Genomic DNA, 43,941 nt, shown 5'->3' on the forward strand with positions numbered 1-43,941 from the left:
CCCGGCGAACCGCAGCAGCGCCCAGCCGATCCCCGCCGCCCCGTCGGCGAAGCCCGCGGAGTCGGGGAGCGGGGCGGCGGCGATCCGCTCGGCGCAGCGCTCGGCACCCCGCCAGGCCTCCGGGCGGCCGGTGGCGCGGTACACCGCGAGCAGCGAGACCAGCCCGCCCGCCACCCCGCCGCGCACCCCGTACCCGTCCTCGGCCATGCTCGCCGCGCAGCTCAGCCGGACGGCCGGACCCGCCAGCTCCAGGATCTCCCGGTCGCCCAGCAGCGTGCCCACCTCGGTCAGCGCGTACGCGATGCCGCCGAGGCCCGCGAAGGCGCCGGAGCCCAGGGGCCCGAGCTCGTCGGCCCGCCCGTGCAGCGCGTCCAGCAGCCCCGGCACCGGGGCGAGCGCCTCTCGGGCCGCCTCCGCGTACCGGGCGGCGCCGGTGAGCGCGGCCAGCTGGGCCAGGAAGAGCGCGGGGCCGGTGTAGCCGCCCGCGAGGTCCGCCGCCATCGGGGTGAGCCGCCAGTAGCGCTCGCCGAGCAGTTCGAGGCCGATCCAGTTGGTGCGGCTCTCGTGCCGGTAGGCGAGGGACACGAGCTGGTCGCCCACCGACCTTGCGGCGGACATCAGTTGCTCGGGCTCCGGCGCGGTCGCCGCGCTCCGCGCCCGGCCGCCCGGGACCGCACGGTGCGGCGGCTCGGGCGAGGTGCTCACCATGGCGGCCCGGATGATCCGTTCCTGGTCCTGCCGGTCCACGGTGTCCATCGCACGGACCTTCGCCTCGACGCGCGCCAGCCCGGTGAGGGGGGCGGGCTCGTGCGGGGACCCGGCGGAGCCGTCCGGGGACGCGGCGGAGCCGTCCGAGGACCGCTCGGGGGCCGCCCCCGGAACCGTACGCCCGGTGCCGCTCCACAGCTCCGTGCCGCCCGGCCGGGTGCAGAACACCGGCACGTCACCGCACCACAGCTCCGCGATCTCCTCGTCCTCCACCCCGGGCAGCGCGGGTACGCCCAGGAGCGGGGTGCGCAGCAGCGACAGCACTTGGTGCCGTTCGGCGGCGTCCCGCATCAGGTCGGGGTGGGTCGACTCGTCCAGCAGCGTCGTGTACGTCCAGGTCGGGCGTGGCACGACACGCACCTCGTCCGTGGCGAAGAGCCGCAACAGCCCGCCCTCGCCCAGGAGTTCGTCGCGATGCTCGCTGATCGCGGTGTACCCGGCGCGGAATCCGCCGCAGAGGGCTTCGGTGTACGCGGAGGGGTCGGCGGCCACCCCGCCCAGCCGGGGCCGGTTGGCGGACTCGGTGAACCGGCCCGCCCGCCGCACCAGCCGCATCCGGTCGGTTCCGGGCTCCGCCCAGTCGGCGGTCTCGATGGGGGAGGAGGCGGCCCGGCCCCCGCCGATGGCGGACATGTCGAGCGCGGAGGTGTCCCCGACGAGCAACTGCGGCAGCAGGCCCACCCGGTGGACCGAGTCGTGCAGGGCCCGGGCGGCCGGATCGGCGGACCGGGCGGGCCCCAGCGGCGGGTGGAACAGGGTCTCCACATCGACCAGGACCGGGTGCGGGCCGCAGGCGATCAGGTTCTCGTGGTGCAGATCCGTACCGTCCAGCGTGTGCAGCAGGGCCAGCAGCGCACCCTGCCGCCGGTAGAACTGCCGGGTCTCCGCCGCCGAGGCACAGGGCCGCTCCTCGACGAACTCGGCCCAGCCGTACTCCCCCCGGTCCAGGACCCGCAGCACCCGCAGCTCCGGGGCGCCGGGCAGCGAACCGAACCAGTCGGCCAGGGTGTTGAAGTGCCGGTGCGCGGCGAGCGGGCGCGGCTTGTAGACCAGCCGGGCGCCGTCGGCGAACCGCAGCAGCATCACCGACCGCCCCCCGCGATGGCTGTCGCCCGCCCCGGCCTCGACACCGGTGAGCACCCCGGGCCCCGCGCTCCCGCCGAGCGCTCCGTCCGGCGTGCCGGCCCGGTGGCCGAGCACCCCGGCCGGGGCGAGCAGGTGCCGGTCGGCGGCGAGCCGCACGACCATCTCCGCGAACGCGTCGCCCGCGTTCAGGCAGGCCGTGGCGAGGAGGCGGGCCAGCACGGGGTAGCCGGTGACGAGCCGGGCGAGACCGTCGCGACGGGCGGTCAGCCGCACGAAGTCCCGGAACCGCTCCTCGGCGCCCTCACCGCTCAACCGGCCCAGCCGCCGGGCCTCGTGCAGCTCCGTGACGAGGGTGCGCGCCGCGATCCGGCACAGCCGACGCGTCAACTGCCGCCGGAAGTCGGCGAGTACGGGCGAGGAACCGTCCACCAGAGGGCTGTTCACCAATGGGCTGTCCACGACGGGACCGTCCACGACGAGGCCGTCCACGACGGGACCGTCCTCCTTCGCGAGCGTGCTGCGCAGCCGCTCCGCCGCCGCCTCGACGAACGGCGCGAGGACCGGCCCGAAACCGCTGAGCCCGGGGTACGCCCGGTCGGCGACCACCACGTCGTGCGGCGCCGCGTCGACGGCCTCCCGGGCGAAGGCCGCCCAGCCGGGTACGCCGGAGGGCCTGCTCCCGACGACACCGGAAAGCCACCACGGCTCTCCGGCCGCACCCTCGAACGGGTCGGGGGAGGGGGAGAGGGGGTCGGCGGACGCAGCCGGGGCATCGCCGTACGCGACGACGGCGGCGGCAGCAGCAGCGGGGGCGAGGCGACGACTCGTACCTCTGTCGATCAGATCCTTCTCCGCCACCGCTCCGCACCTCCCCGCTCCTGGGCCCGGTCCCGGTCGGGCCGCCCGGATCCATCGTGCTGGGGGAGCGGTCCTGGCGCATGGGGGAGTCGCCCCCATCTTTTGCGTCCCGGCCCGCAGAACCCGCCAACGGGTTCTCATCAAGCTCGAATTGGCCATTTCTCGTCTGCCGCGCGTGGCCGGGCTGATGCTTAATGGGGCTCCCTGCGCGGAGCGGGGGAGCGACGAGTGCACGGGGGAGCACATGGACGCGACCGGAAGCTTCGAACGACCGTCGGCACGGACGCCACCACCAGGACGGCCGCCCGGACCGCTACCCGCACCACCGGCCTCGCCGCCACCCCGGCCGCCGGAGCCGGCGGCCGGGGTGGCGGCAGAATCGCCCGCCGGACCGTTGGCCGAGGCGCCACAGTACCCGCCGCTGCCGCGTCGGGGAGGCATCCTGGAGATCTCGGTCAAGCGCCGCATCCTCTGGGTGGGCTCGGCGGCCTTCCCGCTGCACAACCTCACCCGGGTCGACGCTTACGAGGTCAAGCCCGACCGGGTGAAGGCCGTGGGCCGCTTCCTGAAGTGGCTGGCGGGCGCCGCTGTCGTCTTCGTCGTGCTCAGCCTGGAGAGCGGCGAAGGGGCGGGGTTCGATGACGGCGGGAAATCCGTGTTCATCTTTGTTGTGATCGGTCTGGCCCTCTTCCTTCTCAAGGAACTGTTCGAACCGGCGAAGCCGATCCTGGCCGTGGACACGGCCGGCGGCACCGGGGCGGTCGTCACCCTCCCGAGCGTGGACGAGCTACGCGTGATCGCTGGACAGATCGTCTATGCGATCGACCACCCGGAGGCCGAATTCACGGCATACGTGCAGGAGTTGAATAACTACAACGGCCCCGTCTTCAACCAGCACGGCGGCCAGAACACGGGGATCAAGCTATGACCGAACCGACGCACCACACGACCTACAACGGCCCTGTCTTCAACCAGCACGGCGGTACGAACGTCGGTATCAACCACGGCTACGTCGGCGTCCCGCAGGACCCGGAACTCCGTGCCGCCGTAACAGAGCTGGCCGGTCAGCTCCAGGAGCTCCGTGCCCGCCTCACCCCGGACCAGGACCGCGTGGTCGAAGAGGCCCTGCCGGTGCTCGCCCTCGGGCGCGAGGCCATGGCCCAGCGCAGGGTCACCCTGGAACGGCTCGACCGGATCGTGGCCACCGCCGGCCCGGTGGCCCAGTCGTTCTCGGAAGCGCTGGGGCGGCTGCTGGGCCTGCTGGGCTGAGGGCTGTCCCGCCAGGGGCGACAGGACAGGGACGCCGGACGGTGCATCGGGCCGGTTGGCCCGGGGTCGGCTTCGCCCCCGGGCCGTCGCCGACGCGGGGGCAAACCGGCAGTCGCCCCGCCACCTCCCCCGTGCCTCACCCCCGAGGCGCGGCCGTCGAGCCCCGGATCATCAGCTCGGCGGCGATCGTCGCGATGCCGCCGGGCGGCGGGTTCTCCTTGCCCATCGCGAGCCGCCCCGCCCGCGCGCCCGCCTCGAAGAGCGGCAGCCGTACCGTCGTGAGGGCCGGTACCGCGTCCACCGAGAACGGCAGGTCGTCGAAGCCCGCCACCGAGATGTCCTGCGGGATGCGCATCCCCTGGTCCCGGACGGCCGCGCACGCGCCCAGCGCCACGGTGTCGTTGGCGGCGACGATCGCGGTCACGTCCGGTGCCCTGCGCAGGAGTTCGAGCGTGGCCTCGTAGCCCGAGCGCCGGTCGTAGGGGCCGTGCACGGTGAGCCGGTCCTGATCCCCGGAGCCGGTCGCCGCGCTGTCGGGCCCGCCGTCCGGAGCCGTGTCCAGCCCCGCCGCGCGCAGCGCCTCCCGGTGGCCCTCCAGGCGGTGCCGGGTGGTGGTCCGCTCCGGGGGCCCGGCGACGTAACCGATCCTGCGGTGGCCGAGCGAGATCAGGTGCTCGGTGAGCCGGCGTCCGCCGCCCCGGTTGTCGAACGCGAGCGCGGCGACGAGCGCGTCGCCCTCGGGGAGCGGGGGCCGCCCGCAGAAGACGATCCGGGTGCCCGCGTCCGCGAGCTTCGTCAGCTTCGCCGACATCGCGGCCTGGTGGGCGGGGTCCTCGACCGCGCCGCCGGTGAGGACGACGGCGGCGGCGCGCTGGCGCTGGAGGAGCGTGAGATAGGTGAGCTCGCGCTCCGGGGAGCCGCCGGTGTTGCAGATGACGGCCAGCTTCTCGCCGCCCGCCCGCCCGGAACCGTCCCCGGGCCCGCCGATCTGCGTCTGGGCCGCCCCCGCCATGATCCCGAAGAACGGGTCGGCGATGTCGTTGACCAGGATGCCGACCAGGTCCGAGGTGGCCGCCGCGAGCGAGCTGGCGGGCCCGTTGAGCACATAGTCCAGGTCGTCGACCGCGCGCAGGACCCGTTCCCGGGTCGAGGCCGCCACCGGGTAGTTGCCGTTCAGTACGCGGGAGACGGTGGCCGGGGACACCCGGGCGCGGGCCGCCACATCCGCCAGGGTGACTGTCATCGCTGTCCTCCGTCAGGTCACGTGCGGCCCCCTCTTGTCCGGCCGCTGTCGGCAGGCTAGCGTCATCTCCGATAGAAAGCGCTTGCTACGGCTGTATGGAGGGACCTTCGTGACACGCAGGACAGTGCGCATCGCCATGAACGGCGTCACGGGACGCATGGGGTACCGGCAGCACCTGGTGCGCTCGATCCTCGCGATCCGCGAACAGGGAGGCCTGGATCTCGGCGACGGCGAGGTGCTGTGGCCCGAGCCCGTGCTCGTCGGCCGCCGCGCCCACGCCCTGGAGGAACTCGCCGAGCGCCACGGCCTGACCGAGTGGTCCACCGACCTGGACGCGGTGCTCGCGGACGACACGGTCGAGATCTACTTCGACGCCCAGGTCACCTCGGCCCGGGTGGAGGCGATCAAGAAGGCGATCGCGGCGGGCAAGCACGTCTACACCGAGAAGCCGACCGCCACGGACGTCGAGGGCGCCCTCGACCTGGCCCGGCTCGCCCGGGACGCGGGCATCAAGCACGGTGTCGTCCAGGACAAGATCTTCCTGCCGGGCCTGCGCAAGCTGAAGCGCCTGATCGACGGCGGCTTCTTCGGCGAGATCCTGTCCGTGCGCGGGGAGTTCGGCTACTGGGTCTTCGAGGGCGACTGGCAGGAGGCCCAGCGCCCCTCGTGGAACTACCGCGCGGAGGACGGCGGCGGCATCGTCGTCGACATGTTCCCGCACTGGGAGTACGTGCTCCACGAGCTGTTCGGCGAGGTCACCTCCGTAACGGCCCATGTGCAGACGCATGTTCCACAGCGCTGGGACGAGCAGGGCAAGCCGTACGAGGCGACCGCCGACGACGCCGCCTACGGCATCTTCCAGCTGGCGGGCGGGGCGGTCGCGCAGATCAACTCCTCCTGGACGGTACGGGTCAACCGCGACGAGCTGGTGGAGTTCCAGGTCGACGGCACGCACGGCTCAGCCGTCGCGGGTCTGCGCAACTGCCGGGTCCAGCACCGCTCGGCGACCCCGAAGCCGGTCTGGAACCCGGACCTCCCGGTCACCGAGTCGTTCCGCGACCAGTGGCAGGAGATCCCGGACAACCAGGAGTTCGACAACGGGTTCAAGGCGCAGTGGGAGCTGTTCCTGCGCCATGTCGTGCAGGACAGCCCGTACGCCTGGGACCTGCTGGCCGGCGCCCGGGGCGTCCAACTGGCCGAGCTGGGCCTGAAGTCGTCCGCGGAGGGCCGCCGCTTCGACATCCCGGAGCTGACCCTGTGACGCGCCGCCCGGCCGCGTGGCGCAACGACGGGGAGCCGCTGCCATGACGACGATCCATCTCCCGCAGGGCCCCTACACGCCCCGGACCACCCCGCTCGACCTCGCGCCCGGAGCGGTGGCCCCCACCTCCCGTACGGTCTTCTCGGCGGCCCACGTGGTCGCCGACCCGTACGCCGACATCGCCCCCGGCGACCCGGCGGCCGTCGACTGGGAGTCCACGCTCGCCTTCCGCCGCCACCTGTGGGCGCACGGCCTGGGCGTCGCGGAGGCCATGGACACCGCACAGCGCGGGATGGGCCTGGACTGGGCGGGCGCGGCCGAACTGATCCGCCGCTCGGCCACCGAGGCGAAGGCGGTGGGCGGCCGGATCGCCTGCGGCGTCGGCACCGACCAGCTGCCCGACGACGGCGCCGCGCCCACCCTGGCCGAGGTCAGGGCGGCGTACGAGGAACAACTGGCCCTGGCCGAGGAGAACGGCGCCCAGCCGATCCTCATGGCCTCCCGCGCACTGGCCCGCGCGGCGAGCGGCCCGGAGGACTACCTCGCCACCTACGCCCACCTGCTGCGCCAGGCATCCGAACCGGTGATCCTGCACTGGCTGGGCCCGATGTTCGACCCGGCCCTGGAGGGCTACTGGGGCAGCTCGGACCTGGACGAGGCCACGGACACCTTCCTGAAGGTGATCGCCGAACACCCGGACAAGGTCGACGGCATCAAGATCTCCCTCCTGGACGCGGCCCGCGAGATCGACGTCCGCCGCCGCCTCCCGGGCGGGGTGCGCTGCTACACGGGCGACGACTTCAACTACCCGGAACTGATCGCGGGCGACGAACGCGGCTTCAGCCACGCCCTGTTGGGCATTTTCGACCCGCTGGGCCCCTTGGCCGCACACGCGGTACGGGTCCTGGACACGGGTGACGTGGACGGCTTCCGGGCCCTCCTCGACCCCACCGTCGAACTCTCCCGCCACCTTTTCCAACGGCCCACCCGCTTCTACAAGACGGGTGTGGTGTTCCTGGCCTGGCTGGCCGGCCACCAGGACCACTTCACGATGGTGGGCGGACTCCAGTCGGCCCGCTCGCTGCCGCATCTGGCGAAGGCGTACGAACTGGCCGACGGCCTGGGCCTGTTCCCCGACCCGGACCTGGCCGAACACCGGATGCGGGCCCTGCTGGCGGTCCACGGAGGCGCACGATGACGAACGGCGACGGCGGCGGGCTGTCCCGCCTGAGCATCAATCAGGAAACGCTCAAGCAGTGGTCGTTGCCCGAGCTGACCGAGGGATGCGTCAAGGCGGGCATCGACAAGGTGGGCCTGTGGCGGGCCCCGGTGCAGGCGTACGGCGTCGAGCGCACGGCGCGGCTCCTCTCTGACGCCGGGCTCACGGTCACCAGCCTCTGCCGGGGCGGCTTCTTCACCGCCCTCGACCCGGCCGAACGCGCCCGCGCCCTGGACGACAACCGGGCGGCGATCGACGAGGCGGCGGCCCTGTCCACCGACACCCTGGTCCTGGTCTCCGGCGGCCTCCCGCCCGGCAGCCGCGACCTGCACGGGGCCCGTGAGCGGGTGGGCGAGGCGCTGGCGGAACTGGCCCCGTACGCGGCCGAGCGCGGCGTACGCCTGGCGATCGAACCCCTGCACCCGATGTACGCGTCCGACCGCTGCGTCGTCTCCACCCTCGCCCAGGCCCTGGACCTCGCGGAACGCTTCCCGGCCGAGCAGGTCGGGGTGGTCGTCGACACCTACCACCTCTGGTGGGACGACCGGGCGCCCGCCCAGATCGCCCGCGCGGGCGCGGGCGGCCGCATCCACTCCTTCCAGTTGGCCGACTGGATCACCCCGCTCCCGGCGGGCGTCCTGCTGGGCCGGGGGCAACTGGGCGACGGAAGCGTGGACTTCCGCGCGTTCCGCCGCCAGGTGGAGGCCGCCGGGTTCGACGGCCCGATCGAGGTGGAGATCTTCAACGAGGCGCTGTGGGCCCGCGACGGGGCGGAGGCGTTGGCGGAAGTGGCGGACCGCTATGTGCAACATGCCTGCTGAGAGCCCCGCACACCGTCGAAAGTAAAGAGATCGCAAAGGGCTGCAACCTTTGCGTACCCTCCCGTGTCACACATGGCGTCGGGACTTCCGGGGAGGGGTCCGGGGGGAACGGGAAGGCCCGACGGGAGGGGAAAGCGAGGGGGGTCCGGCCGCGAGGCCGGGCCCCATTCCGCTTTCCCGCCGTTCGTTAGGATCCGGGAATCGGTCGACGGCCTGACGGGCGAGGACCCGGGGTCAGCTGAGGGGCAGGGCTGGCCGAGGGCCGCCAAGCGGGAGCCGGGCGGCCCTCGGGATCACAGCGCGAGCATCGCCCGGACGGGGATCTCGGCGTCCGCGAGCGGTCGCAGCGCCAGCCGGACGAGCGCCAGCGCGTTGTCGTCGCCCGCGATGCGGTTGGCGCTGAGCCGTCCGCACGTGAGGCAGTGGTGGATGAGCATCCACTCCCCGTCCTGCCGCACCGACAGGCTCAGGGCCACCATCCGGCCCCGGCACCCCGCCGCCCGGTCGCCCGGAACCCGGCCGTCCACATGCAGGCTGACCAGGCAGGACGGGCAGTGATTACGGTGGGCGGTGCCCGGTGCCGCCAGCGGGACGTCGAGCCGGCAGCCGACGCACCGGAACGCGTCGCCGCGCGCCCCGGCCGGTCCGTGCAGCACGTCCTTCGCCCGCTGCGGACGGCGTCCTGAAGCCCGCCTGGGCTTGCGGCGCGTCACCGGAGACCCCCGGTCGCCCGGTTCACAGGTCACCGAAGGCTTCGAGCGGGAAGGGCGGCTGGGCCAGCGGACGTACGGCCATCCGCATCAGGATCAGCTGGTTGTCGTCCCCGCAGACCGGGTTCGAGGTCAGCTCGTCGCACCGGGTGCAGCGGTGGACGACCATCCAGTCGCCGGTGCGCAGCACCGCGATGGAGATCGGGGTCATCCGGCCCTCGCAGTCGGAGCGGCCGCCCTCGACGTGGTCGACGAGGTGCTGCGAGTGCAGGCAGCTGGGGCAGTGATTGCGCCGGCTGCCGTCGGGCGCGTACGCGGCGACGGTCAGTCCGCAGCGGACGCAGGTGAAGGTGTCCAGGGAGGACATCGAGGATGAGGAGGACATGCCTGAGCGGTGCTGGGGGTTGTCGTGAGACACCCGGATACTCCTTGCCGAGGATGAGGAACGAAGCAGCAGGGAAGTACCGAGCACCCCTCGCGTCAGGGGCGTGCGGGGAGCGGGGCCGGACGGCTGCGGGACGGCAGCCGGCCGTGAGGTGTCAGCAGTCGGCCGCGTACGGCGGCCGCGGACGGTCAGGCCCGGTCACCCCGGCGTCACAGGCGCGACGAGGGAGGCTCGGAGTCACTGTCCGGGGCATACATCAACTGCTTTCCAGGGCTCGCGCCCAGAGGTCACCCGCGGTCGGGTCCGCGGTCGAGGAGCGAGCACCGTAACAAGGGGGCCGCGGGACCGGCCACCGAATTAGCCGACTGCCGCCCCGGCCTTCCCCTTTCCCTCTCTTTGCCCTCCCCGCCTCAGCCCCGCAGCTCCGCCAGCCTGGCCAGCGCGTCGCCCGCCGATGCCCGTTCCTCCGCGTCGAGCCGGACCGACGCCGCTTCCTCCAGCAGCGCCGCCGCCCGTTCCACCTCGTCCATCCGCTGGGCGATGTCCCCGCGCAGGACGAGCAGCCGCAGGCGTTGCACCGGGGTCGGGTGCTCGTCCGTCAGCCCCAGCACCCGGTCGATGATCTTCGCCGCGCCCGGCAGGTCCTGTTTGGAGTCCGCGAAGAGGTCCGCCATGTGCAGCGCGCGGGCGAACGTCTCCTTCGGGGCGGGCCGGTGGTTCGGGTCCTCGCTGATCGGTTGGCCGATCCGGATCGTGTTGCCGGTCGGGTCGGTCATCAGGAACTGCCGTACCCCGTACGACATGTCCTTCAGCGGTCCGATGCGCGGCAGCCCCCGCGTCGGGATGCGTCCGTAGGCCGCCTTGAGGCCCGCCCGGAACGCGGTATGCAGTCCGTCCACGTCGTCGGTGAGCACGTAGCACCCGGAGTGGGAGGACGCCGGGTCGTAGTCCTTCATGCCGTACAGCTGGAGTTCGACCGCTCCCCGCTCGACGACGGCGTACGCATACGGGCTCTTCTGCAGGTACGTCGTCTCGAAGCCCAGGGCGGTGTAGAAGTCGACGGCGGTCTCGATCAGCGAGGTCCGGCAGGGCAGCAGAGGGATCGTCGTCTCGGTCATGCGGCACACTCTAGTCAAATTTGAATACCTCGGTCAACGGCGGTCTCGGCCTTCAGAAATGAAAATTCTCGCCGCTCCGGCGCGTTCTCGCAGGTGGGGCGAGGCGGCACAGGTCTATACCAAAAGGCCCCTTTACGCCTTTCCCTGCCCGTGCCTTACTCATGACATGTGCATGGCATCCGATTATCGGATGCCATGCCGTGCGCATCCCGTCCTCGTCAACGTGCCCGGAGGTGGCCATGCTCGCGTACCGTTCTCCGTCCCGCCGACTCAAGAGATCCAGGGGAGCTCTGCTGGCCGGAGCTCTCGGCAGCGCCGCGGCGCTGATCCTGACCAGCACGGGCACGGCCGTCGCCGCGCCGCCCTCACCCGATGAGCCGGTGCGGTCCGGACAGGCGTGGATGGGCGCCGGCACCCGTATCGAGCAGGGCCTCGCGTCCTCGGCTGCGCAGGGTGGCGTGACGCCGATGGACACCAGCGGCGTCCAGGGCATCGACGTATCGCACTGGCAGGGGTCGATCAACTGGGGTTCGGTGAAGGCCGCGGGCATCGACTTCGCCTATATGAAGGCCACCGAGGGCACGTCCTTCAAGGACAGCAGCTTCAGCGCCAACTACACCGGCTCCTACAACGCCGGCCTGATCCGGGGCGCGTACCACTTCGCCCGCCCCGACGTCTCCAACGGGGCGACCCAGGCGGGCTACTTCGCGAGCAACGGCGGCGGCTGGTCCAAGGACGGCAAGACCCTCCCCGGTGTGCTGGACATCGAGCACAACCCGTACGGAGCCACGTGCTACGGCCTTTCCACGACCCAGATGCGCACCTGGATCAACGACTTCTACACCACGTACAAGGCGCGCACCACCCGGGACGTCGTCATCTACACGACGGCCAGCTGGTGGAACACCTGCACCGGCAGCTGGACCGGCATGTCCGCCAAGTCCCCGCTCTGGGTGGCCCACTGGGGCACCACCAGCCCGACCATCCCCGCCGGCTTCCCCACCTGGACGATCTGGCAGTACTCGGCCACCGGCCGGGTCGCCGGGGTCTCCGGCGACGTGGACCGCAACAAGTTCAACGGCAGCCTCGCGCGGCTCCAGGCGCTGGCCAACAACACGCCTTAGCCTCCCCGTTCGGGCGGCGGCCGGGTGAGCCCGTCGGCGGCTCACCCGGCCGCACCGCGACCGTGCGTCCGCCTCCCCCTCCACCCCACCAGGAGTCCGTCGTGAACCTTCCGCAGCCGTCCCGCCGCCACATCCTCCTCGCCGGTGCCGGCGGCCTGGCCGCGGCCGCCCTGCCGAGCACGGCCCACGCCCTCGACGCCGTCGAACCGGACATCGACAGCACGGCGCAGTGGCAGGCCCGTCCGCCGCAGAGCCCGGTGAGCCTGGTGGGGAAGCGGCCGACGAAGATCATCGTGCACCACACGGTCAGCGACAACATCTCCGACGTCTCCCGCGCCCAGGCCCACCGTCACGCCCACTGGGTCCAGGACCTGCACATGGACAAGAACGGGTGGACCGACACCGGCTACCACTTCCTCGTCAGCCGGGGCGGCTGGATCACCGAGGGCCGCCACCGCAGCCTCAGCACGCTGCGCAGCGGCAGCGACTTCGTTCTGGGCGCGCACACCTCCGGCCAGAACGAACAGGCCATCGGCATCGCCAACGAGGGCGCGTACCACGACGGCGCCCAGCCGCCGCAGGCCCAGTGGGAGGTCCTGGTGGCGCTCTGCGCGTACGTCTGCGGGCAGTACGCCATCGCGCCGAGCCACCTCTACGGGCACAAGGACTTCAACGACACGCTCTGCCCGGGCATCCTGCACGACAAGCTGCCGCAGCTTCGGAGCGAGGTCGCGGCGAGCATGGGCTGAGCGCCGGGACGGGCGGGCGAGCAGCCACGCAGGAGGGCTCGCCCGCCCGTACGCACCCGCTCGCCCGTCCGTACGCACCCGCCCGCCTGTACGCACCCCGCTACGACCACCGCCGCAGCACCGCCCGGGCCGGCAACGTCACCGCCAGCAGGGCGAGTCCGCCCGCGGCCGCGACGAAGGAGCCGAACAGCAGCAGCGGTACGTGCGGTGCCTCGCCGGTCGTGCCGCGCATCATCGGGACCAGCGTGGCCGCGGCGATCGCGGAGCCGAGGACCACGCCGACCGCCGACACCAGCAGACTCTCCCAGCTGAGCATCCGCAGCACCTGGCTCCGGGTGGAGCCGATCAGGCGCAGCGTGCCCAGCTCACGGCGTCGGTCGAGGACCGTCATCACCAGGGTGTTGACGGCGGCGATCGCGGCGAAGCCGCCGAGGACAGCGGCCATGGTGTTGTTGGACCAGGCGCCCAGCCGCGCGTCGAGGCTCTGCTCGGTGGCGAAGCCGGAGGCGTCGGTGACCTCGCCCAGAGCGGCGAGCGCCGCCTCGGAGCCGCCGCGCACCAGCAGCGCGCTGTCGAAGCCCGAGCCGACGTGCCCGGCCAGGGACGCCCGGTCCATGGTCACCGCGGCCAGGCCGAGGCCGCGCCCGTACACCGCGACGACCTCGGGGGAGGTCTTCGTGCCGTCGGGGAGATGGAGCGGCAGCCGGTCGCCCACACCGACGTCCGCCGAGGCCGCCAGGGTCCGGTCGACGGCGATGCGGCCCTCGCCGAGGCGGTCGAGGCTGCCTTCGCGTACGTCCAGGTCCTGCACCTTCGCCAGCTCCGCGCCGGAGCCGGTGACGCCTTGCGCCGTCGCACCCTGGAGGGCCGCGAACTCGCCGGAGCCGGTCGGCACCAGCACCTGGGTGTTCAGCAGGCCCACGGCCGCGTCCACCCCCGGCGCGCGTGCGGCGCGTTCCGCCGCGTCGACCGGAAGCCCGGCCGGATGCGACACCACATGGTCCGCGGTGAGGCCCGCCCGCACCTGCTCGTCCGCGACGTGGCGCTGGCTCGTGTGCATGAAGACCAGCGTCGAGGCGAAGGCCATGGCGAGCACGATCGGCGTGATCGCGGAGGCCAGACGGTGGGCGTTGGCACGGGAGTTGGCGGCGGCCAGCCCGGCGGACGGGCCCGCGCCGCGCAGCGGGAGACCGAAGAGGCCCGCGCCCAGCCGGGCCACCAGCGGGCCGAGCAGCGCGACGGCGAGAATGAAGCACATGACGACGCCGAGGGCGGAGCCCGCCGCGTCGTCGCCCGTGGAGTTCGCGGAGACGCCGGTGAGGAACGCGCCGCCGACCAGCGCCCCGACGCCGAGCACCGTACGGACGACGCCCGGACGCAGCCGCTCCACCGACGCCTCGCTCAGCGCCTGGCCCGGCCTGATCCGCGCGGGCCTGCGCCCGGCCGCCCGGCCCGCGCCGAGCGCGGTGAGCAGCCCGACGGCGACGGCGACGAGGAGTGGAAGCCAGGAAACGTGCACGCGCACCGCCTCCGGGATCGCGCCCCGGTCCCGCAACTGCCCGAACCACCAGCGCGCGAGCACGATCCCGGGCAGCGTGCCGACGATCCCGGCGAGCGGCGCGACGAGCAGCGCTTCGCACGCGACCGCGCGGCGGATCTGGCGCGGGGTGGCTCCGACGGCGCGCAGCAACGCGAACTCACGGGCCCGCTGCGACACGGACAGCGCCACGGTCCCGGCCGCGGTGAAGATCGCGACGATGGTGGCGATGCCGCCGAAGGAGCCGCCCAGCCCGAGGAGCGTCTCCTTGGCGTAGCCGAGGCCCGGGTCCTCGACGGCGCCCCGGTCGTCGCCGGTGCGCACCTCGGCCCCGGAGCCGGCCAGGGCCTGCCGCACGGAGGCGGCGAGGGCGCCGGTACCGGTGCCGCGTTTCGCCAGTACGGCGATGGCGTCGGCCTCGCCGGGATACCCGGCCAGCGTGGACGCCTCGGAGTCGGCGAACCAGAGGAGAGGGCCCGGGCCCCCGCCTGCCGGGCCGGTGCTCCGGGACGTCTCCGCGGACCCGGCCCCGGCGACGCCCGCGACGCGGAACTCCCGCTGCCCGGCGGCGGTTTCCAGTACGACGGTGTCGCCGGCGGCCGCCTGTGCCGCGCGGGCCGTCCCCGTATCGAGGACGACCTCGCCCGTACGCGGCGCGGAGCCGGCGGTCAGCGCGGTACCGGTGAAGACATGCGAGCCCCAGCCGTGCGCGGTGAACGCACCGACGGCAACGGGCAGTTCACGGACGCCCGACGCGGAACCCCCGCCCGCGGCCGCGTCCGCCGCCCGCACCGGAAAGGTGAAGTCCGGGACGGCGGCGGCCGCGCCCGTCGCCTCGGCGGCCTTCGCCGCGAGAGCGGCGTCCACCCGCGCGGTGTCCGGCAGCGGGACCGCCTCTTCCTCGCGGTCCTCACCGCTGCCCGTGACGACGTACTCGTACTGATCCGCCGCCACGACGACCGGCGCGTCCGCGTACCGCTCCGGCGGCACCGAAGCGCGCAGCCCGGTCTCCAGCAGGATCCCGCAGGCCGTGACGATCAGCGCGGACATCATCAGCGCCACGAAGGTCCCGGCGAAGGACGCGGGCCTGAAGCGGACGGCCGCGCGGGCGAGTCCGTTGGGGCGCATCACGCGGCGGCGCCCGTCATCGCACCCGTACGGGCGGTACGGGCGGTGAGCGCCCGCATGTGCTCCGCGATCCGCTCGGCCGAACCGCGCTCCAGGCCACCGGCGAACGAGCCGTCCGCGAGGAACAGCACCCGGTCCGCCCAGGCGGCGGCGACCGGGTCGTGGGTGACCATGACGACGGTGGCCCCGGAGGCGTCGACGGCGTGCCGGAGCAGGCCCAGGACCTCGGCGGCGGTGCCGGTGTCCAGGGCTCCGGTGGGCTCGTCGGCGAACACCACGTCGGGGCCGATCACCAGGGCCCGCGCCACGGCCACCCGCTGCTGCTGGCCGCCGGACAGCTCACCGGGCCGCCGCCGCGCCCGGTCGGCGAGCCCGACCTGTGCGAGCACGGCGGCCGCCCGGTGGCGGTCCTGACGCTTCCCGGCGAGGCGCAGGGGCAGCAGGACGTTCTGCTCCACGGTCAGCGACGGCAGCAGATTGAAGTCCTGGAACACGAACCCGAGGCGGCTGCGGCGCAGCTCGGTCAGCTGGTTCTCGCTCATCCCGGTGATCTCCGTGCCACCGAGGCGCACCGAACCCGCCGACGGCCGGTCGAGCCCGGCGGCACACTGGAGGAAGGTGGACTTGCCGGACCCGGACGGGCCCATGACGGCGGTGAACGTACCGCGCGGCAGGGCGAGATCGACGCCCGCGAGCGCGTGAACGGCACCCGCGCCGCGCCCGTACCGCCGCCGGACATCACGCAGTTCGACGGCGAGACCGGGTGCGGCGGCCCGAGGCTCCGGCCGGTCGCCGCCCGCCGTGCGCCGCTTTCCGCTGCGTAGCCTCATGTTCCGTCCGCCCTCTCACGATCCGCTCGTACCCACCGACGAGGTGCAGCGTGCGGTGACGGCGGTGCGGGGGGCGTCATACCCGGGTGCCAAGGTGGCGGTACTACCGCGGTAGGGGGGGGACCTCCTGCCCACTTCGCCCGGCTAGGGAAGCTGCTCCTTCTCGGGGTAGTAGGCGTAGGCGTAACCGCCGTCCTCGGCTCCGGTGACGACACCTGTGAAGCCGACAGAACCCGGCTCGGGCAGCTCGATGCTCTGCTGGAACACGGAGCCGTCGCACACCTGCGTCCCCGTGGCCGCAGGCACGTCCTTCCCCGCGACGGTGAACGTCAGCGCCACCCTGCCGTCTCCCGTGCAGGCGAACGCGAACGTCACGCTCAGCACGTTGTCCGGAGTGGCGGGGTGGGTGTTGCCGAACTGCGGTCGCAGCCCGCCGGAACCGCCGCCGAGGGACTTCATGTCGACGAAGGTCCCCTCCAGGAGCGTCTTCGCCTCTTCGCCATCGGAGGCGTCCGGAGTCGGAGTCGGAGCCTGGGCGGGGCTGGTGGCGCTCGGGCTCTTAGACGGCGGTCCGGACTGCCCGCCGGGGCTGCATGCGGCCACGCCGAGCAGAGCCACGACGGAGAGGGCGGTGGCGAGGCCACGGGCGACCCCGAGGCACTCGCCCCCGCCCCCGCCGCTGTAGCCGGACCTGAACCAGCCCGTGACGCTCCGCCCACTGCCGGCCATGTCGTGCTCCTCCGCTGCGGCCCGCACGCAGGCCACCGACCCCTGGTACGACAACGCATCGCCCAGAGCGAGATCGTAGGCCGTACGGCTGACGCCACCAAGCGCGGATCATCCATCAAGTCGCCTGGCTGTTCAGCCCGTGGACCCGGACCCCGGTGAAGGCTCTACGCGCTCCGGGTCGGCAGAAGAGTGTCGATGACCTCGGCGACAAGGGCGGCGCCGCGGCTGTTCTGGTGAATGTGGTCGGTCGTGAGCACGAGACCTCGGCGCCTCGAGACCGCGTCGAGGCTGCGGCGCAGCACCGCGTGCCGGAAAAGGGCACCGGCGCCGGCCGCGGTCGTCAGTTCCCGGTACGGGATCGGCGGCGGGTCCGCTTCGCGCAGTTCCTCGGTCTGGCGTTCGTGGAGCGGGAGGTAGGTCGCCCCGGTGGTGGCGGCGACCTCGGCGATCATCCGGCTGTACGCGCGCGATGCCCGGGCCGCCGCTCCGTCGAGTTGCTGGCCGAGGACGGGGAGCGACAGCAGGCCGATGGTCGCGTCGGTCTCCGTTCGGAGCCGTTCGACCATGGCGCCCAGGCACTGCTGGAACCCGCCGGCCGACGGGCGTTCGGGGAGCCGTTTGCGCTTCATGGCCCGCTCGACGGGGTAGCCGGCCAGGCTTGCTCGGGCATCGTTCGTCCCGATCAGCACGGTGATCACGTCGGGCGGGTCCGCGAGGACGGCATCCAGACGCCGCGAGAGGTTGTGGGCGAAGTCGCCGTTGGCGCCGAAGCGGGCGAGCCGTAGGTCGCCGGGAGGATGGCGTCGTTCGAGAAGGCCCAGGTAGTCGACGCTGAGCTGCGCGCGGGTGAGGCTGTCGCCGAGGCACGCGACGCGTGTCGTCATGGCGTTTGCGGGCCGGGCGTGCCGACGTGCTCGGCCGGGCGGGCGTCGGTCCGAGGACGGTGGTCGGTGCCGAGGCCGGCGGTGATGGTCAGGATGGACGAGGGCCCCGCCATGTCGACCGCGTGCCAGGCCCCGGCCGGGTTGACGGTGGCCTCGCCCGGCCTGAGCTCGACGCGGTCGGTCGCCCCCTCCACGTCGCGGGTGACCGTCACCGACCCGCTGAGGCAGACCACCAGTTCGTCGCCGGAGGGATGGCACTCCCAATGGTCGCCGGGGCCGTCGCCGTCGATGATGGCCACCATCCGGCCCTCGGCGCCGTCCGCAGCGACCGCGGCGCTGTATGCCTGGAGCACCTCCGGGTCCCAGGCGAAGCCCTCGACGGGGTTCGCTCTCGATCCCAGCCCGAGGTGCACGGGGGTGGTCCGCAGGTCGATGGCGTTGCGTTCGTGGTTGACGATTCTCATGCGGACGATCGTCACAGGGCGGTGATCGGTGGTCTTGAAGGAAAGGGAACGGCAGCCGGCGCGACGGGACCGGCTAGCCGGTCCCGAGGAGGACTTCGCCTCTTCGCCAGGCCGTCGGTGACCGGCCTGTGAACTCGCCCCAGTCCCGGACGAGATGGGCTTGGTCGGCGTAGCCCGAGACGGTCGCCACATCGGCCCACGGGAGCGGGTCGTGCGCCGTCGCGAGCTCGTGCGCGTGCTCGAAGCGCAGTACTCGGGCGAAGGTTTTCGGCGACAGGCCCACCTCACCGCGAAACCGCTCGGTGAGGTACCGACGGCTCCATCCCAGCTCTGCGGCGACCGCCCCGATCCGGGCGCGGCCCCGCGCGGCGACGAGGAGGCGCCATGCCTCGGCCACCTCGGGGCGCACCCGGGGCAGTCGGCCGCCGTCGGCGCCGCGGCCGAGGGCTCGCAGAAGCAACGCGTCCAGCGCGGCGAACCGCGCGGCCCATGTCGGCGCTGCCCGGAGCCGGTCGACCAGCTCGACGCCGAGCGCTCCGAGCAGTTCGTCGAGCGGGACCAGTCGGTGGGCGAGCGCAGCGGCGGGCATGCCGTAGAGGGCCCGAGCCCCGAGCGGTGTCAGCGACACCTGCACGCCTTGCTGGCGTCCGTCGTGGTGGATGGCGACGGACCGGCACATCAGACCGCCGGCCACGCTGTCGTATCGGTTGACCGGTGACCCGTCGTCGACGCCCGTCGCGACCTGCAAGGGGTCGGACAGGCTGATCACCGCAGTGAGCACACGGCCCGGCGGACCGCAGTGCACCCCTGCCGGGAACCCACGAAGGTCGAAGCCGACATACGAGCTGACGTACCGCCGCAAGGCGGGCGCCGGACGTGCATCGAGACTGGTAGCCGTATGGTCCTGCACCCTTGGCAGTGTACAAACCGGCGAGCCCGGCGAGTTGGCCGTCCGAAACCGTAAGTGGGCTGTTGCGAGGCGGGAGTTGTTCACCGGGCCGGACCGCGCACCTCCTGCCGCCCGCCCCGCTTCTCCTCCGTCCGAGGCCTCGCACCCGCCCCCGGCGACATGAACAGCGTCGCCGCCAGCGCCAGGAGCAGCAGCCCCGCGCAGACGTACCCGGAGACCTGGACGCCGACCGCCATCGCCTCGCGGGCCGCCGCTGCCGCCGACGCCGTACTCGGCTCCGCGGCGAGGGCCTCGACCACCGACCCGGCGCTGTCCGTCACCACAGCGCCTAGCCGTTCCGCTTCGTCCGTCGCGACGCCGTCCCGGGTGAGCCGATCAGTCATTCCGGAGGCCAGAGTGCTGAAGAAAAGCGTGGTCAGCAGGGCGATACCGAGGGCCGACCCCAGCTCGCGGGCCGCGCTCTGGATGCCCGACGCCTGGCCTCCGCTCCGTTCCGGTACGTCCACGAGGACGATGTTGGTGACCTGCGCCGTGGCGAAGCCGACGCCGATCCCGTACACGAACAACGCGATCGCGATCAGCCACCAGGAACTGTCCGTGGACGCGATCAGGGCCAGCATGGTCAGCCCGGCGGCCTCCAGTACGAGGCCGATCCGGACCTGGGCGAGCGCGGACACGGTCGCGGCCATCGGGAAGCTCGCCCCGGAGGCGGCGAAGCTGCCGACGGCCAGCGCGACGAGGGCGAGACCTGCCTCGAACGCGCTGTAGCCGAGGGCGAATTGCAGCCAGAGCGGCAGTACCGCGATGATCCCGAACTCGCCGAGACCGACCATCAGCGTCACGAAGTTGCCGTTGCGGAACGAGCGGATGGCGAACAGCCCCACGTCCATCAGCGGCTCGTCGCCCGCCCGGCTCAGCACGGCCTGCCTGCGCCAGAACACCACCAGCGCCAGCACCGCCAGGAGCAGCGCGACGAACACCGGCGAGAGCCCGCCGGACCAGGAGAAGCCCCCGACCTCCAGCGGCTTCGTCGTCATCAGCCAGCCGTACGTGCGCCCCTCGATCAGGACGAACGCGAGAAGTCCCAGGCCCACCGCCGACAGCGCGGCACCGACGCCGTCGATACGGCCCCGGGCGCGGGGCGACACGTCCAGATACCGGAGCACCCCCGCCACGACGATCGCGACCAGCGGGATGTTGATGCCGAAGGCCCAGCGCCAGGAGATGTCGGCGAGCCATCCGCCCAGCAGCGGGCCCACGGCCGCCGCCGCTCCGATGGTCGAGCCCCACACGGCGAACGCCTGGCCGCGCGCCCGCCCGGTGAACGTGGCGTTCAGCAGGGCCAGCGAGGTGGGCAGCATCATGGCCCCGCCGACGCCCTGGACGAACCGGGCGAGGATCAGCAGGCCGCCGCTCGGGGCCAGCGCCGCCAGCAGGCTCGTCGCGCCGAACGCGGCGAGGCCCAGCAGGAAGATCCGGCGGGCGCCGTAGAGGTCGCTGAGACGCCCGGTGACCAGCAGGAGCGCCGCGAACGTGATCGCGTACGACTCCTGAATCCACTGGGCCTCCGACGAACCGATGGAGAGGTCCTCGATGATCGGCGCGAGGATCACGTTGACGATCGTCAGGTCGACGACGATCAGGGCCACGCCGAGCGCCACGGCGACGAGGCCCAGCCACTGACGTGCTGTGGGCGGGGCTTCTGCGGGTTCGGTCACGATGCTTCGACTCCCGATAATTGCTTTGCCACAAAGGAATGTATCTTTGCGACAAAGGTAAATAGCGCGAGGTAGGTTGTCAAACCGGAAGCGGAGCGGAAGCGAGAGTGGGCAGTGCCGATGACGAACGGGCGCGGGGCCGACGGGCACGGCACGACCGACAGACAGGGCGGAGCCGGCGGGCAGGGCACGACCGACGGGCTGGGCGGGGTCGACCGCGAGGCCGTGCGGGTTGATCGCCTCATGGACGGCCTGCGCGCGTTCGGGGCCAACTACACCGAGTTCACCCGCCGGTTCGCCACCTGGCTCGGGCTGCACTCCACCGACGCCGCCGCCCTCGTCGAGATCCTCTACGCGGAGGACCAGGGCGCGCCCCTCTCGCCGGCCCGGCTCAGCGAGCGCGTCTCGCTCTCCTCCGGCGCGACCGCCATCCTCCTCAAGCGGCTCGAACAGGCGGGCCACATCGTCCGCACCCGCGAGAGCACCGACCGCCGGGTCGTGACCCTGCGCAGCAGCCCCGACATCCGGCCGCGCGCCGAGGCGTTCTTCGGCCCGTACAGCGAGCGGATGGCCGAGGCGATGGCGGCGTACTCACCGCAGGAGATCCAGCGGTTCGAGGACTTCCTCGGCAGGCTGCGCTCGACCATGGACACCCTGCTGGCGAACGAGTACCGCGACGGCGGGCCCGGCCCTCGTACTCCGTAACGAGGTACGAAGGCGTGAACCGCACTGTCAGCGGCACCCGGTAGCGTCGGGTCATGTCCAACATGGCCGTCCTCGAAGGTGTCCTGGAGCGGATCACCTACGCCAACGAGGAGAACGGGTACACGGTCGCCCGCGTCGACACCGGGCGCGGAGCCGGCGACCTCCTCACGGTGGTCGGTGCGCTGCTCGGCGCGCAGGTCGGCGAGTCGCTGCGGATGGAGGGCCGTTGGGGCTCGCACTCGCAGTACGGCAAGCAGTTCACCGTGGAGAACTACACCACCGTGCTGCCCGCCACCATCCAGGGCATCCGCCGCTATCTCGGCTCCGGGCTGATCAAGGGCATCGGACCGGTGATGGCCGACCGGATCACCACCCACTTCGGCGTCGACACCCTCGACATCATCGAGCAGGAACCGAAGCGGCTCGTCGAGGTCCCCGGCCTCGGCCCCAAGCGCACGAAGATGATCGCGGCCGCGTGGGAGGAACAGAAGGCGATCAAGGAGGTCATGGTCTTCCTCCAGGGCGTCGGCGTCTCCACCTCCATCGCCGTCCGTATCTACAAGAAGTACGAGGACGCCTCCATCTCCGTCGTGAAGAACCAGCCCTACCGGCTGGCCGCCGACGTCTGGGGCATCGGCTTCCTCACCGCCGACAAGATCGCCCAGGCGGTCGGCATCCCGCACGACAGCCCCGAGCGGGTCAAGGCCGGCTTGCAGTACGCCCTCTCCCAGTCCTCCGACCAGGGGCACTGCTACCTCCCCGAGGAGCGGCTCATCGCGGACGGGGTCAAGCTCCTCCAGGTCGACACGGGCCTCGTCATCGAGTGCCTGGCCGAGCTGGCGGCCGATCCGGAGGGAGTCGTACGGGAGAAGGTGCCGTCTCCGGAGGGCGGCGAACCGATCACGGCTGTCTACCTCGTCCCCTTCCACCGCGCCGAGCTGTCCCTCGCCGGGCAGATCAGACGGCTGCTGAACACCGGCGAGGACCGGATGCCGGCCTTCCAGGACGTGGACTGGGACAAGGCCCTGGCCTGGCTCGCCACGCGTACGGGGGCCTCGCTCGCGCCCGAGCAGGAGGAGGCCGTACGTCTCGCGCTCAGCCGGAAGGTGGCCGTCCTGACGGGCGGGCCCGGCTGCGGGAAGTCGTTCACCGTCCGGTCCATCGTGGAGCTGGCCCGGGCGAAGAAGGCCAAGGTGGTGCTGGCCGCGCCCACCGGACGGGCCGCCAAGCGGCTCGCCGAGCTGACCGGGGCCGAGGCGTCCACCGTGCACCGGCTCCTGGAGCTGAAGCCGGGCGGAGACGCGGCCTACGACCGGGACCGTCCGCTGGACGCCGATCTGGTCGTCGTGGACGAGGCGTCGATGCTCGATCTGCTGCTCGCCAACAAGCTCGTGAAGGCGGTGGCACCCGGTGCCCACCTCCTCCTCGTGGGTGACGTCGACCAGCTGCCCTCGGTCGGCGCGGGGGAGGTGCTGAGCGATCTGCTCGCGAAGGGCGGCCCGGTCCCGGCCGTCCGGCTCACCCGGATCTTCCGCCAGGCCCAGCAGTCCGGCGTCGTGACGAACGCCCACCGGATCAACGCGGGACAGCCTCCGCTCACCGAGGGGCTGAGCGACTTCTTCCTCTTCGTGGAGGACGAGACGGAGGACGCGGGCAAGCTCGCCGTCGATGTCGCGGCCCGCCGTATTCCGGCCAAGTTCGGCCTCGATCCACGCCGTGACGTGCAGGTACTCGCCCCGATGCACCGGGGCCCGGCCGGTGCGGGCCAGCTGAACGGGCTGCTCCAGCAGGCCGTCACCCCGGCCCGCCCCGACCTCCCGGAGAAGCGGTTCGGCGGCCGGGTCTTCCGGGTCGGCGACAAGGTCACCCAGATCCGCAACAACTACGACAAGGGCGAGAACGGCGTCTTCAACGGCACGGTCGGCGTCGTCACCGGCCTCGACGTGGACGAACAGAAGCTCACCGTCCGCACCGACGAGGACGAGGAGATCGGCTACGACTTCGACGAACTGGACGAGCTGGCCCACGCGTACGCCATGACCATCCACCGCTCCCAGGGCAGCGAGTATCCGGCCGTCGTCATCCCCGTCACCACCAGCGCCTGGATGATGCTCCAGCGGAATCTGCTCTACACGGCCGTGACGAGGGCCAGGAAGCTCGTCGTCCTGGTCGGGTCCCGTAAGGCGATCGGCCAGGCGGTCCGCACGGTTTCCGCAGGCAGACGCTGTACGGCACTGGATTTTCGGCTTCGGGGCGGCTCAGGAGAAGACTTCTCGTGACCCCCGCACAAAAATGATCGATCAAATCGGTGGGAAACATCACGGAGGTCTTCCGGAACCGCAGTCAAGGGGGCAGGATGAGTAAGTTGGCGGCACTCAGTGCCGTCAGTAGGTCCAATGGACGACCCCGAGTGCACTCTCCTGAGCCGAATGGGGGAGGGTGGAAGACAGTCAGGGCACCTCGAAGAAGAGGCACTACGTCGGTGAGGGATGACGTGAGCGAGCACACCAACAACGCTGTAGTACTGCGGTACGGCGATGACGAGTACACCTACCCGGTGATCGACAGCACCGTCGGCGACAAGGGCTTCGACATCGGGAAGCTCCGGGCCAATACCGGCCTGGTGACGCTGGACAGCGGATACGGCAACACCGCCGCCTATAAATCCGCCATCACGTACCTCGACGGTGAGCAGGGCATTCTGCGCTACCGCGGATACCCGATCGAGCAGCTCGCCGAGCGCTCGTCGTTCCTCGAGGTCGCGTACACGCTGATCAACGGCGACCTTCCGCAGGTCGACCAGCTGGCGACCTTCAAGAACGAGATCACCCAGCACACGCTGCTGCACGAGGACGTCAAGCGGTTCTTCGACGGCTTCCCGCGCGACGCGCACCCGATGGCCATGCTGTCCTCGGTCGTCAGCGCGCTGTCCACGTTCTACCAGGACAGCCACAACCCGTTCGACGAGCAGCAGCGTCACCTGTCGACGATCCGCCTGCTGGCGAAGCTGCCGACGATCGCGGCGTACGCCTACAAGAAGTCGATCGGTCACCCCTTCGTCTACCCGCGCAACGACCTCGGGTACGTCGAGAACTTCCTGCGCATGACCTTCTCGGTCCCCGCCCAGGAGTACGAGCTGGACCCGGTCGTCGTCTCGGCGCTGGACAAGCTGCTCATCCTGCACGCGGACCACGAGCAGAACTGTTCGACCTCCACCGTGCGTCTGGTCGGCTCCTCGCAGGCGAACATGTTCGCCTCGATCTCCGCCGGCATCTCGGCGCTGTGGGGCCCGCTGCACGGTGGCGCCAACCAGTCGGTGCTGGAGATGCTGGAAGGCATCCAGGCCAACGGCGGCGACGTCGACTCCTTCATCCGCAAGGTGAAGAACAAGGAGGACGGCGTCCGCCTGATGGGCTTCGGCCACCGGGTGTACAAGTCGTTCGACCCGCGCGCCAAGATCATCAAGGCCGCCGCCCACGACGTGCTGTCCGCGCTCGGCAAGTCCGACGAGCTGCTAGACATCGCGCTCAAGCTGGAGGAGCACGCGCTCTCCGACGACTACTTCGTCTCGCGCAACCTCTACCCCAACGTGGACTTCTACACCGGTCTGATCTACCGGGCCATGGGCTTCCCGACCGAGATGTTCACCGTGCTCTTCGCGCTCGGCCGCCTTCCCGGCTGGATCGCCCAGTGGCACGAGATGATCAAGGAGCCGGGTTCCCGCATCGGCCGCCCGCGCCAGATCTACACCGGCGAGGTCCTGCGCGACTTCGTCCCGGTCGAGGGCCGCTGACCCGGACCTCGTGTCGGGGCCGCTGATCCGGACCTCGTACCGCAGGGTTCCGCACCGCCGGATCCCGCACCGCCCGTAGTGCCCGGCCTCTTCGGCCGACTGCCTTCGCCCCGCGTACCGCGCTTCGCACAGAGCGCGGTGTCCGGGGCGATTCGGCGTTCTGGGGCGAATCGGGTAGGCGGTGGGAAGGAGGAGGGGCCGGGAAGAGGGAGGGGCCGGGAAAGCGAGAAACGCCCCGCCGCCGATCCCCCCACGGGTCGACGGTCAGGGCGCTTCCCATATCCCGGAGCGGATTCCCCCCACGGGATCCGGCCGGGCGTCTGGCAGGGAGCCGAGGCTCCCATGTTCTGTTGTGTTCCCTTGTTGTGCTGCGATCCGCCGGGGTACGTACGCACGGGAGGGCCGCTCAAAGCTCCCCGGTGCACGTGCCCCGGCCAAACGCTTGCCACAGGAGCGTCCCCCAAGACACTCCATCGGACGTCCCCCAAGACATCCTTGGCATCGCACTCTAAGACTCGCGAACCCACCGGATGGTTACCCTGAAATCGGTGTGATCTAAATCTCTTTGTGGAAGTTACGTGAAGGCACGCAACCGTAGGCTGTTCGTGACGACGAACACGGACGAAAACGCCATGGCGGCTCCCGCGATCATTGGGTTGAGCAGGCCACTTGCAGCCAGGGGCAAGGCCGCGACGTTGTACCCGAAGGCCCAGAAGAGGTTGCCCCTGATGGTGGCCAGCGTACGCCTGGAGAGGCGGATTGCGTCAGCTGTCACCTTGAGATCTCCACGAACCAGGGTGAGGTCGCTCGCCTCGATCGCCGCATCCGTCCCGGTGCCCATCGCCAGCCCCAGATCTGCCGTGGCCAGCGCGGCGGCGTCGTTCACCCCGTCGCCGACCATGGCGACGACCCGGCCCTCCGCCTGAAGGCGCTTCACGACGTTCACCTTGTCCTCCGGAAGCACCTCCGCATGGACCTCGTCGATGCCCACCTCGCGCGCCACGGCCTCCGCCACGGCCAGGTTGTCGCCGGTCAGCAGGACGGGCCTCAGCCCCAGGGCGCGCAGCTCGGCGACGGCCTCCGCGCTGCTGTCCTTGACCGCGTCCGCCACCCCGAACACGCCCCGCGCCTCGCCGTCCCAGGCCACCACGACGGCCGTACGGCCGTGCTCCCCGGCTTCCGCCAGGGCCTCCGACAACTCGACCGGGAGGGGGATCGCCGCGTTGGCGAGGAGACGGGGCCGTCCGACGAGGACGGTGTGGCCTTCGACGACGCCCTGGACGCCGAGTCCGGGGATGTTCTGGAAGTCGTCGGGGGTGGGGAGGGGGCCGGTGGTTTTGGTGGCGGCGGTGGCCACGGCCTGGGCGATGGGGTGTTCGGAGGAGTTCTCCAGGGCTCCGGCGAGGCGGAGGACTTCCTTCTCGTCGGTTCCGGGGGTGGTGTGGGTGGTTTGGAGGGTCATGCGGCCGGTGGTGACGGTGCCGGTCTTGTCGAGGACGATGGTGTCGGCTCGGCGGGTGGTCTCCAGGACTTCGGGGCCTTTGATGAGGATGCCGAGTTGGGCGCCGCGGCCGGTGCCGACCATGAGGGCGGTGGGTGTGGCGAGGCCGAGGGCGCAGGGGCAGGCGATGATGAGGACGGCGACGGCCGCGGTGAAGGCTGCGGTGAGTCCGGCGTCGTTGCCGAGCCAGAAGCCGAGGGTGGCGAGGGCGAGGGCGATGACGATGGGGACGAAGACGGCGGAGATGCGGTCGGCGAGGCGCTGGGCGGAGGCTTTGCCGTTCTGGGCGTCTTCGACGAGGCGGGCCATGCGGGCGAGTTGGGTGTCGGCTCCGACGCGGGTGGCTTCGATGACGAGGCGTCCGCCGGCGTTGAGGGTGGCGCCGGTGACGGTGTCGCCGGTGGTGACCTCGACGGGTACGGACTCGCCGGTGAGCATGGAGGCGTCCACGGCGGAGGAGCCCTCGACCACGGTTCCGTCCGTCGCGATCTTCTCCCCGGGACGCACGACGAAGCGATCGCCGACGACGAGCTCACCCGCCGGGACGCGTACCTCCCTGCCCGCCCTGAGTACGGCGACGTCCTTGGCGCCCAGATGCATCAGCGCCCGCAGCGCCGCCCCGGACTTCCGCTTCGCGCGGGCTTCCAGGTAGCGGCCCAGCAGGATGAACGTGATGACCCCGGCCGCCACCTCCAGGTAGATCGTCGAGGTGGCGTCGGCGCGCGAGACGGTGAGGTCGAAGCCGTGGCGCATGCCGGGCATACCCGCGTCGCCGAGGAACAGGGCCCACAGCGACCAGCCGAACGCGGCGAGCGTGCCGAGCGAGACCAGGGTGTCCATCGTGGCCGCGCCGTGCTTCGCGTTGGTCCAGGCGGCGCGGTGGAAGGGCAGGCCGCCCCAGACGACGACGGGCGCGGCGAGGGCGAGGCTCAGCCACTGCCAGTAGTCGAACTGGAGGGCCGGGATCATGGCGAGCAGGACGACGGGGACGGAGAGGACGGCGGAGACGGCGAGACGCTGCCGGAGCGCGGTGAGGGAGGAGTCCGGTTCCGCTTCGGCGTCCTGGGCTGCCGGGCGCGGGTCGCCGTCCTGGCCGGTGGTCCGAGCCCTGTCCGCACGCCGGTCCTCGTCCGGGCGGGGGGCCGGGGGTGCGGCGGCGTCGGCTGCTTCCGTTTCCGTTTCTGTTTCCGCTTTTGCTGCGGCTGCGGCTGCGGCTGCGGCTGCCGGTGCCGGTGCCGGCGCCTTCCGTTCCGGTCGGGCGACGGGGCGGGCCGTGTAGCCGGTCTTCTCGACCGTGGCCACGAGGTCGCCCAGCTCCAGCCCCTCCCCGAAGGTGACGCGGGCCTTCTCGGTCGCGTAGTTCACCGTGGCGGTGACGCCGTCCATCCGGTTGAGCTTCTTCTCGACGCGGGCCGCGCACGAGGCGCAGGTCATCCCGCCGATCATGAGCTCGGCCTCGGAGGCGTCGGCGGCCGGGGAATCGGCTGCTGCTGTGCTGGCCATGTCCGAACTCCAGGGAAACGCAGGTCGGGCCGTACCCCACCAGTATCGGCTGGTGAGGCCGGCCCGACGACGAACGGGGTGCCGCGGCGGGCCGGCCCTCAGGCGGCCGGGCCGAGGAGCTCGTACCCGGCCTCGTCCACGGCGGCACGGACGGCCTCCTCGGCCAGCGGGGCCTTGGAGGTGACGGTGACCAGGCCGGTGGAGGCGACGGCCGCGACCGAGGTCACGCCCGCGATTTCGGAGATCTCCTCCGACACGGCGCCCTCGCAGTGGCCGCAGGTCATGCCCTTGACCTGGTACACGGCGGTGACCGCGTCGGTCCCCTCGATCCGCACGTCGGCCGCGCCGTCGTGGCAGGAACCGGTGGGCGAGCAGCAGGAGCCGGTGGACTGGGCGGTCTCGGTCTCGGCGGTCATGACGTTCTCCTCTTCGCGGACATGTTTCGGCGGTACGGCGGGGCGTATGGGGCCACGGAGGACCCCGGGGCGCCCCGTCTCGTCCATACTATACCCCTAGGGGGTATGAAGGCGCCCTGGCGGTGCCGTGTGTCGACCGGTGGCGGGCCGCGGTGGTGGCCGGTGGTGGTCGGTGACGGTCTGCGGTGGCGGTCTACGGCGCGTGCGGGGCCCGGGTCCGGTGCAGTGCGTCGTCGCCGACCAGGGGATCCAGGTAGCGGAACATGACCGTCTTCAGCTCCTGGATGTAGGCCTCGCGCTCCTCGCCCTCGTGGGCCATGATCAGATCCAGCCCGGCCTTGAAGATCATGAAGGCCATGTCGGCGATCCGGTGGACCTGTTCGGCGGGCGCGTCCGGGAGGTAGCCGGCGAGCACCGATTCGACCCGCGTCAGCATCGTGGCGTGCAGCGTGTCGTGCTCCTCGGTGATCCGGCCCGGGATCTCCGAGCCGTGCATCAGGACCGAGAACGCCGGATTCTCGCAGTTGAAGGCGATCAGCGGGTCGAGGATGGCGTCCAGCATGCGGTCGAGCGGCAGCTCGATATGGCTCTGCGAGAAGGCGGCGCCGTAGGTGTCCCGCCAGCGGTTGAGCAGCTGGTCGCCGAGCTCGACGGCGATGGCCTCCTTGTTCGGGAAGAACTGGTAGAGCGTGCCCGGCGACACCCCGGCCTCGCGGGCGATGGCGTTGGTGCTGGACGCGGTGTAGCCGCTGGTGCAGAAGACGTCGGCGGCGGCCCGGAGCAGCTGGGCGATACGGGCCTCGCCGCGGGCCTGGCGGCGGCGTGGGCGGGCGGGGCCCGGCGCTCCGTCGGCGGCGTGGGCGGTGGATCCGCCGTCCGCTCCGTCCGCTGCGGCGCCCTTGGTGGCTTTGGCCTCCGACACGGTCAATCCCCGGCTCTCATGATGCGGTTGACAAACGCGAGTACTCGCTCGCATTCTAGTGGAACGCGAGCGATCACTCGTGTTTGCCGGATAAGTGGCAACGACCGACCCATGCTGCCCTGTGCTGCCCGGGTCTCGGTGAAGGGGACACCGCACCATGTCCGAAGTCAACCGTTCCGCGCCGCCTTCGGTCGGCGGCTGGACCCGGTTCGTCACCGCCCGGCCGCGGCTCGCGCTGCTGGCCGCTCTGGTGATCACCGCACTCGCCGTGTTCGCCGGGAGCGGTGTGGTGGACCGGATGGGCAGCGGCGGCTGGCAGGCTCCCGACGCCGAGTCGACCTATGCGACCGAGGCGCTGGCGCGGGAGTTCCCCGCCTCCCAGCCCAATCTGCTCCTGCTGGTGGACAGCGGCTCCGCGACCGTCGACGACCCGGCGGTGGCCGCCGAGGCCGCCCGCCTCGTCGAGCGGTTGGAGGCCGAGCCGGGGATCTCGGGCATCGGGTCCTACTGGGGGACGGAGTCGCCCGCGCTGCGCTCCGAGGACGGCCACGAGGCGATCATCGCCGCCCGGATCGGGGGCGACGAGAAGACCGCCGGCGAGACCCTCGACCGGATAGCCCCGGACTTCGCGGGGGAGCGGGGGCCGGTGACGGTCTCCATCGGCGGGCCGGTCGCCGTGCAGCACGAGATGCAGACGATCATCCAGGAGGACCTGCTGCGAGCCGAGCTGATCGCCCTGCCGGTGACGCTCGTCCTGCTGGTCATGGTCTTCGGCAGCGCCGTCGCCGCGATGCTGCCGCTCGGCGTCGGCATCGTCGCCATCCTCGGCACCAACGCCGTGCTGCGGGGCCTGACGGAGTTCACCGACGTCTCGGTCTTCGCCATGAACCTCACCACGGCCCTCGGCCTCGGACTCGCCATCGACTACGCCCTGTTCATCGTCCGCCGCTTCCGCGAGGAGCTGGCCGGCGGGGCGGACCCCCGGACGGCGGTGGGCACGACCCTGCGGACCGCCGGGCGTACGGTGCTGTTCTCCGCGCTGACCGTGGCCGTGTCCTTGTCGGCCATGCTGGTCTTCCCGCAGTACTTCCTGCGGTCCTTCGCCTACGCCGGGATCGCCGTGGTCCTGCTGGCCGCCGCTGCCGCACTGATCCTGCTGCCCGCGGCGCTGGTCCTGCTCGGCCACCGGATCAACTCGCTGGACCTACGCCGGCTGCTGCGCCGCCGTAAGAAGGAGACCTCCGCCGAAGGCGCGGGCGTCTCGCCGGGCCGGGGATGGGCGAAGCTGGCGGCGCTGGTGATGCGCAGGGCGCCCGTCTTCGCCGTCGTCACCACCGTCGGGCTCCTGCTGCTCGGACTGCCGTTCCTGGGCGTCAAGTTCGGCACGGCGGACGACCGCCAGCTGCCGGCCGGCGCGGAGTCCCGGGTCGTCCAGGAACACATCCGCGACGGGTTCCCCGGCAGCCCCGGCGGCGGCCTGGAGGTGCTGGCCGAGGGACAGGGTTCCCCCGCCGAGTACGCGGACCTGAAGAGCCGGATCGAGCAACTCCCCGGCGTCCTGCGGGTCGACGGCCCGGTCACCGCGGACTCCGTCGCCTACTACAGCGTGCTGCCCGAGGGCGAGGCCGTCGGCGAGGAGACCCAGCAGCTCGTACGGGATCTGAGGGCGGTGCCCTCCGCGTCCTCCCTCGATACCTCGGTGACGGGCACGGCGGCGGTCCTCGTCGACTCCAAGGACGCCATAGCCGACCGGTTGCCCTGGGCGGTGGCGATCATCGTGGTCGTGACCCTGCTCCTGGTCTTCCTGCTCACCGGCAGCGTGCTCATCCCGCTCCAGGCGGTCGTGCTCAACGCCCTGAGCCTGACCGCGATGTTCGGAGCGGTGGTCTGGGTCTTCCAGGACGGGAATCTCTCCGGGCTGCTCGCCTTCACCAGTACGGGCGACATCGAGACGACGCTGCCCGTCCTGATGTTCTGCGTGGCCTTCGGACTCTCCATGGACTACGGGGTCTTCCTGATATCCCGGATCAAGGAGGAATACGACCGCACCGGCGACCATGAGCACTCCGTCACCTTCGGACTCCGGCACACCGGCGGGCTGATCACCGCGGCCGCCGTGATCCTCGCGGTCGTGATGGTGGCCATCGGCACCTCGCGGGTCACCAACACCAAGATGCTGGGGCTCGGTATCGCCCTCGCCGTCCTGATGGACGCCATGGTGGTGCGCAGCCTGCTGGTCCCGGCCGTGATGAAGCTGATGGGCCGCTCCACCTGGTGGGCCCCCGCACCTCTGCGGTCCTTCCACCGCAAGTTCGGCCTCAGCGAAGGGGAATCGACCCTGGTCGGCCCGGCCGCTCCGGAGGTTCCGGGCGACCGGAGCGGCCCCGGGGACGCCGGGCCCACGGCGGAGGCCGAGGAGATAGCGGGCGCGGGCACGGAGATCGCCGAACCGGCGAGACGCTGAGACCGACGACGGAAACCGGTTCGGAAACAGCCCTCGGGGAAGCCGGGAATGGCCTCAGGACGCCGCGTGACGGGCCCGCGCGGCATCGAACGGATGGCGGGCGGGGGCCGGGTTCCCCGCCCGCCCCGGAAGGCGTCAAAGGCCCGCCGACGGCATCGGCAAACAATCGTTGACCTGGGCTTTCATGCTCATCGAGCCTAAAATTTCCTCAACGGAAAAGGGGGCCCGGATGGACCGGAACGTACGCACGACGGATGACGTAATGGCGTTGATGGACGGGCTGTTCGCCCCGGAGGCGGACCGGTGGACGGTCGGTGGCGCGTCCTGGTGGGACGACTTCTACGCGGACCGTTCGAAGCCGGTGCCGTTCTTCGTGGACAAGCCCGATGAGAACCTCGACGCATATGTCCGCCAGGGGCTGATCGCCCCGGGCCGTGCGCTCGAACTCGGCTGTGGGCCCGGCCGCAACGCGCTTCACCTGGCCTCGCTCGGCTTCGACGTCGACGCGGTCGACCTCTCCCCGGGAGCGATCGCCTGGGCCCGGGAGCGGGCCGAAGGAACCCGGGCCGAAGCAACCCGGGTCGGCGGGGCGGGGGCCGGCGATGTCCGGTTCCACCTCGGTGACGCGTTCGCCCTGACGGCGGCGGGGGCGCCCCTGGCCGGGCCCTACGACCTGATCTACGACTCCGGCTGCTTCCACCACCTGCCGCCCCACCGCCGTATCAGCTACCTCGCCCTTCTGGAACGTTGCCTGGCCCCCGGCGGCCACTTCGCGCTCACCTGTTTCGCCGCAGGGGAGGGCGGGATGGGCTCGGAACTGCCGGACGCCGAGCTCTACCGGACCGGCGGCCTGCACGGCGGGCTCGCCTACACATCGGAGCAACTGCGCCACATCTTCACCGGCCTGACGGGGACGGAGGAGATAGTGCTGCGCCGGATGAACGACGAGGCTCCCGAATCCCCGCTCTTCGGGGAGCCGTTCCTCTGGACGGGCCTCTTCCGCGCGGCCGACCGGAGGTAGCGGGCCCGGGGCGGCGGCGGTGTCCGCGCCGGGCGTCAACGGCCCCTGTTGCGGGGGCGGGAGGCGACCCAGGCGCGGACGGTGTCGCCGTACCAATACGGTTTCCCGTTCTTCACCTGGTCGGGCGGGGGAAGGAGCCCGTGCTTGCGATAGGAGCGGACGGTGTCCGGCTGGACCTGGATGTGCGCGGCAATGTCCTTGTAGGACCAGAGCGTTCTGTCCGTCATCGGTGACACCTCTCTGCACTTCTCAAGCCGACGATCACTCAGCCTGTGCTCGGTTGAACGACCTTGGGCGGCAGGCGGGGTGGGGCTGTCGACCGGCTGTGACAGAAAACCCGCGTAACGGAGATATGTGTACCGAAACGGTTACTGCTGTGGCAGAAAGGATGAACCGGGGCCGGTGGTGCGGGATCGCGGCCACTGTCGGACCCGGGTGCCACGATGACGACCATGAGCACTTCCGAACGCCCGATGCCCCCGCTGGTCGCCGACGAACGCACCTCTCTGGAGAGTTGGCTGGACTTCTACCGCGCCACCCTCGCCCAGAAGTGCGCCGACCTGCCCGAGGAGGGCCTGCGTGAGGCGGCCGCCGCGCCCTCGCCGATCACTCTGCTCGGACTGCTCCAGCACTTGGCGGAGGTCGAGCGGAACTGGTTCCGCCGGGTGCTCGCCCAGGAGGACGCCCCACCGCTCTTCGCCCCTCCGGCCGGCGACGGGACTCAGGGGCACGCGGGCGGCTGGGAGCTCGCCGAGGACTCCACCCACGAGCAGGCGCTCGCGCGGTGGGAGGCCGAGGTGGCAAGGGCCCGGCAGAACTGCGCGGCCCGAGCGCTCGACGACACCAGCCCGTTCATGGGCGGGCAGGTCACGCTGCGCTGGATCTACACGCACATGATCGGCGAGTACGCCCGGCACTGCGGCCACGCCGACCTGATCCGCGAACGGGTCGACGGGCGCACGGGAATCTGACCCGGGGGTCCCGGGGGTCCCGGGGGTCTCGGGGGCTTCGGCGCGGAGGCCTCAGGATGCCGGGTCGGGCGAGCGGGTTCCGCCGCAGGAGCGGAGGAACTCGCGGGTGCGGCGCGCGATGGGGAACGGCTTGTCCGGCGGGCACGGATACATGTCCTGCTCCACGATCGCGAACAGGTCGACGTCCAGGGCACGGGCCGCGTCCAGGACCGGTTCCAGGGCGGGGACTCCGCCGGGCGGCTCGCACATCACGCCCCGGGCCACCGCCGGGCCGAACGGCACCTCGTCCGCCACCACCGCCGCCAGGATCTCCGGATCGACCTGCTTGAGATGGAGGTAGCCGACGCGTTCCCCGTACGTCTCGATGAGCTTGACGCTGTCGCCGCCGCAGTAGGCGTAGTGCCCGGTGTCCAGGCAGAGCGAGACCAGGTCCGGATCGGTGGCGTCGAGGAAGCGGTTGACGTTCTCCTCGGTGTCGATGTGGGTGTCGGCGTGCGGATGGACGACGATCCGCAGCCCGAACCGCTCCCGGACCTCCCGGCCCAGCCGCTCCGTCTGCGTCGTCAGGTCCCGCCATTGAGCGGGCGTCAGCGTGCGGTCCTCCAGCACCTCGCCCGTCTTGTCGTCGCGCCAGAAGGAGGGGATGACGACCAGGTGTTCGGCGCCCATGGCCCGGGTCAGTCCGGCGATGTCCGCGACATGCGCCCAGGTCCGGTCCCAGACGTCCGGTCCGTGGTGCAATCCGGTGAAAACAGTGCCGGCGGACACCGTGAGCCCCCGGCTTCGGGTCTCGTCGGCCAGCCTGGCCGGGTCGGTGGGCAGATAGCCGTACGGGCCGAGCTCGATCCATGCGTACCCGGCCTCGGCCACCTCGTCGAGGAAGCGTTGCCAGGGCACCTGCTTCGGGTCGTCGGGGAACCACACGCCCCAGGAGTCGGGGGCCGAGCCGATACGGATGCGGGCCGAGGAGCGGACGGAGGGGGTCATAACGCCCAGCCTCGTGGCCGGTGCGGAAGGGTGTCAAGGCTTCGTCCGAATGTCCGGACAAAATATTGACAGGGTTCCCGGGAGGGGACTAGACCTGGGACCAGCCGGCCACCGGCGGGTCGAAGGGATGCGTATGCCTGAGCCGTACGACGTGATCACCATGGGACGGATCGGGGTGGACCTCTACCCGCTGGAGGTCGGGGTACCGCTCGCCCGGGTCGAGACGTTCGGCAAGTTCCTCGGCGGCTCCCCGACGAACGTCGCGGTGGCGGCGGCCCGGCTGGGGCGGCGTACGGCCGTGATCACCCGGACCGGGCAGGACGCCTTCGGCGCGTATCTCCACCAGGAACTGGAACGGTTCGGCGTGGATGCCCGCTGGGCGACGGCGGTGGCGGAGTATCCGACCCCGGTCACCTTCTGCGAGATCTTTCCGCCGGACGACTTCCCGCTCTACTTCTACCGGCAGCCCAAGGCTCCTGACCTGGAGATCCACGCGCCTGACCTGGATCTGGACGCGGTGCGCGAGGCCAGGATCTTCTGGATGACGGGGACCGGACTCAGCGCCGAGCCGAGCCGTTCCGCCACCCTGGCCGCCCTCGACGCGCGCGGCACCGGCCCGGCGGGTGCGCCGCGGACGGCGATGGCGACCGTCTTCGACCTCGACTGGCGGCCGATGTTCTGGGACGGGGGCGACGACAGCACCGAGGCGCCCGCGCGGTACCGCGAGGCGCTGGCCCATGCCACGGTCGCCGTCGGCAACATCGACGAGTGCCGAATCGCGACCGGCGAACGCGAACCGTACGCGGCGGCCCGCGCGTTGCTCGCGGCCGGGGTGGAGCTCGCCGTCGTCAAGCAGGGGCCGAAGGGCGTGCTCGCCGTCCACCGCGACGGCACCACCGCCGATTGCCCGCCGCTGCCGGTGGAGGTGGTCAACGGCCTCGGCGCGGGTGACGCGTTCGGCGGCGCGCTCTGCCACGGGCTGCTCGCGGGATGGCCCCTCGACCGCCTCGTACGGTACGCGAACGCGGCCGGCGCGATCGTCGCCTCCCGGCTCGCCTGCTCGTCCGCGATGCCGTTCCCGGACGAGGTCGAGCGAGCTCTCACGGCCGGAGCCGTCACGGCGGACCGGGGCGATCAGGCGGGGTCGGCGGACCCCAGTGCCCCGGCGGACCTCGGCGTCCCGGCCGACCCCGGCACCCAGGCCGACCCCGGCGCTCCGGCGGACCCCAGCGCTTCGGCGGATCCCGGCGCTCCGGCCGAGCCCGGCGCATCGGCGGACCCTGGCGCTTCGGCCGAGCCCGGCGCCCCCGCAGCGCCCAGGGCCGGAGCGGGATCATGACGCCGCTCGCGCCCTCCCTCTCCGAGCTGGTCCGGCTGCGCGCCGAGCGGCCCGAAGCCGTGGCCGAGGCCGCCGCGCGGCGGAAGCGGCGACGGCTGATCCGTACCAGCGGCGACCGGTTGATGATCATCGCGGCCGACCATCCCGCGCGCGGCGCGCTCGCCGTCGGGGACCGGTCGCTCGCCATGGCCAACCGCTTCGAGCTGCTGGAGCGGCTCTGCCTCGCCCTCTCCCGCCCCGGCGTCGACGGAGTGCTCGCCTCCGCCGACGTCCTGGACGATCTCCTCCTCCTCGGAGCCCTGGAGGACAAGATCGTGATGGGCTCGATGAACCGCGGCGGGCTGGCCGGCGCCGCGTTCGAGCTCGACGACCGGTTCACCGGATACCGCCCCGACGACCTGGTCCGCCACGGGTTCGACGCCGGGAAGCTGCTGCTCCGCATCGACCACGACGACCCCGGTTCGCTGGACACCCTGCACACCGCCGCCCGCACCATCGACGCGATGGCCGCGCACCGGCTGCCCGTCTTCGTCGAGCCGTTCCTCTGCCGCCGTGTCGACGGCCGCCTCCGCAACGATCTCGGCGCCGCCGCCGTGGCGACCTCCATCGCCATCGCTTCGGGCCTCGCCGGGACCTCCGCGTACACCTGGCTCAAGGTCCCCGTCACCGACGACCCCGACGCCATGGGCCGGGCGATGGAGGCCTCCACGCTGCCCGCCGTCCTGCTCGGCGGCGAGGTCGGCGAGGACCAGGACGCGGCGTACGGGAAATGGCGCGACGCGCTGCGACTGCCCACCGTGCGGGGGCTGGTCGTGGGACGCTCGCTGCTCTACCCGGTCGACGGGAACGTGGCGAGCGCCGTCGACACCGCCGTATCGCTGCTCCGTACGGGTAGGGAGGGGCCATGACGACGCATCATCCCCAACAACCTCACCGAGGGCGGCAGCCCGAGTGCCACCTCCCGGCCGGCAGCGCCGCGCGCGGGGCGTACGCCGTCGACATCGATCCCGGGCGGGCCGGCTGGGACCGTTCGGCCCTGCGGGTGCTGGAGCTGGAGCCGGGCGGTGTTCACACGCTCGTCACCGGCGGTAGTGAATGGATCGTCCTGCCGTTGGCCGGTGGCTGTACGGTGCATACAGCAGGTGAGACCTTTGAACTGCTGGGCCGGGAGAGCGTGTTCAGCGGGGTATCCGACTTCGCCTACGTGCCGCGCGACACCCGGGCACAGATCTCCTCCGGCGCAGGAGGCCGCTTCGCCCTGGCAGGAGCGAAGTGCGAGCGACGACTCCCCGCTCGCTACGGTCCCGCGCCGGAGGTACCCGTCGAGCTGCGCGGCTCCGGGACCTGCTCGCGGCAGGTGAACAACTTCGCCGCCGCCGACACCTTCGACTGCGACCGGCTGATCGCCGTGGAGGTCCTCACCCCCGGCGGCAACTGGTCCTCCTACCCGCCCCACAAGCACGACGAGCACGTGCCGGGCGAGGAGTGCGAACTGGAGGAGATCTACTACTTCGAGGTGGCGGACGGCGGGCTCGGCTACCACCGGGTCTCCCCGTCGCGCGACGGCGGTACGGACGTGCTGGCCGAAGTGCGCAGCGGTGACGCCGTCCTCATCCCCGACGGCTGGCACGGCCCGTCCATCGCCCCGCCCGGCCGGACGCTGTACTACCTGAACGTGATGGCCGGGCCGGGGGAGGAGCGCGCCTGGCTGATCCGCGACCATCCCGACCACCGCTGGATCCGCGACACCTGGCCAGGCGAGCCGATCGACGCCAGACTCCCGCTGTACACGGCGCATCCGTCGCCCGGCCCGGAGGTAACGCCTTGAGCCCGACGAGTCCCGCGACCCCGACGAGTACCGCCGACCCCCACTGTCCCACCCGCCGGCTGACCACCGCTCAGGCGCTGGTGGCCTTCCTGTCCCGGCAGTACACCGAGCGCGACGGCCGACGGCAGCGGCTCATCAGCGCCACCTGGGGCATCTTCGGCCACGGCAACGTCGCGGGCATCGGCCAGGCGCTCGTGGAAGCGGCGGCGGGCGGCGGCCCCGGCAGCCCCGGCGGAACCACCCCCGGCAACGGCAACGGGGCCGGGCACCGCATGCCCTACCTCCAGGGCCGCAACGAACAGGCCATGGTGCACGCGGCCGTGGGGTACGCCCGTCAGTCGGGGCGGCTCTCGGCGCACGCGGTGACCACGTCCATCGGCCCGGGAGCCACCAACCTCGTCACCGGGGCCGCCCTCGCCACGATCAACCGCCTGCCCGTCCTCCTCCTGCCCGGCGACACCTTCGCGACCCGGCCCGCCGACCCCGTACTGCAACAGCTCGAACTGCCGTACGCGGGAGATGTCTCGGTCAACGACTGTCTGCGCCCCGTCTCGCGCTACTTCGACCGGATCACCCGGCCGGAGGCGCTGATTCCGGCGGCCCTCCAGGCGATGCGGGTCCTCGCCGACCCCGTCGAGACCGGAGCCGTCACGCTCGCGCTGCCGCAGGACGTGCAGGCGGAGGCGTACGACTGGCCGGAGGAGTTCTTCGCCGAGCGCGACTGGCACGTCCGCAGGCCCGCCCCCGACACGTTCGAACTGGAAGCGGCGGTGCGGGCGGTGCGCTCCGCCCGCCGCCCGCTGATCGTCGCGGGCGGCGGGGTCCGGCACAGCGCCGCGGAGGAGACGCTCGCCGCGTTCACCGCCGCGACCCGCATCCCGGTCGCCGCCACCCAGGCGGGCAAGGGCGCGCTCCGCCACGACCACCCGGCCGACGTCGGCGGTATCGGCCACACCGGCACCGCCACCGCCGACGAACTGGCCCGCACCGCCGACCTGGTGATCGGCATCGGCACCCGCTTCTCCGACTTCACCACCGCGTCCGGCACCCTCTTCTCGAACCCCGGCGTCCGCTTCCTCCACCTCAACATCACCGGCTTCGACGCCCACAAACTGGCCGCCCTCCCGCTGGTCGCCGACGCCCGCGCGGGCCTCGAGGCTCTGACGGCGGCGCTCGCCGGACGCGGCTACCGGGTCGACCCGGCGTACGAGACGGAGTACACCGGCGCGAAGGAGGCGTGGGAGGAACGGGTCGAGGCGTCCTTCGCCACCCCCGACCCCACCGCGCGCCCCACCCAGACCCAGGTCCTCGGCCTCCTCGACACCCTGGTCACCGAGGACGACATCCTCATCAACGCCGCCGGCTCCCTCCCCGGCGACCTGCACAAACTCTGGCGCGCCCGCTCCCGCGACCAGTACCACGTCGAGTACGGCTACTCCTGCATGGGCTACGAGATCCCGGCCGCGATCGGCGTCCTGCTCGCGACCGGAAGCCAGGGCCGTGAGGGCCGCCCCGTCTGGGCGCTCGTCGGCGACGGCACGTACCTGATGAACCCCACCGAGATCGTCACCGCCGTCCAGGAGAACCTCCCCCTCAAACTGCTGATCCTCCAGAACCACGGGTACGCCTCCATCGGCGGCCTCTCCGAAGCGGTCGGCGCCGAAGGCTTCGGCACGGCCTACCGCCACCGGGACGCCGACGGCGGCTTCACCGGCCCGCCGCTCCCCGTCGACCTGGCCGCCAACGCGGCCTCCCTCGGCATGCGGGTCTTGCGCGCCACCACCGTCGACGACCTGCGCAAAGCCCTCTCCGAGGCCCGCGACGCGGAGGGCCCCACTTGTGTCTACGTCGAGACCGAAACGCCCGACACAGTGTCGGGCCCCCCTCCGGCACAGGCGTGGTGGGATGTTCCGGTAGCCGAAACCGCGAGCCGACCGGCGGCGGTCAAGGCCCGGGAGGAGTACGACCGGCAGGCCGCCGCCCGACGCCGCCACCTGTAAGCCCTGCCTGAACGCCTGAACCTGCGCCTGCTTGAAGCCTGAAGGAGTACGTCATGACGAAGACCGTCAACCACTGGATCGGCGGCAAGACAGTGGAGGGCACGTCGGGCCAGTACGGTCCCGTCACGGACCCGGCCACCGGCGCGGTCACCACGCAGGTGGCGCTCGCCTCCGTGGAGGAGGTCGACGCGGCCGTGGCGGCGGCGAAGGCCGCGTACGCGACGTGGGGCACCTCCTCGCTCGCCCAGCGCACCGCGGTCCTCTTCCGCTACCGCGCGCTGCTGGACGCCCATCGCGACGACATCGCCGCGCTGATCACCGCCGAGCACGGCAAGGTGCACTCGGACGCGCTGGGCGAGGTCGCCCGCGGTCTGGAGATCGTCGAGCTGGCGTGCGGGATCACCACCCAGCTCAAGGGCGAGCTGTCCACCCAGGTCTCCAACCGGGTCGACGTCTCCTCGATCCGCCAGTCGCTCGGCGTCGTCGCGGGCATCACCCCGTTCAACTTCCCGGCCATGGTGCCGATGTGGATGTTCCCGCTGGCCATCGCCTGCGGCAACACGTTCGTGCTGAAGCCCAGCGAGAAGGACCCCTCGGCCGCCAACCTGCTGGCCGAGCTGGCCTCGGAAGCGGGCCTTCCGGACGGCGTCCTCAACGTTCTGCACGGCGACAAGGTCGCGGTCGACGGCCTGCTCAACCACCCCGACGTGGCCGCCGTCTCCTTCGTCGGCTCCACCCCCATCGCCCGCTACATCCACGCCACCGCCTCCGCCAACGGCAAGCGCGTCCAGGCACTCGGCGGCGCGAAGAACCACATGCTCGTCCTCCCGGACGCCGACCTGGACGCGGCCGCCGACGCGGCGGTCTCGGCGGCGTACGGCTCCGCCGGTGAGCGCTGCATGGCGATCTCCGCCGTCGTGGCGGTCGGCGCGATCGGCGACGAGCTGGTCGCCAAGATCCGCGAGCGGGCCGAGAAGATCACGATCGGCCCCGGCAACGACCCCGCCTCCGAGATGGGCCCCCTGATCACCGCCGCCCACCGCGACAAGGTCGCCTCCTACGTCACGGGCGCCGCCGCCCAGGGCGCGGAGGTCGTCCTCGACGGCACGGGCCACACGGTCGAGGGCTTCGAGGACGGCCACTGGATCGGCCTGTCCCTCCTGGACAAGGTCTCCACCGACTCCGACGCGTACAAGGACGAGATCTTCGGCCCGGTGCTGTGCGTGCTCCGCGTCGACACGTACGAGGACGGCGTCGCCCTCATGAACGCCTCGCCGTTCGGCAACGGCACCGCGATCTTCACCCGCGACGGCGGCGCGGCCCGCCGCTTCCAGCTGGAGGTCGAGGCCGGCATGGTCGGCGTCAACGTCCCGATCCCGGTCCCGGTGGGCTACCACTCCTTCGGCGGCTGGAAGGACTCGCTCTTCGGCGACCACCACATCTACGGCAACGACGGCGTGCACTTCTACACCCGCGGCAAGGTCGTCACCACCCGCTGGCCCGACCCGGCCGACGCCCCCGCAGGCGTCGACCTCGGCTTCCCGCGCAACCACTGAGCCGGATCCGACCCGTCCCGACCCCCGTCCGCGTACGCCGCGGGCGGGGGTCCGGCGTGTGCCCGCACCGCCGAAAACCAGGTGCCCGACGGCGAACGCCTCCCGCATCCTGGGCCCATGAACACCCCGCCCCTCCCGCCCCGTCACCAGATCCGTGCGCTCCACACCGCCACCACCGTCACCGTGTACCAGGCGTACCGGCCCGAGATCGGGCTGCCCGCCGCCCGTGACGGACGGTTCCCCGAGGCCTGGAAGCGGGACCGGATGACCTGGATCAAGCCCAGCTTCCTGTGGATGATGTACCGCTGCGGCTGGGGCACGAAGGAGGGCCAGGAGGTCGTCCTCGCCGTCGAGATCGACCGCGCCGGTCTGGAGTGGGCCCTCGCCCACGCCGAACTCTCCCACTACGTACGCGATGTGCACCCGGACCGGATCGCCTGGAAGCGCAGCCTGCGCACCGCCCCCGCCCGGGTCCAGTGGGACCCCGAACGCGACCTCGACCTGAACCCGCTCCCGTACCGCTCCCTCCAGCTCGGGCTCAGCGGTGAGGCCGCCCGGCTGTACGCGGACGAGTGGACGGTGTCCGTACGCGACGTCACCCCGCTCGCGCGCGAGGTGCACACGGCGGTCCGGGCGGGGGAGCGGGAGCGGGCCGCCGCACTGCTGCCGGTGGAGACACCGCTCGACCTCGCCGCGCCCCGGCCGGTGCGGGACGTCTCCCCGGCTCCCGGTAGGTGACTTTCGGCAGTGCCGGAAGGCCTGCCCGTCTCCGTAACCTCTCCCTCGTGAACAGCTTCTCGCTCGTGAAAAGGACTGGCGGCCGGCGGCCCGGCCTCCGGTGGGCGGACCCGGGCGGACTGCTGGCGCCTGCCGCCGCGGCGTTCGGCGCGCTGAGTCTGGTGGGGTGGTGGTGGGGCCTGCCGACCGCGATCGCCGCGTTCGCCGCGGGGCGGGGGCCCGGGCGCGGCAGAACGGTCGTCCTGCTCCTGGCCGGAGCTCTCGCCGCCGGGGCGGTGGCGGTCGCCGTGGTGCCGTCCCTGCTCGCTCTCGGGACGCAGTTCGTGGCGGTGGTCGTCCTGGCCGTGCTGGTGCCCTGGTTCGTGGGGAGGTTCTCACGTCAGTACCGGGAGCTGGTGCGGGCCGGCTGGGAGCGGGCCGAACAGCTGGAGCGGGAAAGGCAGTTGGTCGCCGAGCAGGCGAGGCTGCTGGAGCGGGCCCGGATCGCCCAGGACATGCACGACGTGCTGGGCCACGACCTCAGCCTGATCGCCCTGTCGGCCGGCGCCCTGAAGCTGGCGCCCGGCCTGGACGAGCGGCACCGGCGGGCCGCCCAGGACATCCGGGGCCGGGCCGCCGCCGCGGTGGAACGCCTCGGCGAGGTCATCGGCGTCCTCCGCGAGGAGAGCGAGGGCCCGCCGCAGGGGCCGGGGGACTCCGACATCGCCCGGCTCGTCGGCGAGGCGGCTGCCTCCGGGCTCGCCGTCGAACTGACGGTGGACGGCGAGGCGGCGGAACTTCCGCCCGCCGTCGAACGCGCCGCGCACCGGGTCGTGCAGGAAGGCCTGACCAACGCGGTCAAGCACGCGCCCGGCGATGTCGTGAGCGTCGAACTCTCGTACACGGCGACCGAGACCAGGGTGGTGGTCAGAAACGAGGCCCCGGCAGGCCAGGCTGCTCCGGCCGCCCCGGCCGCCCCGGCAGGCCAGGCTGCCTCGTCTGCCTCGTCCAGCCGTGCTGCCTCGGCCGCCTCGTCTAGCCACGCCGCCTCGTCCGGCCCGGCCGCGCTGTCCGTCCCGGACGGCCCTTCCGCTTCGTCCAGCCCGTCTGCTTCGTCCAGCCACGTTGCCTCGGCCGCCTCGTCCGGCTCATCGACCCGTTGGCCCCTACGTCCATCGGCCCGCCCACCGGCCCGCTTTCAGCTCCGCCCGTCAGCTCGCCCACCGGCCCGCATTCCGGCCCGCCCGCCGTCCGACCCGCCTCCCGCGCACGGGGGCCGCGGGCTCATCGGGCTGGCCGAGCGGGTGCGGCTCGTCGGCGGTTCGCTCGACCACGGCCCCCGGGGCGGCGGCTTCGCCCTCGCCGCCCGGCTGCCCCACCGGGCCCCCGCGCAGCCCCCGCCCCGGC

37 protein-coding genes are annotated in these 43,941 nt (G+C 72.1%); 20 read left to right on the top strand and 17 right to left on the bottom strand.

Annotated elements, in window-relative coordinates:
* Nucleotides 1–2,712: type 2 lanthipeptide synthetase LanM family protein (locus G3I54_RS25480; RefSeq protein ID WP_164617445.1), on the bottom strand; the 2,712-nt coding region annotated here is incomplete at its 3' end.
* A gap of 367 nt (nt 2,713–3,079) precedes the next feature.
* Here G3I54_RS25480 and G3I54_RS25485 point away from each other — a divergent pair.
* Both G3I54_RS25485 and G3I54_RS25490 read left to right on the top strand, forming a co-directional pair.
* Nucleotides 3,080–3,640 (top strand): DUF6232 family protein, encoded by a 561-nt coding sequence (locus G3I54_RS25485; protein WP_343240416.1) that lies wholly within the window; start codon nt 3,080–3,082, stop codon nt 3,638–3,640.
* The gene (locus G3I54_RS25490; RefSeq protein ID WP_164617447.1) at nt 3,637–3,981 is read left to right on the top strand and encodes a hypothetical protein; all 345 of its coding nucleotides are present in this window, start codon (nt 3,637–3,639) and stop codon (nt 3,979–3,981) included. The genes G3I54_RS25485 and G3I54_RS25490 overlap by 4 nt, the downstream gene beginning before the upstream one ends.
* 136 nt (nt 3,982–4,117) lie before the next feature.
* Here the strand turns inward: G3I54_RS25490 and G3I54_RS25495 are convergent, their stop codons facing one another.
* Nucleotides 4,118–5,224: a LacI family DNA-binding transcriptional regulator gene (locus tag G3I54_RS25495; protein ID WP_164617448.1), complete on the bottom strand. Its 1,107-nt coding sequence runs from the start codon at nt 5,222–5,224 to the stop codon at nt 4,118–4,120.
* Between the two features lie 109 nt (nt 5,225–5,333).
* Between G3I54_RS25495 and G3I54_RS25500 the strand changes: the two genes are divergently transcribed.
* Genes G3I54_RS25500 through G3I54_RS25510 form a run of 3 tightly spaced genes read left to right on the top strand, consistent with a single transcriptional unit; the run spans nt 5,334 to nt 8,525 of the window.
* A complete protein-coding gene (locus G3I54_RS25500; RefSeq protein WP_164617450.1) occupies nt 5,334–6,485 on the top strand; it encodes a Gfo/Idh/MocA family oxidoreductase in 1,152 nt (383 codons plus the stop codon).
* A gap of 43 nt (nt 6,486–6,528) precedes the next feature.
* On the top strand, nt 6,529–7,683 hold the full coding sequence (locus G3I54_RS25505) for a dihydrodipicolinate synthase family protein (RefSeq protein ID WP_164617452.1): 1,155 nt from the start codon (nt 6,529–6,531) through the stop codon (nt 7,681–7,683).
* The gene (locus tag G3I54_RS25510) at nt 7,680–8,525 is read left to right on the top strand and encodes a sugar phosphate isomerase/epimerase family protein (RefSeq protein WP_164617454.1); all 846 of its coding nucleotides are present in this window, start codon (nt 7,680–7,682) and stop codon (nt 8,523–8,525) included. Before G3I54_RS25505 ends, G3I54_RS25510 begins: the two co-directional genes overlap by 4 nt.
* Nucleotides 8,526–8,818: 293 nt before the next feature.
* Here the strand turns inward: G3I54_RS25510 and G3I54_RS25515 are convergent, their stop codons facing one another.
* From G3I54_RS25515 to G3I54_RS25525, 3 genes are all read right to left on the bottom strand, one after another.
* Nucleotides 8,819–9,238 carry an RNHCP domain-containing protein gene (locus G3I54_RS25515; protein WP_164617456.1) on the bottom strand — a complete coding sequence of 140 codons (420 nt, stop codon included), beginning with the start codon at nt 9,236–9,238 and terminating at the stop codon, nt 8,819–8,821.
* Between the two features lie 22 nt (nt 9,239–9,260).
* Nucleotides 9,261–9,620: an RNHCP domain-containing protein gene (locus G3I54_RS25520; RefSeq protein WP_137232949.1), complete on the bottom strand. Its 360-nt coding sequence runs from the start codon at nt 9,618–9,620 to the stop codon at nt 9,261–9,263.
* 410 nt (nt 9,621–10,030) lie between these two features.
* Complete coding sequence (locus G3I54_RS25525; RefSeq protein WP_164617458.1) at nt 10,031–10,738, bottom strand: VOC family protein; 708 nt, start codon at nt 10,736–10,738, stop codon at nt 10,031–10,033.
* A 239-nt stretch (nt 10,739–10,977) separates the two neighbouring features.
* Between G3I54_RS25525 and G3I54_RS25530 the strand changes: the two genes are divergently transcribed.
* Nucleotides 10,978–11,862, top strand: coding sequence for a lysozyme (locus G3I54_RS25530; protein ID WP_164617460.1), 885 nt, complete (start codon nt 10,978–10,980; stop codon nt 11,860–11,862).
* A 101-nt stretch (nt 11,863–11,963) separates the two neighbouring features.
* On the top strand, nt 11,964–12,611 hold the full coding sequence (locus tag G3I54_RS25535) for a peptidoglycan recognition family protein (protein ID WP_164617462.1): 648 nt from the start codon (nt 11,964–11,966) through the stop codon (nt 12,609–12,611).
* A 100-nt stretch (nt 12,612–12,711) separates the two neighbouring features.
* Here the strand turns inward: G3I54_RS25535 and G3I54_RS25540 are convergent, their stop codons facing one another.
* The 7 genes from G3I54_RS25540 to G3I54_RS25570 form a co-directional block, all read right to left on the bottom strand.
* Nucleotides 12,712–15,276 carry an ABC transporter permease gene (locus G3I54_RS25540; RefSeq protein WP_164617464.1) on the bottom strand — a complete coding sequence of 855 codons (2,565 nt, stop codon included), beginning with the start codon at nt 15,274–15,276 and terminating at the stop codon, nt 12,712–12,714.
* The gene (locus G3I54_RS25545; protein WP_164617466.1) at nt 15,276–16,106 is read right to left on the bottom strand and encodes an ABC transporter ATP-binding protein; all 831 of its coding nucleotides are present in this window, start codon (nt 16,104–16,106) and stop codon (nt 15,276–15,278) included. The genes G3I54_RS25540 and G3I54_RS25545 overlap by 1 nt, the downstream gene beginning before the upstream one ends.
* A gap of 144 nt (nt 16,107–16,250) precedes the next feature.
* On the bottom strand, nt 16,251–16,835 hold the full coding sequence (locus G3I54_RS25550) for a hypothetical protein (protein WP_239144575.1): 585 nt from the start codon (nt 16,833–16,835) through the stop codon (nt 16,251–16,253).
* Nucleotides 16,836–16,999: 164 nt separating this feature from the next.
* Nucleotides 17,000–17,719: a GDSL-type esterase/lipase family protein gene (locus G3I54_RS25555; RefSeq protein WP_164617468.1), complete on the bottom strand. Its 720-nt coding sequence runs from the start codon at nt 17,717–17,719 to the stop codon at nt 17,000–17,002.
* Nucleotides 17,716–18,183: a cupin domain-containing protein gene (locus G3I54_RS25560; protein ID WP_164617470.1), complete on the bottom strand. Its 468-nt coding sequence runs from the start codon at nt 18,181–18,183 to the stop codon at nt 17,716–17,718. The genes G3I54_RS25555 and G3I54_RS25560 overlap by 4 nt, the downstream gene beginning before the upstream one ends.
* A 73-nt stretch (nt 18,184–18,256) precedes the next feature.
* Nucleotides 18,257–19,093 carry a helix-turn-helix domain-containing protein gene (locus G3I54_RS25565; protein WP_164617472.1) on the bottom strand — a complete coding sequence of 279 codons (837 nt, stop codon included), beginning with the start codon at nt 19,091–19,093 and terminating at the stop codon, nt 18,257–18,259.
* Between the two features lie 80 nt (nt 19,094–19,173).
* Nucleotides 19,174–20,811: a DHA2 family efflux MFS transporter permease subunit gene (locus G3I54_RS25570; RefSeq protein ID WP_164617474.1), complete on the bottom strand. Its 1,638-nt coding sequence runs from the start codon at nt 20,809–20,811 to the stop codon at nt 19,174–19,176.
* A gap of 120 nt (nt 20,812–20,931) precedes the next feature.
* On the opposite strand from G3I54_RS25570, the gene G3I54_RS25575 reads away from it, so the two are divergent.
* The 3 genes from G3I54_RS25575 (at nt 20,932) to G3I54_RS25585 (ending at nt 25,309) form a co-directional block, all read left to right on the top strand.
* Nucleotides 20,932–21,516, top strand: a complete 585-nt coding sequence (locus G3I54_RS25575) for a MarR family transcriptional regulator (protein WP_164617476.1) — start codon at nt 20,932–20,934, stop codon at nt 21,514–21,516.
* A 53-nt stretch (nt 21,517–21,569) separates the two neighbouring features.
* On the top strand, nt 21,570–23,795 hold the full coding sequence (locus G3I54_RS25580) for an ATP-dependent RecD-like DNA helicase (RefSeq protein ID WP_164617478.1): 2,226 nt from the start codon (nt 21,570–21,572) through the stop codon (nt 23,793–23,795).
* Nucleotides 23,796–24,010: 215 nt separating this feature from the next.
* Nucleotides 24,011–25,309: a citrate synthase gene (locus G3I54_RS25585; RefSeq protein ID WP_030085548.1), complete on the top strand. Its 1,299-nt coding sequence runs from the start codon at nt 24,011–24,013 to the stop codon at nt 25,307–25,309.
* A 574-nt stretch (nt 25,310–25,883) separates the two neighbouring features.
* Here the strand turns inward: G3I54_RS25585 and G3I54_RS25590 are convergent.
* The 3 genes from G3I54_RS25590 to G3I54_RS25600 form a co-directional block, all read right to left on the bottom strand.
* Complete coding sequence (locus tag G3I54_RS25590; RefSeq protein ID WP_164617480.1) at nt 25,884–28,313, bottom strand: heavy metal translocating P-type ATPase; 2,430 nt, start codon at nt 28,311–28,313, stop codon at nt 25,884–25,886.
* Between the two features lie 98 nt (nt 28,314–28,411).
* Nucleotides 28,412–28,729: a heavy-metal-associated domain-containing protein gene (locus G3I54_RS25595; protein ID WP_164617482.1), complete on the bottom strand. Its 318-nt coding sequence runs from the start codon at nt 28,727–28,729 to the stop codon at nt 28,412–28,414.
* Between the two features lie 193 nt (nt 28,730–28,922).
* Nucleotides 28,923–29,651: a TetR/AcrR family transcriptional regulator gene (locus G3I54_RS25600; protein WP_164617484.1), complete on the bottom strand. Its 729-nt coding sequence runs from the start codon at nt 29,649–29,651 to the stop codon at nt 28,923–28,925.
* 157 nt (nt 29,652–29,808) lie between these two features.
* Here G3I54_RS25600 and G3I54_RS25605 point away from each other — a divergent pair, with 157 nt between their 5' ends.
* Complete coding sequence (locus G3I54_RS25605) at nt 29,809–32,115, top strand: MMPL family transporter (RefSeq protein ID WP_164617486.1); 2,307 nt, start codon at nt 29,809–29,811, stop codon at nt 32,113–32,115.
* A gap of 229 nt (nt 32,116–32,344) precedes the next feature.
* A complete protein-coding gene (locus tag G3I54_RS25610) occupies nt 32,345–33,136 on the top strand; it encodes a class I SAM-dependent methyltransferase (protein ID WP_164617488.1) in 792 nt (263 codons plus the stop codon).
* Nucleotides 33,137–33,171: 35 nt separating this feature from the next.
* Here the strand turns inward: G3I54_RS25610 and G3I54_RS25615 are convergent, their stop codons facing one another.
* On the bottom strand, nt 33,172–33,363 hold the full coding sequence (locus tag G3I54_RS25615; protein WP_010064909.1) for a MerR family transcriptional regulator: 192 nt from the start codon (nt 33,361–33,363) through the stop codon (nt 33,172–33,174).
* Between the two features lie 225 nt (nt 33,364–33,588).
* On the opposite strand from G3I54_RS25615, the gene G3I54_RS25620 reads away from it, so the two are divergent.
* Nucleotides 33,589–34,107: a DinB family protein gene (locus G3I54_RS25620; protein WP_203687162.1), complete on the top strand. Its 519-nt coding sequence runs from the start codon at nt 33,589–33,591 to the stop codon at nt 34,105–34,107.
* Between the two features lie 51 nt (nt 34,108–34,158).
* Here the strand turns inward: G3I54_RS25620 and G3I54_RS25625 are convergent, their stop codons facing one another.
* The gene (locus G3I54_RS25625) at nt 34,159–35,094 is read right to left on the bottom strand and encodes a sugar phosphate isomerase/epimerase (RefSeq protein ID WP_164617490.1); all 936 of its coding nucleotides are present in this window, start codon (nt 35,092–35,094) and stop codon (nt 34,159–34,161) included.
* Between the two features lie 133 nt (nt 35,095–35,227).
* Between G3I54_RS25625 and iolC the strand changes: the two genes are divergently transcribed.
* The 7 genes from iolC to G3I54_RS25660 all read left to right on the top strand — a co-directional run.
* On the top strand, nt 35,228–36,433 hold the full coding sequence (gene iolC / locus G3I54_RS25630; protein WP_164617492.1) for a 5-dehydro-2-deoxygluconokinase: 1,206 nt from the start codon (nt 35,228–35,230) through the stop codon (nt 36,431–36,433).
* On the top strand, nt 36,430–37,341 hold the full coding sequence (locus G3I54_RS25635) for a deoxyribose-phosphate aldolase (RefSeq protein WP_164617494.1): 912 nt from the start codon (nt 36,430–36,432) through the stop codon (nt 37,339–37,341). The genes iolC and G3I54_RS25635 overlap by 4 nt, the downstream gene beginning before the upstream one ends.
* On the top strand, nt 37,338–38,261 hold the full coding sequence (gene iolB, locus G3I54_RS25640; protein ID WP_164617496.1) for a 5-deoxy-glucuronate isomerase: 924 nt from the start codon (nt 37,338–37,340) through the stop codon (nt 38,259–38,261). The genes G3I54_RS25635 and iolB overlap by 4 nt, the downstream gene beginning before the upstream one ends.
* Nucleotides 38,258–40,261: a 3D-(3,5/4)-trihydroxycyclohexane-1,2-dione acylhydrolase (decyclizing) gene (iolD, locus tag G3I54_RS25645; protein WP_164617497.1), complete on the top strand. Its 2,004-nt coding sequence runs from the start codon at nt 38,258–38,260 to the stop codon at nt 40,259–40,261. Before iolB ends, iolD begins: the two co-directional genes overlap by 4 nt.
* Nucleotides 40,262–40,314: 53 nt before the next feature.
* The gene (gene mmsA, locus G3I54_RS25650; RefSeq protein ID WP_164617508.1) at nt 40,315–41,817 is read left to right on the top strand and encodes a CoA-acylating methylmalonate-semialdehyde dehydrogenase; all 1,503 of its coding nucleotides are present in this window, start codon (nt 40,315–40,317) and stop codon (nt 41,815–41,817) included.
* A gap of 117 nt (nt 41,818–41,934) precedes the next feature.
* Nucleotides 41,935–42,555 (top strand): DUF4291 domain-containing protein, encoded by a 621-nt coding sequence (locus tag G3I54_RS25655; RefSeq protein ID WP_164617510.1) that lies wholly within the window; start codon nt 41,935–41,937, stop codon nt 42,553–42,555.
* A gap of 47 nt (nt 42,556–42,602) precedes the next feature.
* Nucleotides 42,603–43,941: histidine kinase (locus tag G3I54_RS25660; RefSeq protein ID WP_343240417.1), on the top strand; the 1,339-nt coding region annotated here is incomplete at its 3' end.

The sequence above is a fragment of the Streptomyces sp. SID14515 genome, assembly GCF_010548505.1.
Taxonomy (GTDB): Bacteria; Actinomycetota; Actinomycetes; order Streptomycetales; family Streptomycetaceae; genus Streptomyces; species Streptomyces caviscabies.

What these genes read in the sequence shown, in the direction of transcription:
- G3I54_RS25490 (WP_164617447.1), top strand. Translation starts at nt 3,637, where the DNA reads ATGACCGAACCGACGCACCACACGACCTACAACGGCCCTGTCTTCAAC.
- G3I54_RS25495 (WP_164617448.1), bottom strand. Translation starts at nt 5,224, where the DNA reads ATGACAGTCACCCTGGCGGATGTGGCGGCCCGCGCCCGGGTGTCCCCG.
- G3I54_RS25505 (WP_164617452.1), top strand. Translation starts at nt 6,529, where the DNA reads ATGACGACGATCCATCTCCCGCAGGGCCCCTACACGCCCCGGACCACC.
- G3I54_RS25510 (WP_164617454.1), top strand. Translation starts at nt 7,680, where the DNA reads ATGACGAACGGCGACGGCGGCGGGCTGTCCCGCCTGAGCATCAATCAG.
- G3I54_RS25520 (WP_137232949.1), bottom strand. Translation starts at nt 9,620, where the DNA reads ATGTCCTCCTCATCCTCGATGTCCTCCCTGGACACCTTCACCTGCGTC.
- G3I54_RS25525 (WP_164617458.1), bottom strand. Translation starts at nt 10,738, where the DNA reads ATGACCGAGACGACGATCCCTCTGCTGCCCTGCCGGACCTCGCTGATC.
- G3I54_RS25530 (WP_164617460.1), top strand. Translation starts at nt 10,978, where the DNA reads ATGCTCGCGTACCGTTCTCCGTCCCGCCGACTCAAGAGATCCAGGGGA.
- G3I54_RS25540 (WP_164617464.1), bottom strand. Translation starts at nt 15,276, where the DNA reads ATGCGCCCCAACGGACTCGCCCGCGCGGCCGTCCGCTTCAGGCCCGCG.
- G3I54_RS25545 (WP_164617466.1), bottom strand. Translation starts at nt 16,106, where the DNA reads ATGAGGCTACGCAGCGGAAAGCGGCGCACGGCGGGCGGCGACCGGCCG.
- G3I54_RS25550 (WP_239144575.1), bottom strand. Translation starts at nt 16,835, where the DNA reads ATGGCCGGCAGTGGGCGGAGCGTCACGGGCTGGTTCAGGTCCGGCTAC.
- G3I54_RS25555 (WP_164617468.1), bottom strand. Translation starts at nt 17,719, where the DNA reads ATGACGACACGCGTCGCGTGCCTCGGCGACAGCCTCACCCGCGCGCAG.
- G3I54_RS25560 (WP_164617470.1), bottom strand. Translation starts at nt 18,183, where the DNA reads ATGAGAATCGTCAACCACGAACGCAACGCCATCGACCTGCGGACCACC.
- G3I54_RS25575 (WP_164617476.1), top strand. Translation starts at nt 20,932, where the DNA reads ATGACGAACGGGCGCGGGGCCGACGGGCACGGCACGACCGACAGACAG.
- G3I54_RS25580 (WP_164617478.1), top strand. Translation starts at nt 21,570, where the DNA reads ATGTCCAACATGGCCGTCCTCGAAGGTGTCCTGGAGCGGATCACCTAC.
- G3I54_RS25590 (WP_164617480.1), bottom strand. Translation starts at nt 28,313, where the DNA reads ATGGCCAGCACAGCAGCAGCCGATTCCCCGGCCGCCGACGCCTCCGAG.
- G3I54_RS25595 (WP_164617482.1), bottom strand. Translation starts at nt 28,729, where the DNA reads ATGACCGCCGAGACCGAGACCGCCCAGTCCACCGGCTCCTGCTGCTCG.
- G3I54_RS25605 (WP_164617486.1), top strand. Translation starts at nt 29,809, where the DNA reads ATGTCCGAAGTCAACCGTTCCGCGCCGCCTTCGGTCGGCGGCTGGACC.
- G3I54_RS25610 (WP_164617488.1), top strand. Translation starts at nt 32,345, where the DNA reads ATGGACCGGAACGTACGCACGACGGATGACGTAATGGCGTTGATGGAC.
- G3I54_RS25615 (WP_010064909.1), bottom strand. Translation starts at nt 33,363, where the DNA reads ATGACGGACAGAACGCTCTGGTCCTACAAGGACATTGCCGCGCACATC.
- G3I54_RS25620 (WP_203687162.1), top strand. Translation starts at nt 33,589, where the DNA reads ATGAGCACTTCCGAACGCCCGATGCCCCCGCTGGTCGCCGACGAACGC.
- G3I54_RS25625 (WP_164617490.1), bottom strand. Translation starts at nt 35,094, where the DNA reads ATGACCCCCTCCGTCCGCTCCTCGGCCCGCATCCGTATCGGCTCGGCC.
- iolC (WP_164617492.1), top strand. Translation starts at nt 35,228, where the DNA reads ATGCCTGAGCCGTACGACGTGATCACCATGGGACGGATCGGGGTGGAC.
- G3I54_RS25635 (WP_164617494.1), top strand. Translation starts at nt 36,430, where the DNA reads ATGACGCCGCTCGCGCCCTCCCTCTCCGAGCTGGTCCGGCTGCGCGCC.
- iolB (WP_164617496.1), top strand. Translation starts at nt 37,338, where the DNA reads ATGACGACGCATCATCCCCAACAACCTCACCGAGGGCGGCAGCCCGAG.
- mmsA (WP_164617508.1), top strand. Translation starts at nt 40,315, where the DNA reads ATGACGAAGACCGTCAACCACTGGATCGGCGGCAAGACAGTGGAGGGC.
- G3I54_RS25655 (WP_164617510.1), top strand. Translation starts at nt 41,935, where the DNA reads ATGAACACCCCGCCCCTCCCGCCCCGTCACCAGATCCGTGCGCTCCAC.